Origin of the sequence: Neorhizobium sp. AL 9.2.2 (assembly GCF_013317225.1) — a bacterium.
In the GTDB taxonomy this organism is placed as follows: Bacteria; Pseudomonadota; Alphaproteobacteria; order Rhizobiales; family Rhizobiaceae; genus Neorhizobium; species Neorhizobium soli.
In genome coordinates this window covers 1-57,671 of sequence record NZ_JAALXU010000007.1, presented here as the reverse complement: position 1 = coordinate 57,671, position 57,671 = coordinate 1, and the positions used below count along the sequence as shown (strand labels likewise).

51 protein-coding genes (1 of these 51 running past the window's edge) are annotated in these 57,671 nt (G+C 61.0%); 31 read left to right on the top strand and 20 right to left on the bottom strand.

Annotated features, from left to right (window positions below; genetic code table 11):
• On the bottom strand, positions 1-644 hold the beginning of the coding sequence (locus G6K99_RS15215; RefSeq protein WP_371816204.1) for a phospholipase D-like domain-containing protein. 895 nt of this gene lie to the left of the window's left edge; only the first 644 of its 1,539 coding nucleotides appear in the window; its start codon is at positions 642-644; its stop codon lies off the left edge, out of view.
• A gap of 153 nt (positions 645-797) precedes the next feature.
• Here G6K99_RS15215 and G6K99_RS15210 point away from each other — a divergent pair, with 153 nt between their 5' ends.
• The gene (locus G6K99_RS15210) at positions 798-1,304 is read left to right on the top strand and encodes a ferritin-like domain-containing protein (protein ID WP_062461507.1); all 507 of its coding nucleotides are present in this window, start codon (positions 798-800) and stop codon (positions 1,302-1,304) included.
• Between the two features lie 14 nt (positions 1,305-1,318).
• On the opposite strand, the gene G6K99_RS15205 is transcribed toward G6K99_RS15210, so the two are convergent.
• The 3 genes from G6K99_RS15205 to G6K99_RS15195 form a co-directional block, all read right to left on the bottom strand.
• The gene (locus G6K99_RS15205; protein ID WP_062461504.1) at positions 1,319-1,540 is read right to left on the bottom strand and encodes a hypothetical protein; all 222 of its coding nucleotides are present in this window, start codon (positions 1,538-1,540) and stop codon (positions 1,319-1,321) included.
• A gap of 209 nt (positions 1,541-1,749) precedes the next feature.
• Positions 1,750-3,129 carry an FAD-containing oxidoreductase gene (locus G6K99_RS15200; protein WP_371816216.1) on the bottom strand — a complete coding sequence of 460 codons (1,380 nt, stop codon included), beginning with the start codon at positions 3,127-3,129 and terminating at the stop codon, positions 1,750-1,752.
• A gap of 13 nt (positions 3,130-3,142) precedes the next feature.
• A complete protein-coding gene (locus G6K99_RS15195; RefSeq protein WP_174197045.1) occupies positions 3,143-3,619 on the bottom strand; it encodes a DUF4126 family protein in 477 nt (158 codons plus the stop codon).
• Between the two features lie 129 nt (positions 3,620-3,748).
• On the opposite strand from G6K99_RS15195, the gene G6K99_RS15190 reads away from it, so the two are divergent.
• From G6K99_RS15190 to G6K99_RS15170, 5 genes are all read left to right on the top strand, one after another.
• Positions 3,749-5,590 (top strand): ATP-binding protein, encoded by a 1,842-nt coding sequence (locus G6K99_RS15190; RefSeq protein ID WP_371816203.1) that lies wholly within the window; start codon positions 3,749-3,751, stop codon positions 5,588-5,590.
• Positions 5,587-6,975, top strand: a complete 1,389-nt coding sequence (locus G6K99_RS15185; protein ID WP_174197044.1) for a sigma 54-interacting transcriptional regulator — start codon at positions 5,587-5,589, stop codon at positions 6,973-6,975. The genes G6K99_RS15190 and G6K99_RS15185 overlap by 4 nt, the downstream gene beginning before the upstream one ends.
• Positions 6,976-7,206: 231 nt before the next feature.
• Complete coding sequence (locus tag G6K99_RS15180) at positions 7,207-8,190, top strand: tripartite tricarboxylate transporter substrate-binding protein (RefSeq protein WP_062461492.1); 984 nt, start codon at positions 7,207-7,209, stop codon at positions 8,188-8,190.
• A gap of 221 nt (positions 8,191-8,411) precedes the next feature.
• Positions 8,412-8,873 carry a tripartite tricarboxylate transporter TctB family protein gene (locus G6K99_RS15175; protein WP_174197043.1) on the top strand — a complete coding sequence of 154 codons (462 nt, stop codon included), beginning with the start codon at positions 8,412-8,414 and terminating at the stop codon, positions 8,871-8,873.
• 12 nt (positions 8,874-8,885) lie between these two features.
• On the top strand, positions 8,886-10,391 hold the full coding sequence (locus G6K99_RS15170) for a tripartite tricarboxylate transporter permease (protein ID WP_062461487.1): 1,506 nt from the start codon (positions 8,886-8,888) through the stop codon (positions 10,389-10,391).
• 192 nt (positions 10,392-10,583) lie between these two features.
• On the opposite strand, the gene G6K99_RS15165 is transcribed toward G6K99_RS15170, so the two are convergent.
• Entirely contained in the window at positions 10,584-11,672 is a 1,089-nt protein-coding gene (locus G6K99_RS15165) for a LacI family transcriptional regulator (protein ID WP_174197042.1), read from the bottom strand.
• Between the two features lie 248 nt (positions 11,673-11,920).
• Here G6K99_RS15165 and G6K99_RS15160 point away from each other — a divergent pair, with 248 nt between their 5' ends.
• The 7 genes from G6K99_RS15160 (at position 11,921) to G6K99_RS15130 (ending at position 21,306) form a co-directional block, all read left to right on the top strand.
• Complete coding sequence (locus G6K99_RS15160) at positions 11,921-13,177, top strand: ABC transporter substrate-binding protein (RefSeq protein WP_062581941.1); 1,257 nt, start codon at positions 11,921-11,923, stop codon at positions 13,175-13,177.
• Between the two features lie 200 nt (positions 13,178-13,377).
• On the top strand, positions 13,378-14,304 hold the full coding sequence (locus G6K99_RS15155) for a carbohydrate ABC transporter permease (RefSeq protein WP_082471979.1): 927 nt from the start codon (positions 13,378-13,380) through the stop codon (positions 14,302-14,304).
• A complete protein-coding gene (locus tag G6K99_RS15150; RefSeq protein WP_062461481.1) occupies positions 14,301-15,182 on the top strand; it encodes a carbohydrate ABC transporter permease in 882 nt (293 codons plus the stop codon). Before G6K99_RS15155 ends, G6K99_RS15150 begins: the two co-directional genes overlap by 4 nt.
• Positions 15,183-15,188: 6 nt before the next feature.
• Entirely contained in the window at positions 15,189-16,280 is a 1,092-nt protein-coding gene (locus G6K99_RS15145) for an ABC transporter ATP-binding protein (RefSeq protein WP_174197041.1), read from the top strand.
• A gap of 134 nt (positions 16,281-16,414) precedes the next feature.
• Positions 16,415-18,298 (top strand): malto-oligosyltrehalose trehalohydrolase, encoded by a 1,884-nt coding sequence (gene treZ, locus G6K99_RS15140; RefSeq protein ID WP_174197040.1) that lies wholly within the window; start codon positions 16,415-16,417, stop codon positions 18,296-18,298.
• 175 nt (positions 18,299-18,473) lie between these two features.
• Positions 18,474-20,195: a sensor histidine kinase gene (locus G6K99_RS15135; protein ID WP_174197039.1), complete on the top strand. Its 1,722-nt coding sequence runs from the start codon at positions 18,474-18,476 to the stop codon at positions 20,193-20,195.
• 85 nt (positions 20,196-20,280) lie between these two features.
• Positions 20,281-21,306, top strand: coding sequence for a DNA topoisomerase IB (locus G6K99_RS15130; RefSeq protein WP_062461960.1), 1,026 nt, complete (start codon positions 20,281-20,283; stop codon positions 21,304-21,306).
• Between the two features lie 110 nt (positions 21,307-21,416).
• Here the strand turns inward: G6K99_RS15130 and G6K99_RS15125 are convergent, their stop codons facing one another.
• Entirely contained in the window at positions 21,417-21,977 is a 561-nt protein-coding gene (locus G6K99_RS15125) for a type 1 glutamine amidotransferase domain-containing protein (RefSeq protein WP_062461469.1), read from the bottom strand.
• Between the two features lie 664 nt (positions 21,978-22,641).
• Positions 22,642-22,908 carry a hypothetical protein gene (locus tag G6K99_RS15120; RefSeq protein WP_174197038.1) on the bottom strand — a complete coding sequence of 89 codons (267 nt, stop codon included), beginning with the start codon at positions 22,906-22,908 and terminating at the stop codon, positions 22,642-22,644.
• Between the two features lie 188 nt (positions 22,909-23,096).
• On the opposite strand from G6K99_RS15120, the gene glgX reads away from it, so the two are divergent.
• Positions 23,097-25,172 carry a glycogen debranching protein GlgX gene (gene glgX / locus G6K99_RS15115; RefSeq protein ID WP_062461460.1) on the top strand — a complete coding sequence of 692 codons (2,076 nt, stop codon included), beginning with the start codon at positions 23,097-23,099 and terminating at the stop codon, positions 25,170-25,172.
• Between the two features lie 174 nt (positions 25,173-25,346).
• Complete coding sequence (locus G6K99_RS15110) at positions 25,347-26,051, top strand: SDR family oxidoreductase (protein ID WP_174197037.1); 705 nt, start codon at positions 25,347-25,349, stop codon at positions 26,049-26,051.
• A gap of 96 nt (positions 26,052-26,147) precedes the next feature.
• Here G6K99_RS15110 and glgA read toward each other — a convergent pair whose 3' ends face one another.
• A complete protein-coding gene (gene glgA, locus G6K99_RS15105) occupies positions 26,148-27,623 on the bottom strand; it encodes a glycogen synthase GlgA (protein ID WP_174197036.1) in 1,476 nt (491 codons plus the stop codon).
• Positions 27,624-28,002: 379 nt separating this feature from the next.
• Positions 28,003-28,368 carry a DUF2934 domain-containing protein gene (locus G6K99_RS15100; RefSeq protein WP_174197035.1) on the bottom strand — a complete coding sequence of 122 codons (366 nt, stop codon included), beginning with the start codon at positions 28,366-28,368 and terminating at the stop codon, positions 28,003-28,005.
• Positions 28,369-28,533: 165 nt separating this feature from the next.
• Here G6K99_RS15100 and G6K99_RS15095 point away from each other — a divergent pair, with 165 nt between their 5' ends.
• Positions 28,534-28,773 (top strand): hypothetical protein, encoded by a 240-nt coding sequence (locus G6K99_RS15095; protein ID WP_139283771.1) that lies wholly within the window; start codon positions 28,534-28,536, stop codon positions 28,771-28,773.
• Positions 28,774-28,987: 214 nt separating this feature from the next.
• On the opposite strand, the gene G6K99_RS15090 is transcribed toward G6K99_RS15095, so the two are convergent.
• From G6K99_RS15090 to G6K99_RS15080, 3 genes are all read right to left on the bottom strand, one after another.
• Complete coding sequence (locus G6K99_RS15090) at positions 28,988-29,488, bottom strand: ferritin-like domain-containing protein (protein WP_062461448.1); 501 nt, start codon at positions 29,486-29,488, stop codon at positions 28,988-28,990.
• 166 nt (positions 29,489-29,654) lie between these two features.
• Complete coding sequence (locus G6K99_RS15085; protein WP_062461446.1) at positions 29,655-29,834, bottom strand: hypothetical protein; 180 nt, start codon at positions 29,832-29,834, stop codon at positions 29,655-29,657.
• 193 nt (positions 29,835-30,027) lie between these two features.
• The gene (locus tag G6K99_RS15080; protein ID WP_062581961.1) at positions 30,028-30,249 is read right to left on the bottom strand and encodes a hypothetical protein; all 222 of its coding nucleotides are present in this window, start codon (positions 30,247-30,249) and stop codon (positions 30,028-30,030) included.
• A gap of 204 nt (positions 30,250-30,453) precedes the next feature.
• Between G6K99_RS15080 and G6K99_RS15075 the strand changes: the two genes are divergently transcribed.
• Complete coding sequence (locus G6K99_RS15075) at positions 30,454-30,960, top strand: sigma-70 family RNA polymerase sigma factor (RefSeq protein ID WP_244474083.1); 507 nt, start codon at positions 30,454-30,456, stop codon at positions 30,958-30,960.
• Positions 30,961-31,120: 160 nt separating this feature from the next.
• Here the strand turns inward: G6K99_RS15075 and G6K99_RS15070 are convergent, their stop codons facing one another.
• Positions 31,121-31,849 (bottom strand): glutathione S-transferase, encoded by a 729-nt coding sequence (locus tag G6K99_RS15070; RefSeq protein ID WP_174197034.1) that lies wholly within the window; start codon positions 31,847-31,849, stop codon positions 31,121-31,123.
• Between the two features lie 221 nt (positions 31,850-32,070).
• On the opposite strand from G6K99_RS15070, the gene G6K99_RS15065 reads away from it, so the two are divergent.
• Positions 32,071-34,413 carry a glucose/quinate/shikimate family membrane-bound PQQ-dependent dehydrogenase gene (locus G6K99_RS15065; protein ID WP_174197033.1) on the top strand — a complete coding sequence of 781 codons (2,343 nt, stop codon included), beginning with the start codon at positions 32,071-32,073 and terminating at the stop codon, positions 34,411-34,413.
• 91 nt (positions 34,414-34,504) lie between these two features.
• On the opposite strand, the gene G6K99_RS15060 is transcribed toward G6K99_RS15065, so the two are convergent.
• Positions 34,505-34,789, bottom strand: coding sequence for a BON domain-containing protein (locus G6K99_RS15060; protein WP_062461431.1), 285 nt, complete (start codon positions 34,787-34,789; stop codon positions 34,505-34,507).
• 109 nt (positions 34,790-34,898) lie between these two features.
• On the bottom strand, positions 34,899-36,857 hold the full coding sequence (locus G6K99_RS15055) for a PAS domain S-box protein (protein ID WP_371816202.1): 1,959 nt from the start codon (positions 36,855-36,857) through the stop codon (positions 34,899-34,901).
• 167 nt (positions 36,858-37,024) lie between these two features.
• Here G6K99_RS15055 and G6K99_RS15050 point away from each other — a divergent pair, with 167 nt between their 5' ends.
• The 9 genes from G6K99_RS15050 to G6K99_RS23315 all read left to right on the top strand — a co-directional run bounded on the left by G6K99_RS15050 (position 37,025) and on the right by G6K99_RS23315 (position 48,540).
• Positions 37,025-37,627: a TetR/AcrR family transcriptional regulator gene (locus G6K99_RS15050; RefSeq protein ID WP_062461428.1), complete on the top strand. Its 603-nt coding sequence runs from the start codon at positions 37,025-37,027 to the stop codon at positions 37,625-37,627.
• Positions 37,628-37,676: 49 nt separating this feature from the next.
• Entirely contained in the window at positions 37,677-38,846 is a 1,170-nt protein-coding gene (locus tag G6K99_RS15045; protein WP_062461426.1) for an efflux RND transporter periplasmic adaptor subunit, read from the top strand.
• Positions 38,847-38,871: 25 nt separating this feature from the next.
• Positions 38,872-42,051, top strand: a complete 3,180-nt coding sequence (locus G6K99_RS15040; RefSeq protein ID WP_174197032.1) for an efflux RND transporter permease subunit — start codon at positions 38,872-38,874, stop codon at positions 42,049-42,051.
• A gap of 178 nt (positions 42,052-42,229) precedes the next feature.
• On the top strand, positions 42,230-43,315 hold the full coding sequence (locus G6K99_RS15035; protein WP_180215543.1) for an enoyl-CoA hydratase/isomerase family protein: 1,086 nt from the start codon (positions 42,230-42,232) through the stop codon (positions 43,313-43,315).
• A 555-nt stretch (positions 43,316-43,870) separates the two neighbouring features.
• Positions 43,871-44,854 carry a thiosulfate ABC transporter substrate-binding protein CysP gene (cysP, locus tag G6K99_RS15030; protein WP_092659564.1) on the top strand — a complete coding sequence of 328 codons (984 nt, stop codon included), beginning with the start codon at positions 43,871-43,873 and terminating at the stop codon, positions 44,852-44,854.
• A 260-nt stretch (positions 44,855-45,114) separates the two neighbouring features.
• Positions 45,115-45,939, top strand: a complete 825-nt coding sequence (gene cysT / locus G6K99_RS15025) for a sulfate ABC transporter permease subunit CysT (RefSeq protein ID WP_174197031.1) — start codon at positions 45,115-45,117, stop codon at positions 45,937-45,939.
• A 4-nt stretch (positions 45,940-45,943) separates the two neighbouring features.
• Positions 45,944-46,822, top strand: a complete 879-nt coding sequence (gene cysW / locus G6K99_RS15020) for a sulfate ABC transporter permease subunit CysW (protein ID WP_174197030.1) — start codon at positions 45,944-45,946, stop codon at positions 46,820-46,822.
• Complete coding sequence (locus G6K99_RS15015) at positions 46,819-47,838, top strand: sulfate/molybdate ABC transporter ATP-binding protein (RefSeq protein ID WP_174197029.1); 1,020 nt, start codon at positions 46,819-46,821, stop codon at positions 47,836-47,838. The genes cysW and G6K99_RS15015 overlap by 4 nt, the downstream gene beginning before the upstream one ends.
• Before the next feature lie 225 nt (positions 47,839-48,063).
• Entirely contained in the window at positions 48,064-48,540 is a 477-nt protein-coding gene (locus G6K99_RS23315; protein ID WP_244631491.1) for a hypothetical protein, read from the top strand.
• Positions 48,541-48,552: 12 nt separating this feature from the next.
• Here the strand turns inward: G6K99_RS23315 and G6K99_RS15005 are convergent, their stop codons facing one another.
• Entirely contained in the window at positions 48,553-49,134 is a 582-nt protein-coding gene (locus G6K99_RS15005; RefSeq protein WP_174197028.1) for a DUF1349 domain-containing protein, read from the bottom strand.
• A gap of 439 nt (positions 49,135-49,573) precedes the next feature.
• Between G6K99_RS15005 and G6K99_RS15000 the strand changes: the two genes are divergently transcribed.
• Positions 49,574-51,568 carry a DEAD/DEAH box helicase gene (locus G6K99_RS15000; protein ID WP_174197027.1) on the top strand — a complete coding sequence of 665 codons (1,995 nt, stop codon included), beginning with the start codon at positions 49,574-49,576 and terminating at the stop codon, positions 51,566-51,568.
• 69 nt (positions 51,569-51,637) lie between these two features.
• On the opposite strand, the gene G6K99_RS14995 is transcribed toward G6K99_RS15000, so the two are convergent.
• Positions 51,638-52,372 (bottom strand): SDR family oxidoreductase, encoded by a 735-nt coding sequence (locus tag G6K99_RS14995; protein ID WP_174197026.1) that lies wholly within the window; start codon positions 52,370-52,372, stop codon positions 51,638-51,640.
• Between the two features lie 186 nt (positions 52,373-52,558).
• Here G6K99_RS14995 and G6K99_RS14990 point away from each other — a divergent pair, with 186 nt between their 5' ends.
• Entirely contained in the window at positions 52,559-53,458 is a 900-nt protein-coding gene (locus G6K99_RS14990; protein ID WP_244631490.1) for an AraC family transcriptional regulator, read from the top strand.
• Positions 53,459-53,529: 71 nt separating this feature from the next.
• On the opposite strand, the gene G6K99_RS14985 is transcribed toward G6K99_RS14990, so the two are convergent.
• On the bottom strand, positions 53,530-53,976 hold the full coding sequence (locus G6K99_RS14985; RefSeq protein WP_174197024.1) for a MarR family winged helix-turn-helix transcriptional regulator: 447 nt from the start codon (positions 53,974-53,976) through the stop codon (positions 53,530-53,532).
• Between the two features lie 72 nt (positions 53,977-54,048).
• Between G6K99_RS14985 and G6K99_RS14980 the strand changes: the two genes are divergently transcribed.
• Positions 54,049-54,420 (top strand): VOC family protein, encoded by a 372-nt coding sequence (locus tag G6K99_RS14980; RefSeq protein ID WP_174197023.1) that lies wholly within the window; start codon positions 54,049-54,051, stop codon positions 54,418-54,420.
• 344 nt (positions 54,421-54,764) lie between these two features.
• Positions 54,765-55,229, top strand: coding sequence for a hypothetical protein (locus G6K99_RS14975; RefSeq protein ID WP_174197022.1), 465 nt, complete (start codon positions 54,765-54,767; stop codon positions 55,227-55,229).
• 105 nt (positions 55,230-55,334) lie between these two features.
• Here the strand turns inward: G6K99_RS14975 and G6K99_RS14970 are convergent, their stop codons facing one another.
• Positions 55,335-56,771: an NAD-dependent succinate-semialdehyde dehydrogenase gene (locus tag G6K99_RS14970; protein ID WP_174197021.1), complete on the bottom strand. Its 1,437-nt coding sequence runs from the start codon at positions 56,769-56,771 to the stop codon at positions 55,335-55,337.
• A gap of 196 nt (positions 56,772-56,967) precedes the next feature.
• Positions 56,968-57,558 carry a cupin domain-containing protein gene (locus tag G6K99_RS14965; RefSeq protein ID WP_092659615.1) on the bottom strand — a complete coding sequence of 197 codons (591 nt, stop codon included), beginning with the start codon at positions 57,556-57,558 and terminating at the stop codon, positions 56,968-56,970.
• Positions 57,559-57,671 lie beyond the last annotated feature (113 nt).

Below are 57,671 nucleotides of genomic sequence, written 5' to 3'. Positions count from 1 at the left end.
AGCCGGGCGATATCGCCGGTGACGATCGTCTGCATGTCGTGAACGGGACCATAGGTCGTGCCGTCGGGGGAGGTCCGAGCCGGGTTGATGCAGGCATGCCCGCGGTCGTCCCAGCGGCGCGCGGTCAGATCGATGCCGCCGACAAAGGCGGTCCTATCGTCGACCACGACGATTTTCTGGTGATGGCTGGCACGCAGCGGATGCTCGAAATCGAAGCGCAATTCGATGCGCGGATGGTCGTTCCAGTCCATCTTGCCGAACATCTTCAGGCTCTTGCCGGAATAGACCGGACCCATGCCCCAGACGAGAATGCGGATTTCCAGTTCCGGCTTTTCCTCGACCATGCGGCGCAGCGTAGCACCAAGCGTCGGGCAATCAGGATCGCGCGGACGCAGCTTGATACCAGGGTTGAAGTCCCAGCCGAGGATCATCACGGACCGTTCGGCCTGCTTCAACACGTCGTCCAGGCGCTGGTAGTATTCCTCGCCATCGATCAGGAAGCCGACGCGCTCGGCCTCGGCGCTGCGCCAGACGTTGCGGCCGGGTCGAATGATCGCACGGCCGGATGGCTCCGACCGGCGCCAGGACGAAAGTGCGGAAGAGCCTGTCTGGCTCGGCGAAGTTTTTGAAGAAAAATTAGACACGTCCACCTTTTGACCCCCGTCAATTGCGTGGCCCATCAACGCGCTAAGCTGCAAGATGTTCCAGGGACGCTGGAACATCGCGGACGTTGACGGGTTTACAGTCGTTGCGTACCAAATCGACCCGGGGGAAGACGTAACGAGGAGGACGTGAACATGACGCATGCGCGTGACAATTTCATTACTTGGCTACGCAATGCCCATGCGATGGAGGAACAGGCAGTCACGCTTCTGACAGCGCAGGCACGCCGGATCGAAAGCTACCCGGATCTCAAGGACCGCGTTCTGGAGCATCTCGAGGAAACCCGCGGCCACGTCGCGGCGCTGACCGAGATGCTGGAGAAGTTCGCCGTGACGACGCCGACCTTCAAGGACATGACCGCCAAGCTTGCCGCGACGGCCCAAGGTGTCGGCGGATTGCTGGTCAGCGACGAGGTCATCAAGACGATGACGACTGCCTTCGCATTCGAGCACACGGAAATCGCGACCTACAAGGTGCTGATAGCCGCTGCCGACGAACTGGACGAACCGGAAGCCGTCGCCGTCTTCGAACACATCCTGTCCGAGGAAGAAGACATGGCGGAATGGCTGAACGACAATATCGACAGCATCACGCGGATATTCCTGATGCGCGACGAGCGGGATCTCCAGGCGAAGCGGTAGTAGATGCCTCTGCTTCAGTCCTGACTTTTCAGAAGACCTGACAAGTCCAGCCGATGCTGGAGGGCGCCTTCGTCGCAGGCGCCGTGCTGGTAGAGATCGATGATCTCGGCCGCGAGGTTCTTTGCCGCCGTGCTTTCGCCAGACAAGCCGCGTTCGGCGCAGGCGGCATCGAAGACGTGCTGCAGGAAATCCAGTTCCCGCGGTTCCATCGCCGCATTGAATGCAGGTGTATTCATCTGTGGCCTCCCGTCGTGGAATGGATGTTGGGGGAGATCGCTCTGATGTCTTCCCGTCGCCGGCGGCCTTCGATTGTGCCGACGATGGGTCAAGTCTAAGCAAACTCCCCCTCGTTGCAAAGGGAGGGAGAAGGTTAAATTCCTGTAATGACGGGATTGTCAGCGAGCGCGCCGCAGCGCGTGAACGCCCGTCATTCCGGATGGTTTCGTCAGCCTGCCGGCTTCATCGACTGCACCATGGTCGGCCACAGTTCCGAAACGGTCGGATGGATCGGCACCGCCCAGCGCAGGGCATCGTAAGTCGCGCCGGCATTCATCATGTCCAGCACGCCATGGATCGCTTCGTCGCCGCCGGTGCCGAGAAGGGCGGCGCCCAAAATCTTTTTCGTCTCCGCATCGGCCACAATCTTCATCAGGCCGATCGTCTCACCCTTCTCCACGGCGCGTCCCACCTGGCTCATCGGCCGTGTGCCGACGAGAACCTTATGGCCTGCCTTGACTGCCTGGTGTTCGGTCATCCCGACACGGCCGAGCGGCGGGTCGGTATAGAGGGCGTAACCGAGCAGACGATCGGAGACCTTGCGGCTCTCGCCATCGAACAGATTGGCCGCAACGATCTCGAAATCGTTGTAGGCGGTGTGGGTGAACGCACCGCGGCCGTTGCAGTCGCCCATCGCCCAGATGCCCTCGACATTGGTCGACAGATCGTCGCCCACCTCGATATAGCCGCGATCGTCGAGCCTCACACCGGCCTTGTCGAGCCCGAGATCGTCGGTGTTGGGGCGGCGTCCGACCGCCAGCAGCACGTCGGAGCCGATGACTTCGGGCTCGCCTCCGTCGCAACTGACGCCGACTGCGATACCGTCGTCGGTCTTCCTGAAGCGGATGCAGTCGGCGCCGGTTCTGATGGCGATCCCTTCAGCCTCCAGCATCTCATGGATGGATTGCGAGATCTCCGCGTCCTCCCGGCTGACGATACGCTCGCCACGCTCCACCACGGTCACCTTCGCGCCGAAGCGGCGGTACATCTGCGCATATTCCAGCCCGATATAGCTGCCGCCGATGATCACCAGATGGGCCGGCACCCGGTCCAGCCCAACGATGTCGCTGTTGGTCATATAGGGGATGTCGTCGACGCCCCCGAAATCCGGAATGGTGGCGCGGGCGCCGACATTCAGAAAGATCTGCGGCGCCGTCAGCAATTCGTCGCCGACGCGGATCGTGTCGGCGCTCTCGAAGCGCGCATGGCCGCGGATCAGCGTGCAATGCGGCATTTTCTCGAGCCAGCTTTCATTGCTGCCGCGACTGTCCATCGTCACTTTCAGGGCGCGCCGCATCACAGCCGGCATGTCGATCGTCACCTCGCCGCCGATGCCGATGCCGTAATCGGCGCTGCGGCGGGCGAGATGCGCCGCGTAGGCGCTCGCCACCAGCGTTTTGGTCGGCTTGCAGCCGGTGTTGACGCAGGTGCCGCCCACATGCTTGCGCTCGATGATCGCAACTGTCTTGCCCGCATCGTTGAAGCGTCCGGCAAGCGATGGCCCCGCCTGTCCGGCACCGATGATGATCGCGTCGAATGTCTGCATGATGCTCAGATCTCCGTTAGGCGGCCGGCGTTCCCGGCAGAAGCAGGATGACGATCAGGGCGGCGACGACGGCCACGCCATCCTCGATAAAGGCGGCCGGCGCATCCTTGCCAAAATGGGCGGCAAGCTTTGCGCGCATCTTGGCACCGCCCAGCGTGCCGATGACGGCGCCGATAATGCCGGAGACGAGGCCGGCCAGCCAGTAGCCGTAGGGCATCCCGATCGCGGCACCCGAAAGCGCGCCGGTCAAGATGCGCGCGCCGAATTGCTGCGGCACCTTGCGGCTTGGCGTCGAGGGCAACTGGTCGGTGATGAATTCGACGATGGCGATCAGCGTCAGGATCAGCACGGCCCATTTGGAGCCCATGAAGGCGAGCCACGTGCCGGAAAGATCGAGCCAGCCGAGACCGGCCGCCCAACTGACGATCGCCGGGGCCGTCATGGCGCGAAGCCCGGCCACCGCGCCGATGACGAGTGCAAGCATGTAACTCATGATGATTCCCTTTGCCGCCGCCGACGGATGCCGGTGAAATCAAGTCTTCGCAAGTTTTAGTGGAATTCGCCAGTGGCGGATTTTAAGGTGTCTGATGAGGACGAGTTGGGAGGAGGAGCCCGGCATCTGGTGAGATACGCAATCCTTGCAGCAGCAGGCGTGGCGGTCATGATCGCCCTGGGCATCTATGTCCAGGGTGCCGGCATGATCGCGAGCGGCTATATGGAGGAGGCCAAAGCCCAGGCCAACACCACGCTGAGGCTTGCCGTTTCCGGGCTCGACGGGCACCTGAAGCGCTATGAGGCGCTGCCGGCGCTGATCGCCGACCAGCAGAATGTCGAGGCCTTCGTGCTCGATCCGTCCAACAAAACCCTGCAGGCAGCCACCAACGCTTATCTCAAGGACACCAACGCGCTCCTCAAATCCTCCGACATCTACCTGATGACGATGGACGGGCAGACGATCGCTGCCAGCAACTACGACAGCGGTGTCAGCTTCGTCGGCGAGAATTTCTCCTACCGTCCCTATTTCCAGGAGGCCGCGAAGGGCCGCCAGTCGCGCTTTTATGCGCTCGGCACGACGTCGCTCAAACGCGGCTACTACTTCTCGTCGCCGATCGAGATCGCCGGGGTGATCCGCGGCGTCATCGTCTTCAAGGTCGATATCGATCTGGTCGAGGACAGCTGGGGGAAGGGGACCGCCCAAGGCACCGAAGACCGCATCTTCGTTGCCGACCCCGAGGGCATCATCTTCATGACCAGCCGGCCGGAATGGCTCTATGCCACGACCCTGCCGCTGTCGCCGGGGCGCATCGCCCGCACCCAGACCTCGCGGCGCTATGCGGATGCGAAACTGCGCGAGCTGCCGGTGCGGCGCGGCGAATTCGCCGGTCACGAGGTGATGACGATTGCCGATAATGATGGCGACCGGGAATATCTCGTCGTGTCGCAACCGATGCCCGACGCCGGCTGGACCGTCAGCGTGCTGATGGATACCGGGTCCGTGCATGCCCAGGCAAAGACCACCGTCGCTGCCCTGCTTCTGTCCTTGTGTCTCGCCGTCCTCGGGCTTGCGGTCATCCTGCAGCGCCGGGCGCGGCTTGCCGAGCGCATGCATCTCCAAGCGGAAGCGCAGAATGCGCTCGAACACCGGGTCGCCGAGCGCACCGCCGATCTTGCCCGCGTCAACGCCCAGATCGAGGAGGAGGTGGCCGAGCGCCGGGCGACCGAACAGCGGCTGCGCCAGACCCAGGCCGATCTCATCCAAGCCGGCAAGCTTGCCGGTCTCGGCCAGATGTCGGCAGCACTGTCGCACGAGCTCAACCAGCCGCTTGCGGCCGCGAAAACCTATGCGGAGACGGCCGGCGTGCTGATGGACCTTAACCGCACGGAAGAGGCGCGCGACAACGTTAGACGCATATCGGCACTGATCGATCGCATGGCCTCGATCAGCAAGCATCTGCGCAACTTCGCGCGCAAGCCGAACGAGAAGCTCGGCGCCGTCTCGCTGCAGGAGGTGATGGACGACACGCTGGAAATCGTCGCGGCGCGGCTGAAGGCGGCCGATGCGGATCTCGTCGTCGACATCCCGGCGAACCTGCCGAAGGTGCGGGCCGGTTCGATCCGGTTGCAGCAGGTTCTGGTCAATGTCATCGGCAATGCGGCAGATGCCGTCGAGGGACTTGCCGACCGGCGCATCGCCGTTTCGGCGTCAAGAACCCACGATACCATCACGGTGCAGGTGCGCGATGGCGGGCCGGGGGTGCCGGCGGCGATCCGCGAGCGCATCTTCGATCCGTTCTTTACCACCAAGGGCATCGGCAAGGGGCTCGGGCTTGGGCTGTCGATCTCCTACAACATCGTCAAGGATTTCGGTGGTAGCCTTTCCGTCACCGATGATCCCGATGGGGGTGCCGTGTTCACCATCGAGCTCGACATTGCCGATGAAAACCTGATGGAGGCTGCCGAGTGAGCGAAGCAAGGGATGCGGCGCAAAGGGTTTTGCTGGTTGACGACGAAGAGGAGCTGCGCCGATCCACCGCCCAGGCGCTGGAGCTGTTCGGGCTCTCAGTGCAGACCTTTTCCAATGCCGATCATGTTCTCGAACTCGCCGGTTTCGGCTTCGAGGGCGTTATCGTCAGCGATATCCGCATGCCCGGAACAGACGGCATGACGCTTCTGCAGCGGGTGCGCGAACTCGATGCGGAAATCCCGATCATTCTCGTCACAGGCCATGGCGATGTGCAGCTTGCGGTCAAGGCGATGCGCGAGGGCGCCTATGATTTCCTCGAAAAGCCGTTCACGCCGCAGCATCTGGCCGGCGTCATCCGAAGGGCGCTCGATCGCCGCGCGCTGGTCATGGAAAACCGCCGGCTGAAGGCGGTGGCCGGCAAGCGCGACGATCTGGAAACCCGCATGCCCGGCCGCACCCAGGTGATGGTCGACCTGCGCTACCGGATCCGCGCGATCGGCGCCACCGATGCCGATACGCTGATCATCGGCGAGACCGGCGCCGGCAAGGAAGTTGTGGCGCGGGCGCTGCACGATGTCAGCCCGCGCGCCAACCGGCCGTTTATTGCCATCAATTGCGCAGCACTTCCGGAAACGCTGATCGAAAGCGAGTTGTTCGGCCACGAGGCGGGCGCCTTTCCCGGTGCGATCAGGCCGCGCTACGGCAAGTTCGAACATGGCCGCGGCGGCACGATCCTGCTCGACGAGATCGGCTCGATGCCCTTCGACCTGCAGGCGAAATTCCTGCGCGTCCTGCAGGAGCGTGTCATCACCCGGCTCGGCTCGAACGAAACCGTGGCCCTCGACGTCCGCTTTATCGCCACCAGCAAGGTGGATCTGGAGGCGGAAGTCGCTGCCGGCCGGTTCCGGGCCGATCTTCTCTACCGTCTCAACGTCGCAACCATCCATGTGCCGTCACTTCGGGAGCGTCGGGCCGATATCGCGCTCCTGTTTCTGCAGCTGGTTCGCGAAGCCTCCGCCCGCTACGGCCGTGACGATCTCAACGTTCCCGTCGACGTGATCGCGACGATCGGCGACCAGGCCTGGCCCGGCAATGTCCGCGAGTTGCGCAACGCCGCCGACCGGCTGGTGCTGGGTCTCGATCTTCCGTCGACAGATTCCAACGGCAGGCTTCGCGATCCGGCCGGGCGATTGGCCGACAAGGTGGCAGCCTTCGAGCGCAGCCTGATCGCCGGAGAAATTGCCGCGCATGGCGGTGCCCTGCGTCCTGTCTACGAATCGCTCGGCATTTCGCGCAAGACGCTCTACGAAAAGATGCAGAAACACGGGCTCGACAAGCGCCTGATCTCGGCCGACCAGATGCTGCAGGACGATCTGAACGGGTGACGGAACATATCCCAAACCCCGCACTGGGTGGATTTCCACCCAGGCTTTGATGTGATTGTTCCCTAATCCACCCATGCTGCATTGCACGCCAGCGATAAACTTAGCAACGCTGCGTCCCGCCTGATTGCGGCCAGTGAAATCACCACTGCAAATGGCACCGAGGCTGGCGAGGGAGGACTATCGCCAGCACACCAGTTTGCATGCTGATTTTCACGCTCGGGAGGACAATTCATGAAAATCGTCAACGCCATGATCGGCGCAACGGCTCTGGCCGCAATGTCGCTGTTTTCGGCTTCTGCCAATGCGCAGAGCTATCCGGAACGCCAGATCACGATGATCGTACCGTTTGCGGCCGGTGGCCCGACCGATACGGTTGCGCGTCTTGTGGCTGAATCCATGTCGCGCGATCTCGGCCAGCAGATCGTCGTCGAAAATGTCGGCGGTGCCGGCGGTTCGCTCGGTGCCGGCCGCGTCGCCAATGCGGAAGCGGACGGTTATACCGTCCTCCTGCACCATATCGGCATGGCGACCAGCGCCACGCTCTATCGCAAGCTCGCCTATGACACGCTGAACGCGTTCGAATATGTCGGTCTCGTCACGGAAGTGCCGATGACGCTTCTCGCCCGCAAGGACATGGAAGCCACCGATTTCAAGGGCCTGATCGAATACGCCAAGGCCAACAAGGACAAGGTGACGGTCGCCAATGCCGGCATCGGCGCTGCGTCGCATCTCTGCGGTATGCTGTTCATGAGCTCGATCGAAACGCCGCTCGTGACCGTTCCCTACAAGGGCACCGGCCCGGCCATGACCGATCTCCTCGGCGGACAGGTCGATATCATGTGCGACCAGACCACCAATACGACAAAGCAGATCCAGGGCGGCACGGTAAAGGCCTACGCCGTCACCTCCGCTGACCGCCTCGACATCCTGAAGGACCTGCCGACCGTCAAGGAAGCCGGTTATCCTCAGATGGAAGTGGGCATCTGGCACGGCATCTACACGCCGAAGGGCACGCCGAAGGAAGCCAACGACAAGCTGTCGGCGGCACTCAAGGTGGCACTCAAAGACCCGAACGTCGTTGCCCGTTTCGGCGAACTCGGCACCAAGCCTTCGCCGGAAGCCGACGCCACGCCTGAGGCGCTGAAGACCAAGCTGGAAAGCGAAATCGCCCGCTGGAAGCCGGTCATCGAGGCAGCCGGCCAGTACGCCGACTGATCTCTCATCAAGGCATCGCCTCTCACCCTCACCCTCTCTGGGCAGGGTGAGAGGATTTGCCTCGATCGGCCTTGGAGACTGCAGCTCTTCGTCCTTCTCCCCCGCGGGGGAGACGATGCCGGCAGGGCAACCGCCCGGACCGACCGCTGATCCCTCCTGCAACGGACCATGCCGACCCGCGGCGCAGATCCACAGCGCTCTTCCAATATTTCGGAGCCATCATGAATTCACTCAAAATCGACAGGACCAATCTGGTCTGCGGGCTGGCGCTCATCCTGACCGGTCTGTTCTTTGCCTATCAATCGATCGAACTGGAACTCGGCACCGCGCTTCGCATGGGGCCGGGCTATTTTCCGTTCATCCTCGCTTGCGTGCTTATGCTCTTGGGCGGCGTGATCGTCTTTCAGGCCATTCGCGTTGAGGGCGAAGCGGTCGGGGCGATTGCCTGGCGCGGGATGGCCTTCATTCTGCCGGCACCGATCTTCTTCGGTCTCACCGTGCGCGGTTTGGGCTTCGTGCCGGCGATCTTTTTCACGGCGCTGATTGCGGCATTCGCCTCGCACAAGATGAAGCCGCTGATGGCCGTCATCCTGTCGGCTCTGCTCACAGTCTTTTCGGTTCTCGTCTTCAGCTATGGTCTTGGCCTGCCGTTCCGGCGGTTCGGGCCGTGGCTGGGCATGTAAGGGGCTCGGTTCATGGAATTATTCAACAATCTCGCCCTCGGTTTCTCCACCGCCACGTCGATCGAGAACCTGTTCTTCTGCCTCATCGGGGTGCTGCTTGGCACGCTGATCGGCGTCCTGCCCGGCATCGGCGCAACGGCGACGATCGCCATGCTGTTGCCGATCACCTTCCAGCTCGAACCCGTGTCGTCGCTGATCATGCTCGCCGGCATCTACTACGGCGCGCAGTATGGCGGCTCCACCACGGCCATCCTCATCAATATGCCCGGCGAATCTTCGTCGGCGGTCACCGCCATCGACGGTTACCAGATGGCGCGCAAGGGCAAGGCGGGACCGGCGCTTGCCATCGCTGCCATCGGATCGTTCTTTGCCGGCACGGTTTCCACCTTTCTTGTGGCGATCTTCGCGCCGCCGCTGACCTCGATCGCCCTGCAGTTCGGTGCGGCGGAATATTTCTCGCTGATGGTCGTCGGTCTCGTCTCGTCGATCGCGCTTGCTCACGGGTCGATCATCAAGGCGCTCGCCATGGTCTGCCTTGGCCTGCTGCTTGGCCTCGTCGGCACCGATATCTACACCGGCACGCCGCGCTTCACGCTCGGAATCCGGGAATATGCCGACGGCCTGAACTTCGTCGCGGTCGCGGTCGGCGTCTTCGGTATCGCTGAAATCCTGCGCAATCTCGAAAGCGAAAAGACCCGCACCGTGCTGATGGCGAAGGTGTCCAACCTGATGCCGTCGCGCGAGGATTTCAAGGCAATGGTCGGCCCCGTTCTGCGCGGCACGGCGATCGGCTCCATCCTCGGCATCCTGCCGGGCGGCGGCGCGATCCTTGCGGCATTTGCGTCCTATACGGTCGAGAAGAAGGTATCGAAACATCCGGAAGAATTCGGCCACGGCGCGGTCGCCGGCGTTGCCGGGCCGGAATCGGCCAACAATGCGGGTGCACAGACCTCGTTCATCCCGCTCCTGACGCTCGGCATTCCGGCCAACCCGGTCATGGCGCTGATGGTCGGCGCGATGATCATCCAGGGCATCGTTCCAGGTCCGAACGTTGCCGTCGAACAGCCGGCGCTGTTCTGGGGCATCATCGCGTCCATGTGGATCGGCAACCTGATGCTTGTGATCCTCAACCTGCCGCTGATCGGGTTGTGGGTAAAGCTTCTGACGATCCCCTATTACGTGCTCTTCCCGATCATCATGGCGTTCTGCGCCATCGGGGTCTACAGCGTCAATTCCAACGTCTTCGATCTCTATGCCGTCGCCTTCTTCGGTCTGCTCGGGTACGTGCTTTTGAAGCTGCGCTGCGAGCCGGCACCGCTTCTGCTCGGTTTCGTTCTTGGCCCGCTCCTGGAAGAAAACCTGCGTCGCGCAATGATCCTCTCGCGCGGCGACGCCACCACCTTCATCACCCGCCCCATCAGCGCCGGCCTGCTCGCGCTTGCCGCACTCGTGCTCATCGTCGTCTTCCTGCCCAGCGTCAGGAAGAAGCGCGAAGAGGTGTTCGTTGAGGAGGATTGAGGGGTAGCAACTTTTGGAGGAGGAGAGGGGGACGGCTCCCTTTCCTCATCATTTCTGTGCTTGCCACAGGGATCCCGACAGCCCAGGTCCCTGGGGTGTAAAGACTCCTTTCGCCACGCGGACGCGTGGCGGCTGGCCTCCTGTGACAAGCACAAAAATGAGGGGTGGTCTGGGCCGCCGCTGCTCCCAGCATCACACCGTCTGCAGCGCCTGCAGGTCCTCGACCGGCACCTCTCCACCCATCTGCTTCAGAAGCAGCGCGGCCATAAGACGACCAGCCTCCGCGAGGTCCTCGTAGATCGTTTCGATACGCGGGCGGACCTGGTCGAACAGGCCGGACGTCTGTTTGGCGACCAGGCGCACATCTTGGCCGATGGTGCGGCCGGTGTCGTAGGCCGCCGACATCACGGCCATGGCGGAGACTTCGCCGCCGCAGATGAAGCCGTCGGGCGCGTCGTCGGCCGCCAGTCGTTCCGCCACATGGTCGCGGATCGCGTCGGACTTGCTGTCGAGCGAGACACGGTCGGAAATCTCGAAGGCGACGCCTTCCTCGCGCACCGCCGTCATGAAGCCATGGCGCATGTGATGGGCGAAGGTGAACTGGGCGGGCGGCAGGATGATGAACAGCCGCCGACAGCCAGCATTGATGAGGCTTTTCGCGGCCCGGTAGCTGAAGGCGTAATTGTCGTAATCCACGTAAGGATGCGGCGTCGCAAGCTCGGTGCGGCCGTGGCACACGAAAGGAAAGCCCTGTTCCATCAGGAATTTCACACGCTCGTCGGCGGCTTCGGTGCGGCTGAACAGGATGCCGTCGGCCATCCGGTTGCGGACGATATGCTTCACCGGATCGATCTGCGGCGTGTCTGAAAAATGCGGCGTGATCACCAAGTGGTACCTCGTGCCGCGCAGTGCCGCACTCATGCCGCGGATCATCGATGTGCCGTAGCCGAGGATTTCCTCGTGCGGATCAAGGACGAGGCTGATCACGTTGGTGCGTCCGGTGCGCAACCGCTGCGCCGCGCGATCCGGCAGATAGCCGACATCTTCGGCCGCCTGGCGCACGCGGATGCGGGTTTCGAGCGCAATCTGGGGATCGTCGGAGAGCGCCCTCGACACGGTCGTGACCGCAAGCTCGGTCAGTTCGGCAACGGTCTTCAGCGTCGGTTTCTTCTGGGCTGTATCGCGGGGCAAGCGGTTCGCGTGCGGCCGCGCCGGGCGTCCCAGCTGCAGCGTATCCGGGTCGATGTCCTCACCCCGGTCATCCCGGTCGTCAAGCGGCATTCCTGTCTCCTCCAGCGCCCCTCCAGGCGCCCTGTTTGTATCGTTGCAAAACGCCGTAAATTCGGCAAGTGCAAATCAACTCTTCACCGTCGCAAACGGGAAATATCGCTTTTATCGTTTTATAACAGGGTGATGCCGGATCTTTAGCATCACTGAAATTCTGTCCCCTACGGGGTTGACACTCGCATGAGTTATATCGTTATAAATCGATGTCCGGAGAGGAGCCCGGCTTTGAGGGAGATATTTCAATGACTATTCGTTTGATCGGCAAACTGGCCGCCGGTGCGGCTATGATTGCGCTGACGGCCGGTGCCGCAAAGGCAGCCGAACAGGTTGAGGTTCTGCATTGGTGGACGTCCGGCGGCGAAGCCGCGGCGCTCAACGTGCTCAAGGAAAATCTGGCCAAGCAGGGTATCGGCTGGAAAGACATGCCGGTTGCCGGCGGTGCCGGTTCTGCCGCGATGACGGCGCTGCGCGCCCGCGTGACCGCCGGCGATCCGCCGACCGCCGTCCAGCTGCTCGGTTTCGACCTGCGCGACTGGTCCGAGATGGGCGTTGCCGCCAATCTTGACGATCTCGCCGCCAAGGAAGGCTGGGACAAGGTCATTCCGGAAGCGCTGCAGGCGTTTTCCAAGTATGATGGCCACTGGGTTGCTGCCCCCGTCAACATTCACTCCACCAACTGGCTGTGGCTGAACAAGGCTGCCTTCGACAAGGCCGGCGGCAAGCAGCCGACGAATATGGACGAGCTGTTCACCATGCTCGACGCCTTCAAGGCGCAAGGCATCACCGCGCTCGCCCATGGCGGCGTTCCGTGGCAGGACGGCACCCTCTGGGAAGCCGTGGTTCTCTCCGTCGGCGGTCCTGATTTCTACAAGAAGGCCGTGCTCGACGCCGATCCGACGGCGCTGTCGGGTGATACGATGAAGAAGGTGTTCGACGATATGTCGAAGCTTCGCACCTATTTCGACCCGAACTTCTCCGGCCGCGAATGGAACCTCTCCACCGCGCTCGTCATCGAAGGCAAGGCCGGCGCTCAGGAAATGGGCGACTGGTCGAAGGGCGAATGGCTGCGCGCCAAGAAGACCCCCGGCACCGATTTCGTCTGCATGCGCTTCCCCGGCACGCAGGGCTCCGTCCTGTTCAACGCAGACCAGTTCATGATGTTCGACGTGGGTGAAGAGCAGAAGGACGCACAGATGAAGATGGCATCCGCCGTCGAAGATCCCGCGTTCCAGATCGCCTTCAACACGGTCAAGGGTTCCGTGCCTGCCCGGACCGACGTCTCGGACGAAAAGTTCGACGATTGCGCCAAGAAGGGCATGAAGGATCTGGCGGAAGCCTCGTCCAAGGGCACGCTGATGGGCTCGCTTGCTCATGGTTATGCGCAGCCGGCCGCTGTCAAGGAAGCCATGCTTGACGTCATCACCCAGCATCTGAATGGCCAGCTGACCACGGATGCCGCGCTGAAGCGTCTGCCGGAAGCGGTTGCTGCCGCGAAGTAGTCAAAAAGCAAAAAGACCCCGCCCCAAACCCCTCCCCACAAGGGGGAGGGGCTTAACCCAGCCGCACTGTCTGGGCCCGATTTGGTCGGTGGGTGCCCACAGGTTTTCTCCCCCCTTGTGGGGGAGATGGCCGGCAGGCCAGAGGGGGTGTTTTTGTTGGCGCACCTTCAAACGTCTCTATTCGCATCCGGAGATCCCCCATGACGACAATCGAACCGGCTCCGATGGTGACGCCGACCAGGCCGCGGCGGTCCATGGCCGATGGTTTGCGCAACGGCTTGCCGAAGCTTGTTCTGGCGCCGTCCTTCGCCATCATTCTGGTGTTCGTCTACGGCTTCATCCTGTGGACCGTCTATCTGTCGTTCACCACGTCGAAGATGATGCCGATCTACAAGTGGGGCGGGTTCGATGCCTATTACCGGCTCTGGTCGCAGCCCAACTGGTATGTGGCGATGCAGAACCTCGCCATTTTCGGCGTTCTCTACATCGTGCTCTGCACGGCGATCGGGCTTTTCATCGCGATCCTGATGGATCAGCGCATCCGCGCCGAGGGCGTTCTGCGGCCGATCTTTCTCTATCCGATGGCGCTGTCCTTCGTCGTGACAGGTACGGCCTGGAAGTGGTTCCTCAATCCGGGCCTCGGGCTTGAGAACACGATGCACAATCTCGGCTGGGAAAGCTTCAAGTTCGACTGGCTGGTCAACCCGAAAATGGCGATCTACACCGTCGTCATTGCCGGCGTCTGGCAGGCCTCGGGCTTTATCATGGCGATGTTTCTGGCGGGCCTGCGCGGCATCGACGGCGAAATCGTCAAGGCCGCACAGATCGACGGCGCCTCAACCGTGTCGATCTATCGCCGCATCATCATTCCGATGCTGCGCCCGGTCTTCCTGTCGGCCTTCATCGTGCTCGCGCATATGGCGATCAAGTCCTATGACCTTGTCATCGCGCTCACGGGCGGCGGGCCGGGCAATGCCACCGAACTTCCGTCCACCTTCATGTATTCCTACACGTTTACCCGCAACCAGATGAATGTGGGCTCGGCCAGCGCCGTGATGATGCTGATGGGCATTACCGCGATCATCGTCCCCTATCTCTATTCCGAGCTTCGGGAGAAGAACCATTGAGCGCGATCCCTGAAAATGTCAGCGCCGGGTCGGTGCGCACCGTCCGCTATTTCATCTATGGCGCACTGATCATCCTTGCCGCCGTCTATCTGCTGCCGCTCTATGTGATGCTCACCACGTCGCTGAAGTCTCTTGATGAAATCCGCGGCGGCGACATGCTGGCGCTGCCGTCAGATCCGTCGATCGCCGCCTGGGTCAAGGCCTGGGGCGAGGCCTGCATCGGCGTCTCCTGCGTCGGCATCAAGGGCTATTTCTGGAACTCGCTGAAGATGGTGGTTCCGGCTGTGGCCATCTCGACGCTGCTCGGCGCGCTCAACGGCTATGTTCTGACCAAGTGGCGCTTTCCCGGCCACAAGCTGGTGTTCGGGATGATGCTGTTTGCCTGCTTCATCCCGTTCCAGGCGGTGTTGATCCCGATGGCGCGTCTGCTGGGTGCGATGGGCATGTCGAACTCCACCGCCGGCCTCGTCTTCGTCCATGTGGTCTACGGCCTCGGCTTCACCACGCTGTTCTTCCGCAACTATTACGAGGCGTTTCCGGACGAGCTGGTCAAGGCTGCGATGATGGACGGCGCCGGCTTCTTCAAGATCTTCTGGCGCATTCTTCTGCCAAGCTCCGGCCCGATCATCGTCGTCACGGTCATCTACCAGTTCACCAATATCTGGAACGACTTCCTGTTCGGCGTCTCCTTCTCGTCGGGCGAAGCATCGCCGATGACGGTGGCGCTCAACAACCTCGTTTCGTCTTCCACCGGCGTCAAGGAATACAATGTCGACATGGCCGCCGCCGTGTTTGCGGCATTGCCGACGCTGTTCGTCTATGTCGTCGCCGGACGTTATTTCGTGCGTGGCCTGATGGCCGGCGCAGTCAAGGGTTGATCCAACATGAGCTTTCTCGAGATCAAGAATATCCGCAAGAAGATCGGCAATGTCGAGATCCTCAAGGGCATCGACATCGATCTGGAAAAGGGCGGCTTTCTGGTGCTGGTCGGCCCGTCCGGCTGCGGCAAGTCCACGCTGCTCAACGCCATTGCCGGCCTGCTGCCACCGACATCCGGTGACATCGTCATCGATGGCGAGGTGGTGACGGACCTGCATCCGTCCAAGCGCGACATCGCCATGGTGTTCCAGTCCTACGCGCTCTATCCGAACATGACGGTGGAGGAGAACATCGCGTTTGCGCTGGAGATGCGCGGCATCGACAAGGCGGAGCGGGAAACGGCCGTCGCAAGCGTGGCAAAGACCCTGCAGATCGAGCATCTTCTGAAGCGCCGCCCGAGCCAGCTTTCCGGCGGCCAGCGGCAGCGCGTCGCCATGGGCCGGGCGCTGGTTCGCAAGCCGCGCGTGTTCCTGTTCGACGAACCGCTTTCCAACCTTGATGCGAAGCTGCGCGTCGAGGTGCGGGCGGAAATCAAGGCGCTGCACCAGAACACCAACGCCACGATCGTCTACGTCACCCACGACCAGATCGAGGCGATGACGCTTGCGACCAAGATCGTCGTCCTCAAGGAAGGCATCGTACAGCAGGTCGGAACGCCTGCCGAAATCTACAATCTGCCGGCCAATCTGTTTGTCGCCGATTTCATGGGCTCGCCGGCAATGAACATGCTGAAGGGCAAGGTCGTCTCCGGCGGCGTCGCCCTGTTCGGCGGTTCGACGACGGTTGCCGTGCCGCCAACAGTGACGTCTGCTTTGCCCGCGGGCAAGGATGTCATTCTCGGTCTGCGCCCCGAAGCGATCACCGATTCCGGCCTTGCCGATCCGACAGCCCATGCGATTGCCTTCGTTGATGCGCAGGTAACGATGGTCGAGCCGACGGGCTCCGACACGTTCGTGACCGGTCGGATGGACGGGGTCAATTTCACGGGACGCGCCCGCGCCGAAGTACCGGTCACGCTTGGCCAGACATTCCGCTTCGCCTTCAATCTCGACAAGGCCGTCGTGTTTGATCCGGAAAGCGGCAGCCGCATCGGCTAAGTCCATGATCGGGCCAGAAAATTGACTTGACAAAAGACAATTTTCCTATCCCGAATCCGGTCGTTACGGGGCAATAGGGAACTATTCCTGTCCGCCCCGTGTTTCCCTTGTGACTGAAACAAGGGAGAGATGCCATGTCGCTGACCCGCGATTTCACGCCCTACGATTCGCGCCGGACCGCGTCCGGCCACGTTTCGTCCGGCGCGCCCGTGCGCCGATCCTTCCCCAAATCCTGGGGCGCCGAACATGTCGGCGAAAACAGCGTTCTGTTCCGCCTCTGGGCACCGGACATCGAGCGCCTGCGCCTTCGTATCGCTGGCCGCAACCGCGAAATGCTGCCGGCCGGGCAGGGCTGGTTCACGCTGACCGTCGAAGGCGTCGAGCCCGGCACGCCCTACCAGTTCGTCATGCCCGACGGTAAGGCGTTCGCGGACCCCGCATCGCGGGCGCAGGACGGTGGCGTCGATGGCCACTCGATGATCGTCGATCCGGCCTTCTACCGCTGGAACATGCCGGCCTGGAAGGGGCATGCCTGGGAAGAGGCTGTGATTTACGAGATGCATATCGGCACCTTCACGTCCGAGGGCACGTTTCGCGCCGCAGCGTCGCGTCTCGCCGACCTTGCCGATCTCGGCTTCACTGTCATTCAGCTGATGCCGGTCAGCGAATTTCCGGGCGATCGCGGCTGGGGCTATGACAGCGCGCTCCCCTATGCCCCGCACCACGCCTACGGTTCGCCTGATGACATGAAGGCTTTCGTCGATGCCGCCCACCGGGTCGGCCTGTCGGTCATGCTGGATGTCGTCTACAACCACTTCGGCCCGGCTGGAAACCTGATCGTCTCGAACATCCCGTCTTTCTTCGATCCGCAGTTTATCACGCCGTGGGGTCCGTCGATCAACTTTGCCCAACCAGCCGTGCGTGCTTTCTTCATCGAAAACGCGCTCTACTGGCTGGAAGAGTTCAATCTCGATGGCCTTCGCATCGATGCGGTGGACGAAATCCTGGATGAAACGTCAGAGAAGCACATTCTCGTCGAACTTGCAGAGCGCGTTCATTCCGAAACGACGGGTCGGCGGCGCCATCTCGTGATGGAGGACCATCGCGCCATCCTGCGCAACCCGGAACGTGGCGGGACGCCGGATGCGTTTGTGGCCGGATGGAACAACGACGCCTACCACGCCGCACATGTGATCGCGACAGGCGAGGCCGTGGGCCATGCCGGACCTTTTGCCGCGCAGCCGGTCGCCAAGCTCGCCGCTTGCCTTGCGCATGGCGGCATGCCGTTGCGGGACGATGACGAGCAAGACGCGAGGTCAGACGCGGACGCGGGCGGATCTTCGCCGCTTACCTCGTATATCCACTTCCTGCAGAACCATGATCATGTGGGCAATCGCGCCCATGGCGAACGATTGATCTCCCTGTCGGAGCCGGGGCTTCTCGACGTCATGACTTCAATGCTGCTTCTGTCGCCGCAGGTGCCGATGATGTTCATGGGCGAGGAATATGGGGAAGTGCAGCCGTTCGCGTTCTTTGCCGAATACGAGGGCGACATCGCCATGACCACCTGGGCCAACCGGTTGATCGAGGCGGAAAAATTCGGCGGCCTGCCGGAAGGCGTCACAGAACCTTGGCAGTTGGACAATCCGAATGCGCCGGAAGCGTTCGAGAAATCGAAACTGCGCTGGGAGCGTCGCGACACGGCGGAGGGCTCTGCCGCCTACGGGAAGATCCGGGATCTGATCGGAAAGCGGCGCGAGCACGTGGTTCCAGGGCTTTCCGGCATGCCTCACAGCGTCGGTCGCGTTCTTGCCTCCGCGCCGGAGACGATTGCAATCGACTGGCAGCTGTCGGATCGTCTCGTGCAACTGCGTGCCAATCTGAGCGCGTCTGAGGTCGAAGCACCTGGCATTTCCGGGTTTGTGATCCACCGGGTGCCGGAAACCGTCGTTGCCGATGGAACTGGGCCGCTCGTCATGCCGGCAACGTCGCTGCTTGCCGCGATTTCGCGGCACTGAATATTCGAATATTCATCGGAAAGGTGACGGCCGCATCACCAAGTCCTTGGCCAGTGTTCCAAAAGCCGCTAGAACTCATGGCGTTGCTTTCAAAGCCAAGGGACGGGGCTAAGAATGGATCACCAGCGCGGCGGCTCTGCTGCCTGCCAACCTTCCCGCGCAACGGTCGTGCGGGATGGCTAGGTTTGCGCGGCTCTTCCCGACGGCACCGATCGGGGCTTATCTGATCGCGCTCGTCGTGGGCGTGGCTTTACCGCTGCTTGTCTTCGGCGCCTTTCTCATGCTGCAGCTGGAAGAGCACGAACGGGATATGCTCTCCTCGAATACGGCAGAAGACGCCCAGATGATCGCTCGTGCGGTCGACCGCGAGCTGCAGGACATGGCAACGACGCTGCGCCTGCTGGTCAGTTCTCCCGAGCTGGAGTCCGGTGACCTTCGCGCCTTCCACGAGCGGACCCGGTCGAGCCTGCGTTCCACCAAGCTTTTCGTGATCGTCGCAGACCGGGACGGACAGCTTCGGCTGAATACCCGCGTCCCCTTCGATACGCCGCTCGGCAAGACCGCCAACATGCCAGCGCTCGAATCCGTGCTGCGCAGCGGCTTGACGGAAGCCTCCAGCATGTTTCGCGGCACGACCAGCGGAAAGTGGGTCTTCAACGTCGCGATGCCGCTGCCTGAGAAGACAAACGCCTCGGGCGCTGCGATGATCATCACGCAGAATGCCGAGGATCTGCAAAAGCTACTGTCCGTCGATGGCCTGCCGGATGGCTGGTCTGCCGCGGTCCTCGATGGCAGCGGTCAGGTTGTCACCTCGGTCGGTGCCGCAAAGATGGCGGAGGGCGCCAGGTTTCCCAGCGAAACTCTGCGGCTGATGACCGGTTTTCGCGGCACGATCGAAGATGTCGATGGTGCGGGCAAACAGATGTACGGCTATGCGCAGATTACCGGCTGGGCCTGGAAGACCGTCGTCTGGGGGCCGATCGCGTCCGCGCAGGAAAACATTATCTCCACCTGGCGGCAGCTCGTTGCGGGCGGCATCGTCTTTCTCGCCATAGCCATGGTCGTCGCCTACCTCGTCGCCTGGCAGCTGCGGATCCCGATTAGGCAGATCGCCGACATGGCCGAACGGATCGGCAAGGGCGAAATCGTCTCGCCGGTCGAGACCAAGATCACCGAGGCGAACCAGATCGCCGTCGCGCTTTCGAACGCTTCGTTCGACCGAAGCCAGGCAGAAGACCGTATCCATCTCATCCTGCACGAGCTGGTTCACCGGACAAAGAACATCCTCACGCTTGTCCAGGCTATGATGCGCCAGCTGGCACGCAAGGATACGCCGATGGACGAGTTCCAGAGGGCAATCAGCACCCGCCTCCAGGGGCTGGGGAAATCGATCGAGGCTCTCGCCGAAGAGCAATGGGGCGGTGTTCCGATGCATCGGGTCGTCGAGATCCACATGAGCACGTTTGCGGAAGCGGCGGACCGCGTCCAGATCCAGGGCGAGGATTTTGTGCTGAAGGCGGGTGCAGTTCAGAATCTCGGCTTGGTGCTGCATGAACTCGCCACCAATTCCGTCAAATACGGCGCATTGTCTGTACCCCATGGTACGGTACGGATCTCATGGAGCGATATCGCCGAGGAGACCGTCTCGGATGGAGACGGCGAGAGCCGTGGTGTGAACCTGCTTCTGGTCTGGGAAGAAAGCGGCGGCCCGACGGTAAAGCCGCCCACCCGCACCGGGTTCGGCACGACCATCATCAAGCGCCACGCGACCGCTGCATTCAGCGGCACTGTCGATATTGATTTCCGGCCCGGCGGCCTGGTCTGGCGGATGACGGTACCGCGTGCCAACCTGGAGCGCCCGGACGCTTCGGAAGGCTTGCGCGACGTCCCTCTTTAAGTTCTCTGGGTGTTTCAATGCGTGGGAACGAAGCGATATCCATCTCAGTTTAGCGGTTATGGATACGTTAGTCAGCACCATTGAAATTGACGTCGAGTCTCTCAAGACGATCGGCCTCACCTATGTCAACGATACCGAACCCGGCATTCGGCGGGAACGACGCGGCAAGGGGTTCAGTTATCGGTTGCCGGATGGTGGCTTGCTGGTTGAGGATGACCACCATACCCGCATCTCCGCACTCGGACTGCCGCCAGCCTACGAAAACGTCTGGATCTGTCTCGATGCCAGCGGCCATCTCCAGGCAACCGGCTATGACAGCCGCGGCCGCAAGCAGTATCGCTATCACACGGACTGGCAGAATTTCCGCAGCGAGCGCAAGTTCGACCAGCTTGCCCAGTTTGGCGAGGCCTTGCCGCGCATCAGGTCCAGAGCTGCCCGCGATCTGTCGCATGGTCTCGACAAGTCCGAGGCGGTGATCGCCGCACTTGTGGCGCTGATGGACATGACGCATCTGAGGGTCGGCAACCGCGCCTATGCCAAGGAAAACCGCACCTATGGCGCAACGACGCTTCTGAAGCGGCACATGGTTTTGTCCGGCGACGGTATCCTTTTAAAATTCACCGCCAAGGGTGGCAAGCGGGTGCAGCACACGCTGAAACATCCGCGTCTCCAACGTATCCTGGAAGACGTCGCCGACCTTCCGGGACGCCAGCTGTTTTCGTTTCCCGATGAACACGGTACGCCGCGACCGATCGATTCTGGCCGGCTTAACGCGTATCTTGCCAAGGCCGCCGGTTTTCCGGTCACGGCAAAGACGTTCCGCACCTGGGGCGGAAGCCTCGCAGCCTTCATGTCAGCCTGGAATACAATGGCTGAGGACGGCCACCGTCCCAAGATCAAGGCATTGTGCAACGCAGCTTCTGAAGCGCTGCACAACACGCCAGCCGTCTGCCGCACCAGCTATATCCATCCGCAGATCCTGAGCCTTGCCGAGGATGTCTCGCCGCTCGAAAAGATCATGAACGCGAAGACCCTGCCGACGGACGGCCGCCGTGGTCTGCGCATGAACGAGCGCCGGCTTCTGGCATTCCTGAAGCAGGAACAGACCTGACCGGACCGGTTCTCGCTCCATCAGCCAGCGTATGATCTCGTGGCACGCAGACAAGAGAAAGCCCGCACCGACCATGGCGGAGCGGGCTTTCGTTACCAGTCATTCTGCAATCAAGCGGCCTGTCTGTTGTGACGGCCCTCGTTGACTTCCTCGACGATCTTGTCGACGAACTGCTGCAGGTCGTCGGGTGACCGCGATGTGATGATGCCGTTATCGCAGACCACGGCTTCGTCCTGCCAGGACGCGCCTGCATTGCGAACGTCGGTCCGGATCGACGGGTAGGATGTCGCCTTGCGGCCACGCAGGGCATCCGCCTCGATCAGCAGCCATGGACCATGGCAGATGGCAGCAACAGGCTTGCCGCTCGCCACAAAATCTCGCACGACGCTGATCGCCGTTTCATCCTTGCGCAGCACATCGGGATTGATCTGTCCGCCGGGCAGAACCAGCGCATCGAAATCGCTTGCCTTGACGTCCTTCGCTTCAAGGTCGACCGCGACAGAGTCACCCCAGTCGGTCTCGTCCCAGCTTCTGATCTCTCCAGACTTGATCGAAGCGATCTTCACGTCAGCACCACGTTTGCGCAGTTCATCGAGCGGAAACCGGAGCTCCGAGCGCTCATAGCCGTCGGTTGCAAGAATCAGGATGGAAGCGGACTTCATGTCAGCCATGTTTCACTCCTTTTTATTGTCATGGACTGTTGTCGTGGGCCGGCCCGGTTAAAGGCGGCCAGTCGAGAGATCCCTGCCATTGATAGACGCGGGGACACTGATCTCCTCTCGCGCTGTTCTGGGAAGCGGCAGTACGACGGCATCGGGCACAAGGACCCTAAGCTCTTGCGGGCTTTTGGCCGCAAGATGCTTTGGATGGCCGAAGCTGCGATGCGAAAGGAACCGGTTCTTCAGCATTGTCAGAACGTGATGCATGATGGATCTCCCGTCGTGAACACAAGGTTTTTCGCCAGGTCACTGGATGTCCAACCCGACCGGTGTCATTTCGTTCCAGATCTTACACGATGTAATAGTACGTTACTGAACGACTCGAACGCGCCAAGCTCACAGGAAGTCTCGCCGATAAAAAGTTGGCGTCAGCGAAGAGGCCAGCCACAGTCATGTGTCGCTGGTGTCAGTCAATGGGATGACCGGTCGATCGCTAGATCGGAACGACCATCATGTAACAGGCCGCGATGACCATCACGAAACCTGCAGCCTCGATCCATTCCTTGACCATGATTGCCTCCCGCCACACTCCTAAAGCCTATCAACTGCGATACGGAATCATGGTTCCACGAAATGGCCACAAATGCGGCGAAACGGCCTTATTCATAAAATTTGATTAACTCTTGTTGGCTTCTGCCCTTGCACGTGCAGCTTCCAGCACCGAGCGCACTTCGCGGGCCATGGCGTTTTCGATCGCGAAGGCACCATCGGGGGAGAAACCGGGATCTTCCTCGTTGTCCTTGAATGTAGCGTCGTCACGCAGCCGCTGCACGAAACGGGTGGTCGTCAGCTCGCCGCCAATCATTGCAGCGATCAGATCGATCATCAGTTCGCGATGCGCGTTCAGCCGGCCTTCGAGCTCTTCCGGGGACATGGTCGTCATGGTCTTCTCCCTGCTGTTATGGGTACCACTAGAGAGATAGGGGAGGCGGCCCATCCGGAAACGCGTGCCGCCCTCAAAATTTCGCGGGCAACTTGCGAAACCTCCTAAATTGCAGGGCCTCTGGAACGAATTGCAGCCTCGCACCTTCTATAGGCGAAAGTTTCAATTGGTATGACCAGCGGGGAAATATGGATACGAAATCGAGCCACTTTGTCGTTCACCCGGGTTCCTGGCTTCAGCTGGGTGCAAATTACGACGGCGATGGCGTCAACTTCGCGATTTTCTCGGCGCATGCCGAGCGCGTCGAACTTTGCCTGTACGACCCGAGCGGCAAGGTGGAAATCGCCCGCCTCGAACTGCCGGAATACACCCACGAGATCTGGCACGGCTATATCCCCGGCCTGAAGCCCGGCGCTCTTTACGGCTACCGCGTGCATGGCCCCTATGACCCGGAAAACGGCCATCGCTTCAACCCTAACAAGCTGCTGATCGACCCCTATGCACGCGAACTGTTCGGCGACGTTGAGTGGAACGAGGCACACTTTGCCTATGACCTCCTTGCCGAAGACAAGGACCTGACCTTCGACGAACGCGACAGCGGTCCCTACACGCCGAAGGGCGTTGTCATCGACCCGAATTTCGACTGGCACGACAACAACCGTCCGAAGATCAGCTGGCCACAGACAGTCCTCTATGAAACGCACGTGAAGGGCTTTACCCAGCTCAACCCCGGCGTTCCGATCGACTTGCGCGGCACGTACGAAGGCATGGGCCACAAGGCGACTGTCGATTACATCAAGAACCTCGGCATCACCTCGGTGGAGCTGCTGCCGGTCCACTCCTTCCCGGACGACCAGCACCTGCTCGATCGTGGCCTGAAGAATTTCTGGGGCTACAACACCCTCAACTTCTTCTCGCCGGCCTCGCGCTACTTCGGACCGAAGGGCATCCAGGGTTTCCGCGAGATGGTGCGGAACTTTCATGATGCCGGCGTCGAGGTCATTCTCGACGTGGTGTACAACCACACGGCCGAAGGCAACGAGCTTGGACCGACCCTGTCGTTCAAGGGCATCGACAACTTTTCCTACTACCGCACGATGCCCGACCAGCATCGTTACTACATCAACGACACCGGCACCGGTAACACCGTCAACACTTCGCATCCGCGCGTACTGCAGATGGTCACCGACTCCCTGCGCTACTGGGCCGAAGCGATGCATATCGACGGCTTCCGCTTCGATCTTGGCACCATTCTCGGTCGCGAGCCGGAAGGCTTCAACGAGCGCGGTGGCTTCTTCGATGCCATCACGCAGGATCCGGTCCTTTCCAAGGTCAAGCTGATCGGCGAGCCTTGGGATATCGGTCCGGGCGGCTACCAGGTCGGCGGCTTTCCGCCTGGCTGGGCCGAATGGAACGACAAGTACCGCGATACGGTGCGCGAATACTGGAAGGGCGACAACGTCTCGACGGACTTTGCGGCGCGCCTTCTCGGTTCCGGCGATCTTTACGATCAGCGCGGTCGTCGTCCCTGGGCATCGGTCAACTTCATCACCGCCCATGACGGCTTCACCTTGAACGACATGGTTTCGTACAACGAGAAGCACAACGACGAGAACGGCGAAGACAATAACGACGGCCATAACGACAACCGTAGCTACAATTACGGTGAGGAAGGCCCGACGGAAGACGAGGGCATCAACGCGGTGCGTGAGCGCCAGAAGCGCAACTTCCTCGCCACGCTCATGTTCTCGCACGGCACGCCGATGCTGCTGGCCGGTGACGAGTTCGGTCGCAGCCAGCTCGGCAATAACAACGGCTACTGCCAGGACAGCGAGATCTCCTGGGTTGCCTGGGAAAACCTGCCGGAAAGCAACGAGCAGCTGCGCGAGTTTACCCGCCAGATCATCAAGCTCCGGCACGAGCAGCCATTGCTGCGCCGCGAGAACTGGCGCGATGGCATGGACATCAAGTGGTTCAACGCCGGCGGTGGTTTCCAGACCTCCGAACAGTGGGACGAAGGCTCGACGATCGGTCTGTACATTGGCCGTGGCGACCTGAAGGAAGAGGAAGGCATCTGGCACGACGTGCTGCTGCTGTTCAACCCGTTCGAAGGCAACGTGCCGTTCCAGATCCCGCAGTTCGGCGAAGGTGGCTGGGTGCTGGAGATGACCACGTCGGATTATTCCAAGAAGGGTCTCGTGATCACCAAGGAACGGGACTTCGAGCTGGAAGGCCGCAGCCTGGCACTGTTCCGCCGTCCGTGATGGCAGCCTGAATACTCTGATCTCCAAGCCCCGCCGGTCTCCGGCGGGGTTTTTCGTTTGGGTGGTATGCCCCAAGGGCAGAACTCACCAGCCTTCAGCCGAACTCATTCGATGACAGCTTTTCCTCATGCTATGTCTCTGTTCACACCACGATGCAGGGAAGGGAAGCACAGTATGTCGGCAGAAAAGGTAGCGATCGTCACAGCGGGCGGAAGCGGTATGGGAGCGGCGTCTGCGAAAAAGCTCGCGGCCGATGGGTTCAAGGTAGCGATCCTCTCCTCGTCCGGTAAGGGTGAGGTCTTGGCGCAGGAACTCGGGGGACTCGGCATCACCGGCTCCAACCAGTCCAACGACGATCTCAAGCGGCTCGTTGATGCGACTATGGAGACGTGGGGACGGATCGACGTGCTGGTCAACAGCGCCGGCCATGGACCACGTGCGCAGATCGTCGAAATCACCGACGACCAGTGGCATACCGGCCTCGATGTCTACTTGCTCAACGTCATCCGTCCGGTGCGGCTGGTGGCGCCGATCATGCAGGCCCAGAAGTCGGGCTCGATCGTCAATATCTCGACCGCTTGGGCCTTCGAGCCGTCCGCGATGTTCCCGACATCGGCGGTGTTTCGCGCCGGGCTCGCCGCTTTTACGAAAATCTTTGCAGATACCTATGCGGCCGACAATGTGCGCATCAACAACGTTTTGCCCGGATGGATCGACAGCCTGCCGGCAACCGATGATCGGCGCGACAGCGTGCCGATGAAGCGCTACGGCACAAGCGAGGAAATCGCCGCAACGGTCGCGTTCCTGGCATCCGAGGGCGCCGGTTACATCACCGGGCAGAACCTGAAGGTGGACGGTGGTTTGACGCGGTCGGTCTGAGACCTGCGGTTTTCGTTAGCCGAACGCTGTGTGCGCCGTGCGCCGTGTTCGTCAAGGAATCAAACGACGCAGGTGCCGATCACGGCACCTGCCGGATCAGTAGCTCGCTCGTCGGTCCGCGGAGGAGTTGCCGGCCTTGCGCACCAGGTTGGTGTAGACGGTGGCGTATTGCTGGGCGCTGCGCTCCCATGAGAATTTCGCCTTCATCGCCTGGTTCTGCAGCCGGGCCCACATTTTTGGTTCCTGGTAGGCGTGCATGGCCCGGCGCAGCGCGAGACGCAGTCCGTCGGTCGTCACAGGGTGGAACTGGAAGCCGGTCGCAACCCGTGCCGACATCGCCGCATCATTCGCATCGATGATGGTTTCCGACAGCCCGCCGGTGCGCGAGACGACGGGCACGGTGCCGTAGCGAAGCGCGTAGAGTTGCGTCAGGCCGCACGGCTCGAACCGCGATGGCTGCACGATCGCGTCCGAACCGGCATGGATGAGATGCGCGGTCGGTTCGTCGTAGCCGATGTGGACGGCCATCTTGCCGGGATAGCGCGCAGCCGTATCCAGCAGCGCCTGTTCGATATCCTTGTCGCCCTGGCCGAACACGATGATACGACCGCCATTGTGGATGACCTCGTCCGCCGTATCGGCGAACATGTCGAAACCCTTCTGCCAGGTGAGGCGGCTGACGGCGGAAAAGATCGGTCCGGTGCCTTCAGGGTCGAGCCCGAACTTTTCCATCAATACGGTCTTGTTGTCGCGCTTGCGCTTCAGCGAGGAGACATCGTAATTGCGCGGAATATGCGGATCCGTTGCCGGGTCCCAGATGTCGAGGTCTGTGCCGTTGACGATGCCGCGCAACACGGTCACGCGTTCGTTCAGGACACCGTCAAGGCCCATGCCGAAACGCGGCGTGAGGATCTCCCGGGCATAGGTGGGGCTGACCGTGGTGATGGCATCGGCCGTCAGCAATCCGCCCTTCAGGTAGCTGATGCCACCGAAATATTCGATCCCGTTGATTGAAAACAGCGAGCTGGGAAGGCCGATCGCGGGAAGGATGTCTGCGGAATACTGGCCCTGGAACGCGATGTTGTGGATGGTGATCACGCTCGGAATGGCGCAGCCCATTTCGCGCATGTAGACCGACGTCATCGCCGATTGCCAGTCATGGGTATGAACGACATCGGGTACGAAACCCGGGAGAAGCCCACCGGCGATTTCCGCCGCAGCCTTCGACAGAGCTGCGAAGCGCCGCCAGTTGTCGTGGTGGTCGTTGCCATGCTCGTCGACATAAGGTCCGCCAAGCCGGTCATAGAGTTCCGGCGCGTCGAGCACGAACAGGTTCAGGCCTTCGATTTTCACATGCAGCAGCGACGCGCGGGTACCGAGCAGGTCGTCGAACAGAGCAAGCGGCGTCACGCCGGAGCTTACCTGGGCCATCACTTTCGGATAACCCGGAATGAGCGTTATGGTATCGATCCCGAGGGCAGCAAGCGCCTTCGGCAGCGATCCTGTCACATCGGCCAATCCGCCGGTCTTGACCAGCGGGAAGATTTCCGAGGTGACCGACAATACTTTCATCGCGAAATTTTCCCCACTGCGTCCCCCAAGGCTCCGCTGCGTGCTACGCCCGGGAACGGCGTCCGACGAGTGCGAACGGTCAGTACTCTGACTGGCAACCGGGTCATCAACTGATGCTATTTCGATGGGGCCATCCAAGGGGCCGTACGCGTCCATCATGCCAACTCCCACCCTTGTCCATGCCATTTCACATCAGTGCCGGAGGGGAGACCTGTGTCAGCGACCGCCGAAATGGGAAAACCAGTCAGAGAAATACACGAATACGCAAAAGCCATTGCCGTCTTTCAGATGTAATGATTACCCCGCGGCAGAGACTGCCGCGGCCCGTCATGTCCGCTCTTGTCTGCGTGACCCGGCTGGCGTCAAAGGCCAGCCCGGCCTATCGGGACCGCTTCTTGGCAGGCTGTTTGCCCGCGGGAACCGGGGCCGGAGAAACCGGCACGGACTTCTTTTCGCTTGAGGCCTCGGAGGCGAGCGCTTTTTTCGATTTTTCGGACCCCGCCGCCGTTGACTTGGCAGGCTTAGCTGCTTTGGCGGTGGAATCCTTGGCATTTGCGGTGGGCAGTTTCGGCGCGGATGCTGCAGGCTGTTCGTGGGCGGCCGGTGCCGACGCAGTCGGCTTCAACGTCGCAAACTCCAGTTTTGCGCGCTCCCAGTGCTCCGTATCTTTGCCTGAAGGATACCCCTCTTCCTCCCAGAGCGCATACGCGCGGTGCTTGATCCAGTCTTGTTCGGAATCAGCCATCTTTGTCTCCATTCACCCAAATGCCGAAACGACCTTGTTGGGAATAAGTTCCATGGATTTCACGACAGAAATTCGATTGATTCAAATCGTGTTGGCACAAACAACCGACCGGACGGAACTATTCGAGGAGTTACGCGTTCGAGACCGCCGGGAGGAGACGCTGCAATGCAAAACTACTGCGATATTGTTCCAGACGCAACGGGCTGGGTCTATGTAATTGACGGGGTACATTCAACTTCGTACTTCCATACAGTGGAACTTGCCGTGGAGGCGGCGAAGGTCCAACTGCTGCGGCGTGGACGATTCCATGCCGGAGTTTTCCGCAGGCTTGGTGTGGATGGAAAGATGGCTCCGATCGAAATGCTGCCGAAATCCGGCATTCCGAAAGCCGCTTACCATAGCTAATTGACACCATTTTCTAGCTGCCACGTCATTCATACGTCTTCGCAATCCTGTGGGACTGAGGAGCGTTTTTGTTTTGGCGATAGTCCGCGCGCCGATGTAGCAGACCGCAAATCAATCCAAAAAAGTCCGGCATGTGCCGGACTTTTCGTTTTTCTGGCGTCACGTTCGCGAGGAGACACCCGATCTGGTGATCGGGCGTTTGTCGCTGTGGCGATCAGGCTGCCTTCTTGGCAGCGGCGTTGACGGTGGACTGTGCCAGCGCAGACAGCGCTTCGTCGGTCTTGCTTTCTTCGGCAAGCGTCTCGTCGAGAAGCTTTGCTACGTCCTTCAGGCCGAGTTCGGTCGCCCATGTGCGCAGCGTGCCGTAACGGCTGATCTCATAGTGTTCGACTGCCTGTGCAGCGGCCAGAAGGCCGGCGTCGAGGGCCGATGTGCCCTTGAATTCTTCGAGGATTTCCTCGCCTTCGGACAGGATGCCTTCGATCGCGTCGCAGGTCTTGCCCTGAGCGCGCTTGCCGATCAGTTCGAAAACCTGCTTCAGGCGTTCGATCTGGCCTTCGGTCTCTTCCTTATGGGTCTCGAAAGCGGCCTTCAGCTTCGGATCCTGGGCACCGCGAGCCATTTTCGGCAGCGCTTTTACGATCTGGCGCTCGGCGTAGTAGATGTCCTTCAGCGTTTCGTAGAACAGGTCTTCGAGGGTTTTGTCTTTAGCCATGGTGGATCTCCTTGAGAGTCGAATTCGCACCCAATGAACCAAAGCAGAAGCTGAAAGTTCCTCACATATTTGTGAAAAAGGTCGAGATGGGGCGACAGCTTGCGGTTGGTCCGCAGATCAGATGTTCGCGCATGCGCCGGCGGGCGCTCATCTCGAGGTCAGGCGGTCAGCTGCCTTTACCGTCGAGCTTTTCGGACAATTCCTTCTGAAGCTGCAGGGCAAGACCGAGCAAGCGATCGGGCACGTCTTCCTTCTCGATCTCCGCCAACAGAACGGAAACCTTGCGGTTGACGCTGCGTCCGAAACTCGCGTCTTTTTCTTCCACCGGCTTGCTCTGCTTCTTCATTCCGACCTCTGACGTCACCGCCACCGAAAACACCCTCTGCCGGACGCTTTCGCCCGCATTCCCGAGCCCTTTAGAAACCTCTTATACCAATAAGATTAATTTCGGATATCCCGAAAAAGTCACAGCGAAGAATGAAAAAGGGCGACCTCCTATTCGGAGGCCGCCCACTTTGTTCCAATGGTCCGGGTCGGTATCAGTTCTTCGGCGGCTCCGGGGTGCCGGCCGGAATGGACGTTATTGTTGCGGCGACCGGATCGCTCGCCGGAAACGTATCTTCCAGACCCTCGTCGAGCTGCTGTTCGAGGTCAGCGTCGCTGCCCTTTTCGCGCGCCGACTGCTCAGCCTTCTTGGCCTTCCACTCGTCGCTCTGTGCGCTGTTCTGGTCGTTGTCGTTGGTTTTGTCGGTAAAGCTCATGACATTCCCTCCTTGGTGTTGCCGATGATGCGGAAAAAACGGCTTGCTGCTTCAGTTTGTTCCGGCAGGCCGGCAAGAGCCCCATATTTTCAAGGTGATCTGCCGGCAATCTCCGGGTGGGGTTGAGAGGGCGGAACCAAAATGAAGGGGCACGCGTTTGCAGAAGTCAATCCGGCCGTCGAGACTTGGGAGAGGTAGGCAACGGTGTCTGAATCACAGTTGAATGGCGATCCTGCGCGGGCAGATATCGTGAAGCTTATACCGGCGCTTCGTGCCTTCGCGCGTACGTTCTGCCGCAATACGACGGATGCCGACGATCTCGTGCAGGAAACACTGATGAAGGCGCTGGCCAACCTCGACAAGTTCGAGCGCGGCACGCGGCTGAAGTCCTGGCTCTTCACCATCATGCGCAACACGTTCTATACCCGATCCAAGATTTTAGGCCGCGAGGCTCCAGGGCTCGAAGAAAACGTGTCTGGCGATACGCCGATAGCTGCTTCGCAGGAAATGGCAATCAGGGCGAAGGAAGTTCGCGACGCTCTCGTAAAGCTGCCTCCCCATTACCGCGAGGTACTGACGCTGGTTGCCATTCTCGGTGAGAGCTACGAGGCAACAGCTGAAATCTGCGGCTGCGCTGTTGGAACGGTCAAGAGCCGTCTCAATCGCGCACGGCACCAGATCCTTCAGGAACTGGGGGAGGAAGCAAGATAACCCCGCTCGTCATCCAAACGCGGCTGCCCGAAGAGGCAGCCATCAATGCCCAGGAGCGCAAGGACATGAAGTTCGTACTGATCGCGACCGCGATCATGATTGCCACGGTCGCTCCTGTCTTCGCATTTATCTAGCCATAAACGTCAAGGCGCCAAAGCGCCTATGCCGGATCCTCGTCGAGTTCGGGATAGTGGCGAAAGATACCGCTCTCGTTGAAAGCGATGCGTCGCTCCGATTTGAGATAGGCTGCGATCCTCGGCCTTTTCCCAACGGCGTCGCGAAGTCTGGCCACGTTCGGATACCGGCTGTCCAGCGATGCCATTGCCCGCGGGAAAGCGTAGGTCAACCCTTCGGCGATCTGGAAGAGCGACAGGTCCACATAGGTGATCGCGACGCCGACAGCCCAGCCTTCGCCGGTCGGGTTTGATCCGATCACGCCGTCGAAATAACCGAGAAACTTTGGCACCCGCTGCGCAAGAAACGCCTTTGTGCGCGCCTTGGCTTCCGGCTTCTGATCCTCGTAATAGTCCCCGGTGCTGATCGGATGGTGGGTGTCGTGAACCTCGGCCACGAAGTCGGTGATCGTCAGCTGCAGACCCTGCGCAAACACACGCAACCTTTCGTCCTCGGGAGCAAGCCCGAGCTTCGGGCCGAGATAGTGCAGGATGTTGGCGACATGCGAGACGACGATCTCGCCATCTTTCAGAAACGGCGGAGCGAAAGGCAGGTCGGGATAGGCTTGGTTGCCCTTCAGGTAATTCATCATCTTTTCGGACCCGTCCGTGGTTCTCGCCACGTCGAGATAGTCCGCACCGGCGTCTTCCAGCGCCAGTCTGACGAATTCGCCGCGACCCTGCAGGCCGTCCCAGTAGTAGAGTTCATATGCCATGGCTGTGATTGCAATCCCTGTTTGAGTGGGTCGCCGTCGATCGCTGCGGCGTTCTCTTTCCGAACGAGCAGAGCGCCCGTTTGTTCTCGCACTTCTGCACGGCTGGCATTCCGTATCGTATCTTGAACATCTCCGGAGAGCGCTAGATTACCACGCGACACCGGCTGAATGTCCGGCTTGCCACCTATAATGCCCGTCTTCAGTTCGGAACGGAAACCACCATGGCTCTCAAGATCACCGCCATCATCTTCACCCTGCTCGGGCTCGCTCTCGCCATCGGCGGCGGACAGCTCGTCATGCTGGGGGGTAGCGTTTATTATCTCATCTGCGGCCTTGCCTTCGTGCTGACCGCCATTCTGCTTTTCCTTAAGAAACGCGCGGCACTGCATGTCTATGCCGGTATTGTCATCGTTTCGCTCGTCTGGGCGCTTTGGGAAGTCGGTTTCGACTGGTGGCAGCTCGGCCCGCGCGGCGGTCTCATCATCGTCCTCGGCTTCTGGCTGCTGACACCGTGGATCCGCAAGCCGCTCGGCTTTCTCAGCCCATCCGGCATGCAATACAGCGCCAGTGCCGTACCGCTGGCCATCGCCTCGGTCATTGCCGTGGTCGTCGCCGTCGCCTCGATGTTCTTCGATCCCTACGACCAGAGCGGCGAGCTGCCGGACCAGTCGGTCGCAGCCGCCCCGAAGCTCGGCGGTGATGTGCCGGATGGCGAATGGCACCAGTATGGCCGCACCCCCTATGGCCAGCGCTATTCGCCGCTCGACCAGGTCAATGTGGACAACGTTGCCAACCTCACGGAAGTCTGGCGCTACCAGACCGGTGACGTGAAGCGACCGGACGACGTGGGCGAGACCACTTACCAGGTCACGCCGCTCAAGGTCGGCAGTTCGCTTTACATCTGCACGCCGCACAACCTCGCCATCGCGCTCGATGCGACGACCGGCAAGGAGAAGTGGCGCTACGACCCGAATTCCGGCATGAACCCGGACCGCCAGCACCAGACCTGCCGCGGCGTCAGCTATTACAAGGACCAGGCGGCAGCCGCGGGTTCGGCATGCGCCGAGCGCGTCTATCTCCCGACATCCGATGCCCGTCTGATCGCGCTTGATGCGGCCAACGGTCAGGTCTGCCCGGCCTTTGCACAAAACGGCACGCTGCGTCTGGAAACCGGCATGCAGCACAATCCGGCCGGCTACTACTATTCCACATCGCCGCCTGCGATCGTCGGCAACAAGATCATCATCGGCGGCGCCGTCAACGACAACTACTCGACGCAGGAACAGTCCGGCGTCATCCGCGCCTTCGATGTCAACACCGGCGCATTGATCTGGAACTGGGATTCGGGCAATCCGAGCCAGACCCAGCCGATTGCCGAGGGTCAGACCTACACGACCAATTCGCCCAACAGCTGGTCGGTGTTCTCGGTCGATGAGGAACTCGGCCTCGTCTACATTCCGCTCGGCAACCAGGTGCCCGACCAGCTCGGCATGAACCGTTCGGAAAGCGTCGAGAAATACTCGTCCTCGATCGTTGCGCTCGACATCAATACCGGTGCCGACCGTTGGGTTCGCCAGACGGTGCATCACGATCTCTGGGACATGGACGTGCCGGCGCAGCCGGTGCTGATCGACCTGTCGCGCCCGGATAATTCCGTGGTGCCGGCGCTGGTTGGCCCTACCAAGCAGGGCGACATCTACGTTCTCGACCGTCGCACCGGCGAGCCGATCTTCCCGATCACCGAAGAGCCTGCTCCGAAGGGTGCCATTCCGGAAGACTTTTCCGCGCCGACCCAGCCCACCTCGGCCGTCTCCTTCAAGCCGGAGCCGCTGAAGGAAAGCGACATGTGGGGCGTTTCGATGCTCGACCAGATGGTGTGCCGCATCTGGTACCACCAGTATAACTACGAGGGTCGCTATACCCCGCCGTCGCTCAACGGCTCGATCATCTATCCCGGCAATTTCGGCACGTTCAACTGGGGCTCCGTCGCAGTCGATCCCGAACGCCAGGTGATGTTCGGCATGCCGACCTATCTCGCCTTCACCTCCAAGCTGGTTCCGCGTGCGGATATCCCGGCGAAGGGTCAGGACGAAAAGGGTTCGGAACAGGGCCTCAACCGCAATGACGGCGCACCTTACGGCGTGTTGATGGGTCCGTTCCTCGGTCCGTTGAACATTCCCTGCCAGGCACCGCCATGGGGTTATGTCGCCGGCGTCGATCTTCGCACCGGCAAGACCGCCTACAAGCATCGCAACGGTACTGTCCACGACATGACCCCGCTGCCGCTGCCGTTCAAGGTTGGCGTTCCCGGCATCGGCGGCCCGATGATCACCAAGGGTGGCGTTGCCTTCCTCGGTGCCGCCGTCGACAACTACCTGCGTGCCTATGACCTGAAGAACGGCAAGACGCTTTGGGAAGCCCGGCTTCCGGCCGGCGGTCAGGCGACGCCGATGACCTACGCGGTCGAGGACGGACGCCAGTTCGTCGTCATGGTCGCTGGCGGCCACGGCTCGGTCGGCACCACACCCGGCGACTACGTCATCGCCTACGCGCTGCCGCGTTAAGCGGCAGTCGCTCAGGCGGCCTGCTCTCAGCCAACAAAAAAGCCCGGAAGCGTCTGCTTCCGGGCTTTTTGCACTGAAGGCTTTCGAACCCTCAGGTGAGATGGCTGCCGGCTTCGGCGGTGATGCTGTTGCGCACCTCGGTCACGCCTTCAACGCTGCGGACCACTTCCTCGGCGCGGGCGATCTCGCGGGCGTCGGCGACCCGGCCTGCGAGAGCAATGGAGGTTCCGGTGACGGTGACGGTCACTTCGCTTGCATCAATGCCGCCGGCCGAGGCAAGCGCGTCGGCGACCTTGCCTTCCAGCTGGGCGTAAGCCGGGAACTCGACTTCGATCTCCGGAGCGGTTTCGTTAAACTGCGGATGTTTGAATACCATGTGACGTTCTCCCTGATGTCGTCGCGTCCGGCAGGAAATGAGGGCGAAACGACCCTCGCGCGGCACCTGCGGATCATCAGGAGATACAACGCGGCGCACAGCCGTTGGTTCAGCTCGCGCTTCCGAGCATGGTGGCGATCACGTCCGCCAGCTGGTTCTGGGAGAACGGCTTCGGCAATCGCGGCAGTTGCAGGCGGTCGTCCTCGCCGGGCGGCAGTTCGGCATAGCCGGTGGCCAGCACCACCGGCAGGCCCGGCCACTGGCGGTTGATCTCCGACGCGAGTTCGCTGCCGGTCATTCCCGGCATGGAATGGTCCGTGACGACGAGATCGATCGTATCCGTGCGGGCTAGCGCATCCAGAGCTTCGCGGCCGTTATGGGCTTCGATCACCGTGTGGCCGAGATCCTCCAGCATCAGGGATGTGTTCATCAGCACCAGCGCGTCGTCGTCGACGGCCAGCACCGTCAGCCTCTCCTTCGGTCGCGCCGCAGGGAGATCCGACGCGGGCTTCTTTTCCTCCGGGCAGTCTTCAAGACGGGCAACGGGCAGAAACAGGGAAACCGTGGTTCCCTTGCCCTCTTCGCTGTCGATCGAAAGCCGGCCGCCCGACTGCTCGGTCAGGCCCTGCACCATGGGCAGGCCGAGACCCGTTCCCTTGCCGACGCCCTTGGTGGTGAAGAACGGTGTGGTAGCGCGGGCAAGCGTTTCCGGATCCATGCCTTCGCCCGTATCGGAAACGCTGATCTTGACGTAGTGACCCGGCTGGAGCTTGTCGTCGCCTTGCGCGAAGTGCACATCAATGGCGGTGATCGTCACGGTTCCGCCTGTTGTCATCGCGTCACGGGCATTGACGACGAGGTTCAGAAGCGCGCTCTCGAGCTGCACAGCGTCACTTAGAACCGGGGGCAGGCTGTCGGGAATGTCGGTTCTGATTGTGAGGTCCGATCTCAGCGAACGCTCGAAGAAATTCATCATGCCATCGATCAGACCGGCAACGCCGATCGGGGCCATGTGGAGTTCCTGCCGCCTCGAAAAGGCCAGCATGCGCTGCGTCAGCGCTGCACCGCGCTCGGCGCCCTGAATGGCGTTTTGCAGAAGCGGCATCAGCGACGGGTCGTCCGGCAATCTCTTCTTGAGGATTTCGAGGCTTCCCAGCACCGCCATCAGCAGGTTGTTGAAGTCATGGGCGATGCCGCCAGTCAGTTGGCCGATCGCTTCCAGTTTCTGCGCCTGGAACAGATCCTCACGGGCGACGGTCAGCGCCTTCTGCGCCTCGACCTTTTCCGTGATGTCGCGGGTGATCTTGGCGAACCCTTTCAGCTCTCCGTTCTCGTCGCGGATCGCGTCAATGATCACATGCGCCCAGAAACGGGTGCCGTCCTTGCGGTGGCGCCAACCCTCGCCCTCGAAGCGGCCGTCGCGCAGAGCCGTTGCAAGATTTTTTGTCGGTTCGCCGGCGGCGCGGTCGTCTACCGTGTAGAACGTCGAGAAATGCTCGCCGACGATCTCCTCGGCGCGGTAGCCCTTGATGCGTTCGGCACCGTGGTTCCAGTTGCTGACATTGCCCTTGCCATCGAGCATGTAGAGCGCGTAGTCGCTGACCCCTTGCACCAGGACTTCGAACTGCCGCTCGCTGCGTTTCAGGTCTGCTTCGGCATTCCTGCGCTCGGTGAGATCGCGGGTGACCTTGGCAAAGCCGAGGAGCTGGCCATCGCCGTCGCGGATAGGATCGATGATGACATGCGCCCAGAAACGGCTGCCGTCCTTGCGAACCCTCCAGCCTTCGTTCTCGAACCGGCCTTCCGCCCCAGCAATCCTCAGTGCGCGTTCCGGCAGATGGTCGAGCCGATCTTCTTCCGTATAGAATCTGGAGAAATGCTGGCCGAGGATTTCGGATTCCTCGAACCCCTTGAAGCGCCGGGCGCCCGGATTCCAGCTGGCAATGTGGCCTTTCGGATCCAGCATGTAGATCGCGTAATCCGTGATGGAATCAATCAGAAGCCGATACCGCTCCTCGTTAAACGGGGATACCTGATGGCCTTCCTGCACGGTCTTCAACTTTCCCACCGCCCAAACTCAATATGCGATGTACCCCGAGCTTACGTCTCGAGGCGCCAGTGGGTCCACCATGCCTTGCATTGCAGAAAAATACGAGTGCCTTGACACAATGAGGTTAAAGATGAATAGTGACGAAAAATGAAATTCGTCAGTCATTAATTGAAAGCCATTACGTTATGGACGTTCCCGTCAGCACTCCCGAGGATACACGCCAGGAAAACGTGGTCCGCATCCTCGAAGCGGCCGAGCGACTGTTCAAGCATTACGGTTACGCCAAGACGACAGTGGCCGACATCGCCAAGGATCTCGGCATGTCGCCGGCCAATATCTACCGGTTCTTTGGGTCGAAATCCGAGATCCACAAGGCGCTTGCCAACCGCATGCTCGAGGCGAGCCGAGCCGTTGCCTGGGAGAATGCCAAACGCGCCGTCAGCGCCACCGAGCGACTGCGTGACCATTTTCTGCAGCAGCACCGCATCACGGTCGAGACGCTGCTGCACGAAAACAAGGTCCACGAGATGGTTGTCGTGGCGATCGAGGAACAGTGGTCGGTGATCGAAGACCATATCATGCAGCTTCGAGCGATCGTCGCAGGCCTCGTCGAGGAGGGGATTGCAATGGGAGAGTTCCGCGCACAGGACGCTGAGCTTGCCGCAGAATGCCTCTGTGATTGCACGGTTACGCTGTGTCACCCGCAGATCATTGCCGAATGTCTGTTTGAAACCCGGCGCGCCGCGCCGGCCGATGTCGTCGACTTCGCCCTCAGGGCGCTGAAATAAGAACCTGCGCTTGTCGCGCTCACCGTAACCCGCCTTATGGAGTGGGATCATGTCTTTCCGAGGAAAGTCTTTCGTCGCAGCCCGTCATTTTTCTTCCGCCCTGAAAGGTGTTGCAGTCGCTGCGGCGCTTCTTTCGCTCGCGGCATGTTCCGAAGAGAAAAAGGCCGAGGCGCCGGAGATCGTGCGGCCGGTCAAGGTGACGCAGATCGGTGCGCCGGATGAGGGCCGCAAGCTCGTTTATTCCGGTTCCGTGCGTGCCCGCACCGAAATGAATCTCGGCTTCAGGGTCGCGGGCAAGATCACCGAGCGGCTTGTGGATGTAGGCGACCGCGTCACGCCGGGCGAAGTGCTCGCTCGGATCGATTCCACCGATTACAAGCTTGATCTCGGCAGCGCCGAAGCCGATCTCGCATCGGCCACCAAGCAGGTCGAGATCTCCGGTCTTGCGCTTCGCCGCGCGGAAACGCTGGCGGCCAAGGACGTCACGTCGAAATCGCAGCTGGAACAGGCGCAGCTCAGCAGCGAGCAGGCCCTGGCACAACGGGATTCAGCGCAGTCTGCGCTCGAAAAGGCCCGCAATCAGGTTGCCTATTCCGAACTCAAATCCGACCGCGACGGTATCGTCACGGCCGTCAGCGCCGATCGCGGCCAGGTGGTGAGCACCGGCACCTCCGTCGTCACGGTCGCCGTCGATGGCGAGAAGGAAGTCCAGATCGCGGTTCCGGAAATGGATGTCTCGCATTTCAAGCCGGGCGACGGGGTCAAGGCGCGGATCTGGTCGTCCGCCGATCTCGTGATCGACGGCAAGGTGCGTGAAGTCGCGCAGAGCGCCGATGCCCAGTCACGCACGTTCGCGGTGCGGGTGAGCCTTCCGGCCGACCCGAAGATCCTGCTCGGCATGACCGCATCGATCGAGGCTGTCGCCGGCAACGCGGTCAAGGCCTTTGCCATTCCGCTTGCAGCGCTTTCCAAGAAGGGTGACCAGCCGATCGTCTGGGTGGTCGATCGCGGCAAGGGAATTGTCGCGTCGCGTCCGGTCAAGGTGGCGGATTTTTCCGATGACGGCGTGCGCATCTCGGAAGGCCTTGCCGAAGGCGATCTCATCGTCTCGGCCGGCACCCAGTTCATGAAGGACGATATGAAGGTGAAGCTGCCGGAAACGGTCGCGACACGCTTCGGCTCGGTGTCGAGCCAGTCCACCGCTTCCGTCCAGCCCTGATATTTCCGGTTAGAGGATCAAGATCATGAGTTCCGATCATCAGGCCAATCCGCTGGAAAAGCAGAAGGAAAAGGGCAGTTTCAACCTGTCCCGCTGGGCCATCGGCCATCCCAGCATCGCGCGTTTTCTGTTCGGTCTCATTATCGTCATGGGTGCGCTTGGCATCATGAACATGGGCCAGAAGGAAGATCCGGACTTTACCTTCCGCGTCATGGTCGTGCAGGCCCAGTGGCCGGGTGCCTCGATCGAGGACATGCAGAACCAGGTGGTCAACAAGATCGAGCGCAAGCTGCAGGAAACCCCGCATCTCGACTGGGTCAAATCCTACACCCGCGCCGGCATCTCGATCACCACGATCCAGGTGAAGGGCGACACGAATGCGCAGGACGTTGCAGATGCCTTCTACCAGGTGCGCAAGAAGATCGGCGACATTCGCCAGGATCTCCCGTCCGGTATCTACGGGCCCTATTTCAACGACGAGTTCGGCGATACCTATATCACTCTCAACGCCATTACCGGCGAGGGCTACAGCTATCCGGAGCTGAAGCAATACGCCATCCAGGCCCGCGACATGCTGCTGGCCACGCCCGGCGTCGAAAAGGCAACGATCCTCGGCGACCAGCCGCAGAAGATCTTCATCGACGTGTCGTCGCAGGCGCTTGCCGAGCGCGGCCTCACCGTCAATGACATCAGCACCGCGCTGGCCGGCCAGAACGATGTCGATGCGTCCGGCTCGGTGGAAACCGCGGACCGTTCGGTGCGGATCTCGGTCGAGGGTGGCGTGACCACGCCAGATGATATCAAGGCGCTGCGGCTGCGCGCCGGCGACCAGGTCTTCCGTCTCGGCGATATCGCCACGGTGAAGGAAGGTCTCGAGGATCCGTATCAGCGCAAGTTCCGCTTCAACGGCCATGACAGCGTGCAGCTCGGCGTGGTGATGGCGAACGGTTACAAGGTGACCGACGTCGGTCATGCGGTGGAGGAAACCTACAAGCGCTTCGAGGAGACGCTGCCGGTCGGCGTCCAGGTAGAGCAGATCTCCAACCAGCCTGAGGTCGTCACCGAAGCCGTCGGCGAGTTCACGCAGGCGCTTCTCGAAGCGCTGGTCATCGTGCTGGTCGTGTCGCTGATCTCGATCGGCTGGCGCTCGGGCATCGTGATTGCGATCGCCATTCCGCTGGTTCTGTCGGCAACGCTTGCCATCATGTTCTATCTCGGCATCGAGCTGCAGCGTATCTCGCTCGGCGCGCTGATCATCGCGCTTGGACTGCTCGTCGACGATGCGATGATCGTCGTCGAGTTGATGGAAAGAAAGCTGGAGGAGGGGTTCGAGCGGCTCGATGCGGCAAGCTTTGCCTATTCCTCCACCGCCTTCCCGATGCTGACCGGGACGCTGATCACCACCGCCGGCTTTATCCCGGTCGGCTTCGCGGATTCGACCGCCGGCGAATATGTGCGGTCGCTGTTCTATGTCGTCGGCATTGCGCTCGTCGTATCCTGGTTCGTGGCCGTCTATTTCACCCCATGGCTCGGCTACATGATCCTCAAGCAGCGCAGTCATGCGGGCAGCGGCGATCATCACGATGCCTATGATACCCGTATGTATCGTAGCGTGCGCCATGCAGTTGGCTGGTCCGTGCGCCACAAGGCGATCGTGCTTATCGCCACGCTTGGGGCGTTTGCGGCAAGTCTCTGGTCGTTTCAGTTCATTCCGCAGAGCTTCTTCCCGCAGTCGTCGCGACCGGAAATTCTGGTCGACATGTGGCTGCCGGAGGGCACCGCGATCAAGGAAGTGGAACGCCAGGCAAAGGCGCTCGAAGACCGGATCCTCAACGACCCCGACAAGAGCTTTGTCGCCACCTATATCGGCGAGGGCGCGCCGCGGTTCTTCCTGCCGCTCGACCAGCAGCTGCGCAACCCGAACTACGCCCAGCTCCTGATCATGTCGAACGGTCTTGAAGAGCGTGAGCGGATGATCGTCAAGCTGCGCAAGATCCTTGCCGAAGAATTCCCGACGGTGCGCGGCAAGGTCGACCGTCTCTTCCTCGGCCCGCCAACGGGCTGGGCCGTGCAGATGCGCGTCGTTGGCCCGGACAAGGCGGAAGTCCGCCGCATCGCCGACCAGGTCAAGGCACGTTACGAACAGCAGCCAGACTTCGGCGCCATTCACGACGACTGGATGGAGCCGGTCGCGGGCATGAAGCTCGTCATCGACCAGGACCGTGCCCGTGCGCTCGGCGTCTCGTCGCAGCGGGTGCGGCAGATGCTGCAGGCCGCAACGTCAGGCGCTCCGATCAGCGACTTCCGCGATGGCGAGGAGACCGTTTCGATCGTGGTGCGCGAGCCGGATGCCACCCGCAACCTGCTGGCCGCCGTCCAGTCGGTCTATATTCCGACAGATCTCGGCACTTTTGTGCCAGCTTCGCAGGTGGCGCGTGTCGAGCCTGTCCTCGAACAGGGTATCGAGTGGCGTCGCGACCGTCTGCCGACGATTACCGTCAAGGCGACCCTGCCTGACGGCGTCGAGCCGACGCAGGCCTCGGTAAACCTCTATAACTCGATGGCCGACCTGCGGGCGGCCCTGCCGGCCGGCTATTCCGTGGACATCCAGGGCGGCGCCGAAGATGCGGCCGAAAGCCAGGCCTCGATCGCGGCAAAGGCCCCGATCATGCTGCTTGTCATCATGCTGCTCCTGATGATGCAGCTCAAGCATTTCGGCAAGGCGATGCTGGTTCTGTCGACCGGTCCGCTCGGCATCATCGGCGCTGCAATGGCGCTTCTGATCACCGGTGCACCGTTCGGCTTCGTCGCCATCCTCGGCGTCATCGCGCTGCTCGGCATCATCATTCGCAACTCGATCATCCTGATCGACCAGATCGACCAGGATATCGCGGCGGGCATGCATCGCCAGGAAGCGATCGTAGGTGCCGCCGTCAGGCGTTTCCGGCCGATCATGCTGACCGCGCTCACGGCGGTGCTGGCACTGATCCCGATCTCGCGCGGCCTGTTCTGGGGACCGCTCGCCTATGCCATGATGGGCGGCATCCTCGTCGCTACCGTCCTCACCATCATCGTGCTGCCTGCCGGCTACTCCCTCTTCTTCGGCCGCGAGCCGAAGGCGAAGAAAGACGACAAGTCCGAGACGCCCGCCAACCAGGGCGAGCTGTTCGAGGACAAGCATGATATGCCGATGGCGGCGGAGTGAGGGGCTTTCCCGGTGGGACAGCGCCATAATCTCCCTCATCCCTGTGCTTGTCACAGGGATCCAGCTGCCCCAAGTCCTTGGGGCTGCAAACCCTCTTTCGCCACGCAGACGCGTGTCGGCTGGATTCCTGTGACAAGCACAGGAATGAGGGTCGGTGGGGTAGAGGATGGAGGACACAATGGCCAATCCAGTGCAACCTGGAACTGAAGCCGAGGTGCTGTTCAGTCGCCGCGGGTCTGCCGCGGTGATCTCGCTCAACCGGCCGAGGGCGCTGAACAGTCTCAACCTTTCCATGGTGCGGGCGCTGGACGACATACTCGACCGCTGTGCTGCCGATACCGATATTTCCTGCGTGATCATCAAGGGCGAGGGAGAGCGTGGTCTGTGTGCGGGGGGTGATATCCGGGCCATTCATCAGGCAGGGCGGGCGTCCGACCCCGAGGTGACGCGGTTCTGGCGGGAGGAGATGCCGTTTAATTATCGCATCTCGCGCTATGAGAAGCCCTATGTGGCGCTGATGGACGGGATTGTGATGGGCGGCGGTGTCGGCATTTCGGCGCATGGCAGCCACCGCATCGTTACCGAGCGCACGAAACTCGCCATGCCTGAAACCGGGATCGGCTATGTGCCGGATGTGGGCGCGACGTGGCTTTTGCCCCGGGCGCCCGGCGAGGCGGGAACCTGGATGGGCCTGACCGGTGACGTCGTTGACGGTGCCGATGCGATCCATGCCGGGTTGGCGGATTCGTTCGTGCCATCAGAGAAGTTGAATGATCTCGTCGCCGCACTTGGACGGCTTCCCGGAGACTCAGAGGCGGAGGCAGTCCGGGCCGTGATCGATGCTTTTGCCGTGTCTGGCGAAGGTGGCAGGCTTGCGCAGAACCGTGACGTAATCGACCGAACCTTTGCGCATGATACGGTCGAGGAGATCCTCGCGGCGCTCAGCCGCGAGACGGGAGAATTCGCCGCCCGAACCCTCGAGACTCTGTCGAAACGCTCGCCGACCAGCCTCAAGCTGACGCTGAAACTGCTGCGTCTCGGCCGTGACAGTTCAAGCCTCGTCGAATGCCTGGAGCGGGAATTTACCGCCGCTTGCGAACTGCTGAAACACCATGATTTCTACGAGGGCGTGCGGGCCGCCGTGATCGACAAGGACCGCAACCCGCGCTGGCAACCGGCAAGCCCTGCTGAGGTGACGGAAGCCGATCTTGCTCCTTATCTTGCGGCCGATCACCCGGTTCTGTTTCCGGATCATCGGATGTAGCAGCAAAACCGTCCACACCGGCGAAACCGGCATGGTTGAAACGGGAATGGGGCAGGCAGCGGTATCGTGGGTATGAGGAAGATGATGATCTGCCTGCCCCGATCGAGTTTGGTGCGGTCTTTTGGAAGATGTCAGTTCCCGCTAGCCCGCATGTCGTTCGACCGTCACCGGAAACCGAGCTTCGTCCTCAGAAGCGCTGAACCGTCGGGGACCGGTTCGCGAAAACGGTTTCCCATCCGATGACGACGCCATTATCGCGTGGCTTTCAGGCGTGAGGATGAAAAAGGCTACGACGAATTTTTCTTCGCTTGTCTTTCAGGGGCTTAACAAAAACATGCTGCCCGTTTCGTCCTCACGGCCCAAAACAGCCGTATCCTCTTTGCCCCCGGATCGGGGCGATCCACTGCGCTTTGGCGCGTTCCGGCAAAACCATCGCCGAATGCTGCGATAAATGGATGAAATTTCTCCGTGTATCACCTGCAGGAGAGGGCGGTTCCTCGCGGTCTACCGATACTCCCGGTAGTGTCGCCTCAACTTCCCATTCCGGAGACACTGATGAACCGCCTTCTTATCCTCGGCACGGCACTTGCCGCCCTCTTCGTGCAGCCGGCGTTTGCGCAGGAGCAGAAACTGCTCAACGCTTCCTATGACGTCGCCCGCGAGCTGTTCGTGGCCGAGAACGAGGCCTTCGTGAAGGCGCATCCGGGCGTCACGATCGATCAGTCGCATGCGGGTACGTCCAAGCAGGCACGCTCGATCGTCGAGGGGCTCGAGGCTGACGTCGTCACCTTCAACCAGTCGACCGACGTCGATTTCCTGGCAAAGCAGGGTTTTGTTGCCGCGGACTGGAACAAGGCGTTCCCGAACAACGCCTCGCCCTTCTATTCCTTCCCGGCCTTCCTCGTGCGCGCCGGCAATCCGAAAAATATCAAGGATTGGGGCGATCTCGCCCGTGACGACGTCCATGCGATCTTCCCGAACCCGAAAACATCCGGCAACGCCCGCTACACCTATCTCGCGGCAACGGCCTGGGCGAAGGAAGAGTTCAAGGACGACCAGGAGAAGATCGAAGCCTATATCACGAAGATCTTCGACAACGTGCCGGTGTTTGATACCGGTGGCCGCGCCGCCACGACGACCTTCGTCGAACGCGGCCAAGGCGACGTGCTGATCACCTTCGAGGCCGAAACCCGCGGCATCGAAAAGCAGTTCGGCAAGGACAAGGTCGAAAACGTCATTCCGTCGGTCTCGCTGCTTGCGGAATTCCCGGTCGCAGTCGTCGACAAGGTCGCAAAGAAGCATGGCACGGAAGCGCTGGCAAAGACCTATCTGGAATTCCTCTACACGGAGGAAGGCCAGAAGATCGCCGCCGAATTCGGCCACCGCGTCCATAACGAAAAGGTCGCGGCCGAGTTCAAGAGCCAGTTCCCCGAAATCCGCCTCGTCAAGGTCGACGACGTGTTCGGCGGCTGGTCCAAGATCCAATCCGAACACTTCGCCTCCGGCGGCACGCTCGACAAGCTCTACGGCAGCCGTTGAGTGGCTGTTGTTGCTTGGCTGAGGTGAGTTGTCTCGCAATGACTGCCACCTTCGCTCCCTCATTCCTGTGCTTGTCACAGGAATCCAGCCAGCCTAAGTCCTTAGGCTGAAAAAACCCTTCAACCCGGCACGCGTCGGGTCCTGTGGCCGCCACAAGAATGGGGGACGCTAAAGAACTGCGAAACCAGACCGGTGGATATTCGTCCGCCGGTTCTTGCTGTTGAAGACTTTGTTGCAGTTGAAAACGAGGAACTGATCATTTGAGACGACGCAATGTCCTGCCTGGCTTGCCGCTATCGCTGGGCGTGACCCTGTTTTATGTCGGCCTGATCGTCGTGCTGCCGCTGGCGGCGCTTGTCATCAAGGCCGCGAGCCTGGGGCCTGAAGACTATTGGCGGATCGTCTCCTCGTCGCGGGCGCTTGCCAGTTACCGGGTGACCGTGCTGTCGGCGCTTGGTGCCACCGTGTTCAACCTGTTTTTCGGGCTGTCACTTGCCTGGGTCATTACCCGCTACCGGTTTCCCGGCCGCCGCATCATCGATGCGATGGTCGATCTGCCGTTTGCGCTGCCAACGGCGGTTGCCGGCATTGCGCTAACGGCGCTGTTTGCCAACAATGGCTGGTTCGGTTCGGTGCTGGAAGGCTACGGCATCAAGGTCGCCTACACGCCGCTCGGCATCATGATCGCCATGTGTTTCACTTCGCTGCCGTTTATCGTGCGCACGGTGCAGCCGGTGCTGGAAGATCTCGATCCGGCGTTGGAAGAAGCGGCGCAATCGCTCGGCGGGTCCGACTGGACGATCTTTACCAAGGTCATCCTGCCGCTCTTGGCGCCGGCGTTGCTGGCGGGCCTCTCGCTGTCGTTTGCCCGTTGCCTTGGCGAGTTCGGGGCGATCATCTTCATCGCCGGCAACCAGCCGATGTCGACGGAGATTACAGCGCTGCTGATCTTCATTCGGCTTGAGGAATACGATTACCAGGCGGCGGCGGCGATCGCCTCCGTGCTGCTGCTCGCCGCTTTCACGATGCTGGCCGTCACCAACTGGCTGCAGTCGCGGGCGCTGCGTTACACGGTGAAGGGATAAGACCATGAGTGCTGTTTCATCCCATCGCAAGCCGCCGCGGGTCGGCGACAACACCGTTTTTCGCCGCACCTTGATCGGCATCGTGCTGGTTCTCGTCGGCTTCGTCATCGTCGCGCCGCTGATCATCATCGGTGTCGAGGCTTTTTCGAAGGGCTGGGCGGTCTATCGCGATACGATCCTCCATCCGGATACCCGCCACGCGATCATGCTCACCGTGGTGGCGGCGCTGATCGCCGTGCCCGTCAACACCGCCTTCGGCATCGCCGCCGCCTGGGCGATCACCAAGTTCGATTTCTGGGGCCGTCGGTTTCTGCTGGTGGTGATCGAGATCCCGTTTTCGGTCTCGCCCATCGTTGCCGGCGTCGCCTATCTGTTCGTCTATGGCCTTCAGGGCCTGTTCGGGCCGGTGCTCGATGCCTACGGGATCAAGATTCTGTTTGCAGTTCCCGGCATCATCATCGCCTCGATGTTCGTGACCGCACCGTTTGTTGCGCGCGAACTGATCCCGCTGATGCAGGCGCAGGGACGTGACCTTGAGGAGGCCTCGACCTCGCTTGGCGCATCCGGCTTCCGCACTTTCTTTTCGGTGACGCTGCCAAACGTCAAATGGGCGCTGCTCTACGGCGTCATCCTTTGCAACGCGCGCGTGATGGGCGAATTCGGCGCCGTCTCGGTCGTCTCCGGCAATATCCGCGGCCAGACCAATACGCTGCCTTTGCATATCGAGCTGCTCTATCACGACTATCAGGCGGCGGGCGCCTTCGCGTCGGCCTCCATCCTGGCGTTGATCGCCGTCCTTACCATCATCGCCAAGGTCGCGCTCGAGCGCCAGGGTGCGGGCCGCGTCCGCAAAACCGCCAATCCGGCAGAGAAAACAGCATGAAGATCCGTCTCGAAAACGTCGTCAAAACCTTCGACACCTTCCGTGCCGTGAAGGGCGTGTCGCTCGATATCGAAAGCGGCGAGCTGGTGGCGCTGCTCGGCCCCTCCGGCTCCGGCAAGACGACCATCCTGCGCATGGTGGCCGGGCTCGAATATGCCGATGGCGGCGCCGTCTATTTTGGTGACCAGGATGCGACCGACATTCCGGTGCGCGACCGCGGCGTCGGCTTCGTGTTCCAGCATTACGCGCTGTTTCCGCATATGACGGTGGCGCAAAACATCGCCTTCGGCATGAAGGTTTCCAAGGTGAAGCGCGACAAGGCGGCGATCGATGCCCGGGTCGCCGACCTGTTGCGGCTGGTGAGGCTCGACGGTCTCGGCGATCGGTTCCCGGCGCAGATTTCCGGCGGCCAGCGGCAGCGCGTGGCGCTCGCACGGGCGCTGTCGGTCGATCCGAAGGTGCTGCTGCTCGACGAACCGTTCGGCGCGCTCGATGCCAATGTCCGGCACGACCTGCGCCGCTGGCTGCGCGAGATCCATTCGGAACTCGGCATCACCACGATCTTCGTCACCCACGACCAGGAAGAGGCGCTCGATCTCGCCGACCGGGTGGTGATCCTGAAAGACGGGCAGATCGTGCAGCAGGGCACGCCGCAGCAAGTCTGCCGCGATCCACAATCGGCCTTCGTGATGAAGTTCCTGGGCGACGCCAATGTGCTCTCAGCCCAGGTGCGCGAAGGCCGCGCCCATGCCGGCGGCCTTTCGGTCGACGCATCAGGGATTGCCGACGGCAAGGCCGAACTCTACGCCCGCCCCGCTGATCTCGACTGGTCGGCGCAGGCACCCGGCATTGCCGCAACGATCTCCCGCGTCCTCGACCGCCCCGACAGCCGCCGCGTGCTGGCGGTAACGGAAACCGGCGAACAGCTGGAATTCGACGTGGAGCCGGAACGCCATGTTTCAGCCGGCGAGAGCGGGTTTGTGACGCTGCGGCGGGCGAAGGTGTTTGCGGTTTAGGGGGTAACGTTTCCCATCCACACCCCTCATTCCTGTGCTCGTCACAGGAATCCAGTCACGCGAAGTCCTTCGCGTGAAAAGGCCCTCCCGCGCCGCAGACGCGACGCTACTAGATTCCTGTGACGAGCACAGGTATGAGGGAGGTCAGACGTCTGCCATCGCAAGACGCGGTCATTGCGGATGATCACGAGGCATCATCATCTGCCGGACGCATGACCGTCGTCAGTGAACGTGAAGCGTCAGTTTTCAAACGTTGAGACTGGCGACTTCTCAAATCCGCCATTTGCGGTCATCGCAGCGCTCCTGTCGCAAATCGGTGGTAGCGTCGGCAAACTGCGTCTTTCTACGATTGCCGAGGACAGAATGAGTGCGACCTTCAAGGCGCTGAGTGACCGGATTGGTAAAGTCGGCGACCTCTATGCCAGAGCACATGCCATTGAACGGAGCGCCGACTGGTATCTTCTGAAGCTGACCGAGGTACTTGGCGAACTGACCGCTGAGCATCTCCTGATGGCCGGTCGGGCGAAGCCAAATGCTGATGGTTCAGGCGGTACGCGCGAAGCCCTGGAAAACGAAGCGGCCGACCTGTTCGGGCAGTTCGTTTTGTATCTTCGCGCGAACGAAATCGACATCGAGGCTGCCATCGAGCGCAAATGGCTCAGGCATCTCGATAACTATGCTGCTCTCGGCGCGGAAATTTAAGCACTCTGGCGGCTATGACAGGTCGTGGAGGTCTTTGCCCAACGCCTGCCCAAATTGCCACTCACTGAATCTTACCTCCAAGCCTGCTCTTTCGGGAGTACAGCACATCGGGCCAACGAAATAATGATCCGCTTTTGGGAATGGGCAAAGGCGGACGAGTGGCCAAGTCTTTCCATCGGCTGATGCTTGTATTCTGAGAACGCCGCTCTGGACGGTCACCCTTATCCAAAAATCCGATGGGTCGCCGTCGTATCGTCCCGTGGCCCAGTCTGAGGCGTCATTCGTCAGCACACTGCCGAGCAAGCCATAGCCGTCCGAGAACTCGATCCCGGTCTTGACCCAACGTCTTTCGTCAAGCCTGACCATGAGGCCAGCCTGGTCGTAAAGATGCTCAAAATGGGCCTGGACCCGAACCTGGGCGGTGAAGTCGCCGTCGGTCTGGAATGCGTAGAAGTGGCCGTTGTCGCGGACAAAGCCATAGTGTGTCTCTCGCCAGAAGTCCGTGCTGGCGTCGGTCGTGACAGATAGTCCGAGATCCGAAGCTTCTGAATTTGCGGGCTGATTGAGCCACCGTCCATTCTTAAGGCTCTGCAATAGTAACTCCTATGACAACCGGCGGACTTGCTTTGCCGCATATTTCGTCGAGAGATTATTGCTAGAGCGCATGGACTGCCAACGAAAAAGGACTGACAGAAAAATTCTGCGTCGCGCCAACAGCTGCGAGGAGAATGTGGAATGATAGCGCACGACGATCACTCTTCCTTCGGCCAGCAGCAGAGCTCCTGCGCGGCGCAGGAGTGGTCCGGGTAGGATAAAACAGATAGGGCATGCTTCTCTCATTCGGGCCGAACTCAGCTCCGCGTCCTGACATCGGTCGGGGTGAGGGACAGATTTACTCGCGGCCAACCGTAACCCCGCGGCCACCCATCCTTTGACTTTTCGCGCCGAAGCCTATAGGGACGGCGCAAACGTTCGGCTGCGATCGTTGCAGCCATGGGGCCTTTGAGCCCGACATATCCGAAAGACAGATTTGATGACCGATATCAACGGCGCCGCCCCGGCGATCGCGAAGGCTTTGCAAAAGCGCGGCTATGAGACGCTAACCCCCGTCCAGCTGGCCATGCTCGATCCCGCGCTTGAAACCGCCGATGCGCTCGTTTCCGCCCAGACCGGCTCCGGCAAGACGGTTGCCTTCGGCATGGCCATGGCGCGCACGCTGCTCGACGATGGTGAGAAATTCGGCCGCGCTGCCGCACCTCTCGCACTCGTCATCGCACCGACCCGCGAGCTTGCCATGCAGGTGAAGCGCGAACTCGACTGGCTCTATGCCGAAGCGGATGCCGTGATCACCTCCTGCGTCGGCGGCATGGATATCCGCGCCGAGCGTCGTTCGCTGGAACGCGGCGCGCATATCGTTGTCGGCACGCCTGGCCGTATCTGCGACCATATCCGCCGCAACGCGCTCGACATGACGGAAATCCGCGTGGCCGTGCTCGACGAAGCCGACGAGATGCTCGATCTCGGTTTCCGCGAAGATCTCGAATACATTCTCGAGGCAGCCCCTGCCGAACGCCGCACGCTGATGTTCTCGGCAACCGTTCCCTCGGCCATTGCCAAGCTTGCCAAGAGCTACCAGCGCAATGCCGTGCGCATTGCAACCGCATCCGAACAGAAGCAGCATGTGGATATCGAATATCGCGCGCTGGTCGTCACGCCGTCGGACCGCGAGCATGCGATCGTCAATGCGCTTCGCTTTTACGAGGCGCCGAACGCAATCGTGTTCTGCTCGACGCGTGCTGCCGTCAACCATCTGCATGCCCGTCTTGCCAATCGCAATTTCTCCGTTGTGGCCCTTTCGGGCGAGCTGACGCAGACCGAGCGCACCCATGCGCTGCAGGCCATGCGTGATGGCCGCGCCCGCGTCTGCATCGCAACCGACGTCGCTGCCCGCGGTATCGACCTGCCGGGCCTCGAACTCGTCATCCATGCGGATCTGCCGACCAATTCGGAAACGCTGCTGCACCGTTCGGGCCGCACCGGTCGTGCCGGCCGCAAGGGCGTCAGCGCCCTGATCGTTCCGGTCAGCCAGCGCCGCAAGGCCGAGCGTCTTCTCGCCGGCGCGCAGGTCGAGCCCACCTGGGCCCGCCCGCCATCGGCCGAAGAGGTGACCGCGCGCGACGAGGAACGTCTGTTTGCCGATCCGATCTTTGAAGAGATCGCCAAGGACGAGGAAGAACAGGGCCTGATCGACAAGCTGGTGGCGCGTTTTGACGCGACGAAGCTGGCGTCCGCCTTCGTCAGCCTCTATCGCGGCAAGAATTCGGCGCCGGAAGACATTACCGAAGTGTCGCTGGAGACCCGCAAGCCCCGCGAAGGCGGCAATGATTCCGCACCGCGGCCGCTGACGCCGCGTGGCGATTTTGGCGCAGCCGTATGGTTCTCGCTGTCGGTCGGTCGCAAGCAGCGCGCCGAACCGCGCTGGCTGATCCCCACCATCTGCCGCGCCGGTGATCTCACCAAGCACGAGATCGGCGCGATCAAGATGCAGGCCGAAGAGACCTTCGTGGAAATTGCCGCAGCACACGCCGACAAGTTCATGGCGAAGCTCGGCAAGGACGGAATGATGGAACGCGGCGTACGCGTGACGCGTCTCGATGGCGTTCCGGATTTCAGCAAGTTCTCGCGCGGCGATGACGAAGGCTTCGTCAAGCGCGAAGGCCCGCGTCTCGACAAGCCCTACAAGGACAACAAGCCGTTCAGCAAGGATGGCCCGCGCAGCGATAAGCCGTTCAACAAGGACAAGCCCTACGGCGACAAGCCTTTCAACAAAGACAAGCCGGCCGGTGCCAAGCCTTACGGCGATGCACCGCGCAAGGACTGGAAAGCCAAGCCCGCAGGCGCCAATGTCGATCGCCGCGTTGACGACGAAGTCTGGGGCGAAAAGCCGAAGTCCAATTTCGCCAAGAAGCCCGGCGACAAGCCGTTCAAGAAGCCGGCTCCTAAGGGCGGGTTCGACAAGCGGAAGTAGTTGATAGCGGGGGGCGAGGTTTCGTCCCCCGTTTGTTTATTGGGAGATCTGGCGGGCAGGTTACATCCCCTAGCCCTCGAAGCTGCCGCCATAGTCCTTCGGGACGAGGTCGGCCTGAGCATTGCCACTCCGCACAAGTTCAAGGATCATGTCTGCCACACGTTCGGGCGGGTGTGCGAAGGATGCGGTTTGGATCTCCTGTGTCTTTGCCGATTCCAGCCCAGACCTGACAGCGCCATAAAACTCGGTCGCGGTGATGAACGGATGCATGATCGAGACGGCAATACCGGCTTCGGCAAGCTCCAGGCGCGCGACACTTGAAAGCATGTTCAGCGCTGACTTGGAACTGGTATAGGCCGCCGAGCCCGGATAGGTGGCAAGGGTTGCGCCCGAGCTGACATTGACGATGCTGCCAGCACCTTGCCTGCGCATGTGGGGAATGACCGCCTGCATCATGACCAGCGGCGCGACGCAGTTGAGATTGAGCACATCTCTGAAATCCTCAATGCCGATCTCTTCGATCGTGGCATGCAGGCCCTGTCCGGCGTTGTTGACCAGGATATCGATGCGACCGTATTTCTGAGCGGCGGCCTGGACGGCGTGTTCAACCTGCTCAGGGCGCGTGACATCACACACCACCGCCAGCGCCTCATTGCCGATCTCCCGTGCCAGCGCTTCGATGCGATCTTTCCTGCGGGCCAGCAAAACGACCCGCGCGCCGGATCTCGCCGCAGCGCGCGCGGTCGCTTCGCCTATACCCGAGGAAGCGCCGGTGACGATTACAACCGCGTCTTTGATTTCCATCTGCATTTTCCTTCATAAAATGGTGTCCCGCGCAGCATCGCAACAAGGCAGCGCTGGTGAGTATCCGTAGACCGAAGGCGATCTCGGCGCGTGTCCGATCCGGTCTGAAATTTGCACATTCCTGCTTATGCATTGCTCTGGAAGAAAAGCCGTGCCACATCTCTGCACATGAGCGGTGCCATCAGGATGTTGAAGGAATTTGTGGATGAACGCGCTGCAGGCGTGCTCACGACCACGGGCATTCCCCGCGTCGACATCCTCAAGGTAACCGAACCGACCGAGCTGTTCCCCGAAATCTATCAGCCGCTGGTTAGCCTGATCCTGCAGGGAGAAAAGCGCCTGCTGATCGGGAGCCAGGTGATGAATTACACGGCCGGTCAAACGTTCATCGCGTCGGTGGCGCTGCCTGTCATCGGCGAGATCGTTCATGCGAGTGCGAAGGGCCCCTATCTCGCGGTCAGGCTCACCTTCGATCGCGCGATGATCGCAGACTTGCTGCTGGACGATCCCGGCCCGGCTGTGTCGTCTGACACGCCCAGCTTTTGCGTCAGTCACGCAAGCGACAGACTTATCGACGCCTGGCTGAGGATGCTGCGCCTGATGGAGGAGCCGGATGAGATTGCGGTGATGGCACCCTTGCTGGAACGGGAAATTCTGTTCCGACTGCTGCGCGGCCCGCAAGGTGCCGTGCTGCGGCAAGTCGCCAGCATCGACGATCGGTTCGCGCAGATCAGGAACGCGCTGGTCCGGCTGCGCAAGGACTATGCCACCACCTTCCACGTGGACGAGCTTGCCTCCGCTTCAAACATGAGCCCATCCGCCTTTCAGCGGCGCTTCAAGACGAGCACCGGCCTGTCGCCGATCCAGTATCAAAAGCAGATCAGGCTCTACGAGGCGCGCGGCATGCTGTTTGCACGGCCGGGCGATGTGGCAGCCGTCGCACTCGCCGTCGGCTATGAAAGCCTGTCCCAGTTCACCCGGGAATACGCAAGAATGTTCGGATCGCCACCCGCCCGCGACATTAGGAATCTGCGGATGATCTCGACGGTGGGGCCGCCGGGGTATGGTGGGTTGATGAGGGAGTAGGTGGGTGGCTCTCTGGCTGCGGTAGTGAGCGGCAGGGAGCTATGGTCGGGCGTTAGGTTCGACCAATCAGTTTAACGCATTGCCTCTGCTATACGGAGCAGGGCCGCGTATATGATCTCCGGGTTGTCAGGTGCTACGGCATTTCGGGCGATGGTTTCGGCGTCACCGGCGATTTTATGGGCCGCACACAATGCGGTTCGGCCCTTCGGTGTCAGTTCGGTTGTGAGAACCCGGCCGCGTACCGGATGAGCCATGCGCTTGATCAGGCCGTCCCGTTCGAGTGTGGCTATGATGGACTGCATCGTCTGCGGTGTCACGAAGGCGCGCCGGGCCAAGTCCGCACTTGATAAGCCCGCGCTGAACTCCAATCCCGCCAGTACCGAATATTGTGGGGTCGTCAGTCCGATATCTCTCAGCTTGTTGTCGAGATGGCCCCGCAGCGCTTGCTGCGCTCGCTTCAGCGCGTATCCGAGCGAACGGTATGTGTCATCGACCGGTGGATCCATGAGAGTGGACATATCAGGGCCCTTATACTACTAGATATCAGTACCCTGATAATAGCGGGTCTCATTGAAAAGGATAGGCAGCCTATGGCTCGATTAATTGGACCGGATTTCATCGGTATCCAGACGAAGGATCTGGACGCCGCACTCACCTTCTATCGGGATGTCGTCGGGCTTACGCCCTCGGCAAAAGCACCTCCCAGCGCGGTTGTTTTCGAAGCGCACCCTATTCCATTCGCCGTTCGCACGCCGATCGAGGGCTTTGACGACACGGTAAAGCTCGGAACTGGCGTCGCAATCTGGTTTGGTTGTGACGACGCTGACGAATTGCACGCGCATCTTTCCGAGAGGGATGTGCAGATAGTATTCCCGCCCAAAGACGGGCCGTTCGGGCGCTACTTCGCATTCGTTGATCCATTTGGATATACGATAACGGCGCATAACGTCTCAACGCTGTGATGAGAGCATTTGGCCTTCAGGGTGACGGCAGCCTGAGGCGGATCAAATGCTTTAGCGTCATAAGACTAGAGCGAAGTGCGTTCGATGAAAGCACTTCGCTCTAAAACAGCGACCTAAAATCCCGACACCTGCCATTTTGTGTTTTCCGCCAGAAGGAAGCGCAAGCAATATGAACACGTTGAGCTAAGTTAAAAGCAACTCTTCTGATTTTCATATTATTATTATGAAATATTCGAAAATATTATTGATTTAGGTCTCTCTCCAAGGCCGAGGCGTCAAAATGCTTGGCGCAAGCTTTGCATTCGATAGTGCAGTACCATTTATATACTTAAGGTATTGCTACAATGAAAATCGACACATCAACAAGTCGCCTCTACGCGAGCCAGAGCTCTCAGCTATCTAACGCTTCCGACGACGCCTCGGCCTCGTTTTCGGCCGCGCTGAGCACTGCCACGGCAGGTGCGTCCTCGTCGGATGAGCAGGACGCCGAACAGACTGACTTTACCAGCATGACCCGCCAGGAAATGCATGAGTGGAGCAATGAGCAGATCCGCAGCGGGAATATGTCGCTTGATGAAGGCCTGCCCTTTATGGCGATGACGATGAAAATTCCGGTGGGTGGGGGTACTGCCGGCGAGTTGCAGGCTTCCGATGATGGCGAACGCGTTGATTTCACGGAAAAGGTTCGCGCCGGTATCGAGGGGGCTATGTCGCGCCATGACGAGGTTACGCGCGGTATGCTCGAGAAGGCCATGGAGACTATGCAGCAGTATCAGGACGAAACTTCCGGCACCAACTCGAGCGCTTGAAGCTCGTCATCGCACTATGCCTGCCTGAACCGACACCATCGCCACTGCACAAAAAAACGGCCGGAGCTTTCACTCCGGCCGTTCCGCATTTCACCAATCAGCTGATCAGTTCATCTGGCTGACATACTTCGTTTCCAGATAGGCCGCGACGGCTTCGGAGCCGCCTTCGGTGCCGTAGCCGGAATCCTTGACGCCGCCGAAGGGGACTTCGGGCAGCGCGAGGCCGTTGTGGTTGATGGTCAGCATGCCGGCTTCGACTTCGCGGCCGAGTGCGTGGGCGGTCTTGACCGAGCCGGTGAAGGCGTAGGATGCGAGGCCGAAGGGCAGGCGGTTCGCTTCGGTGATGGCCTCTTCATAAGTCGAGAAGCGGTTGACGATGGCGATCGGGCCGAAGGGCTCGTCGTTCATGATCTTGGCAGAGGTCGGCACGTTGGCAAGAACCGTCGGTTCGAAGAAGTTGCCCTTGTTGCCGATGCGCTTGCCGCCGGTCTTCAGTTCGGCGCCGGACGAGACGGCGTCCTGGATCAGCGCTTCCATGGCCGGGATGCGGCGTTCGTTGGCAAGCGGGCCCATCGTGGTGCCGGCGTCCATGCCGTTGCCGACCTTGAGGGCTTCTGCAGCCTTTACGAAGCCTTCGAGGAACTTGTCGGCGACGCCGTCCTGGATCAGGAAGCGGGTCGGTGCGACGCAGACCTGGCCGGCGTTGCGGAACTTGGACATGGCAGTCACTTCGATCGCCTTGTCGAGGTCGGCGTCATTGAAGATCAGGACCGGTGCGTGGCCGCCGAGTTCCATCGTGGCGCGCTTCATGTGCTTGCCGGCGAGGCTCGCGAGATGCTTGCCGATCGGCGTCGAGCCGGTGAACGAGATCTTGCGGATGACCGGATGCGGAATGAGATATTCCGAAACTTCCGACGGGATGCCGTAAACGAGGCCGATGACGCCTGCAGGTACGCCGGCATCTGCAAAGGCGCGGATCAGTTCGGCAGGCGATGCCGGAGTTTCCTCAGGCGCCTTGACGATGATCGAGCAGCCGGTGGCAACCGCTGCAGACAGCTTGCGGACGATCTGGTTGATCGGGAAGTTCCACGGCGTAAACGCCGCGACCGGGCCGACCGGCAGCTTGATCGTCATCTGGTTGACGCCGGAGAAACGGGCCGGAATGATCTGGCCGTAGGTGCGGCGGGCTTCTTCGGCAAACCAGTCGATCGTATCGGCGGCGCCCATGATTTCCATTTTCGACTGGGCAAGCGGCTTGCCCTGTTCGCGGGTCATCATGAAGGCAATGCTATCGGCGCGCTCGCGCAGCAGATCGGCTGCCTTGCGCATCATCTTGGAACGGTCGAAGGGCGCGGTGTCGCGCCAGATCTTGAAACCCTTGTCGGCCGCTTCAAGCGCCAGATCGAGATCCGCCTTACGGGCATGGGCAATCTTGCCGATCACTTCGTCGGTCGCGGGATCGGTGACTTCGATCGTCTCGCCGGCGATCGCATCGCGCCATTCGCCGTTGATGAAGAGCTTTACGTCGGGATAGGTGTGCATAGGGTCCACTTTCGTTCGTGAAATTCGCGCAAGGGCAAGCGGTAAGGAGGTGCATCCGGCCGCCGGCAGAGGTGTCAAATGTTCCGGTGCCTGAGTTAAGACAAAGACGGGAGACAATCAACGGCGGGTATCGAATAAGTCATACTTATATCGATTAAACCGGGCAGCGTTATCAGCTGCCGTGCCCCCGCGTGCTCTATAGATAGGGAGGCGTGACGGCGCTGACCACCTCGCAGCGCACAGGTCCGACATTTCGATAGCGATGCGGCAGGCGGCTGTCGAACAGATAGGCATCGCCGCGCTTCAGGATACGGGTCTGGGTGCCGACGGTGACTTCCAGTTCGCCGGCGACAACGACGCCGCCTTCCTCCGCCTCGTGGGAAAGCATGGTTTCGCCGGTATCGGCGCCGGGCTCGTAGAATTCGTGAAACACCTGCACGCTGTGGGATTTGGCATCACCCACCTGCAACAGCGTCAGCGCGCCTGTCGACAAGGGCGTCAGTTCGTCGGCCCGGTAAAAGATCTGGTCGACGGGCGGCAGCGTCAGGGCGAAGAAATCGGTCATCGGATAGTTGATCGCTTCCAGGATCTTCTTCAGCGATGCGACCGAGGGGCTGACCTTGTTCTTTTCAATCAGCGACACCAGCGAATGGGTAACACCGGCCTTCACCGCCAGGGCCCGCTGCGACAGCCCGTGCGCCTGGCGCACCAGCCGGAGCCGATCGCCGACATCGAACGCCGCTTCGGGTTCGCTGTGATCGGTTTCCGGTTTTTCCGTTCCGTGCATTCTTCGTGCGCGCCTTCATGCATCGCCAGCGCCTCAAGCGGCGGCAGGGACTTGTGATACACCGAAGGGTGGGGGATGGCCAATGACGAAAAGCGGCGTGGGTGGTGAGGGGG

Excerpts from the sequence above, each read along its gene's own strand:
- treZ (WP_174197040.1), top strand. The coding sequence starts at position 16,415 with ATGTCGCTGACCCGCGATTTCACGCCCTACGATTCGCGCCGGACCGCG.
- glgA (WP_174197036.1), bottom strand. The coding sequence starts at position 27,623 with ATGAAAGTATTGTCGGTCACCTCGGAAATCTTCCCGCTGGTCAAGACC.
- cysW (WP_174197030.1), top strand. The coding sequence starts at position 45,944 with ATGAGTGCTGTTTCATCCCATCGCAAGCCGCCGCGGGTCGGCGACAAC.
- G6K99_RS15015 (WP_174197029.1), top strand. The coding sequence starts at position 46,819 with ATGAAGATCCGTCTCGAAAACGTCGTCAAAACCTTCGACACCTTCCGT.
- G6K99_RS14980 (WP_174197023.1), top strand. The coding sequence starts at position 54,049 with ATGGCTCGATTAATTGGACCGGATTTCATCGGTATCCAGACGAAGGAT.
- G6K99_RS15165 (WP_174197042.1), bottom strand. The coding sequence starts at position 11,672 with ATGCCGCTTGACGACCGGGATGACCGGGGTGAGGACATCGACCCGGAT.
- G6K99_RS14990 (WP_244631490.1), top strand. The coding sequence starts at position 52,559 with ATGTTGAAGGAATTTGTGGATGAACGCGCTGCAGGCGTGCTCACGACC.
- G6K99_RS14985 (WP_174197024.1), bottom strand. The coding sequence starts at position 53,976 with ATGTCCACTCTCATGGATCCACCGGTCGATGACACATACCGTTCGCTC.
- G6K99_RS15060 (WP_062461431.1), bottom strand. The coding sequence starts at position 34,789 with ATGGTATTCAAACATCCGCAGTTTAACGAAACCGCTCCGGAGATCGAA.
- G6K99_RS15155 (WP_082471979.1), top strand. The coding sequence starts at position 13,378 with ATGACGACAATCGAACCGGCTCCGATGGTGACGCCGACCAGGCCGCGG.
- G6K99_RS15205 (WP_062461504.1), bottom strand. The coding sequence starts at position 1,540 with ATGAATACACCTGCATTCAATGCGGCGATGGAACCGCGGGAACTGGAT.
- G6K99_RS15160 (WP_062581941.1), top strand. The coding sequence starts at position 11,921 with ATGACTATTCGTTTGATCGGCAAACTGGCCGCCGGTGCGGCTATGATT.
- G6K99_RS15035 (WP_180215543.1), top strand. The coding sequence starts at position 42,230 with ATGGCCAATCCAGTGCAACCTGGAACTGAAGCCGAGGTGCTGTTCAGT.
- glgX (WP_062461460.1), top strand. The coding sequence starts at position 23,097 with ATGGATACGAAATCGAGCCACTTTGTCGTTCACCCGGGTTCCTGGCTT.
- G6K99_RS15085 (WP_062461446.1), bottom strand. The coding sequence starts at position 29,834 with ATGAAGAAGCAGAGCAAGCCGGTGGAAGAAAAAGACGCGAGTTTCGGA.
- G6K99_RS15210 (WP_062461507.1), top strand. The coding sequence starts at position 798 with ATGACGCATGCGCGTGACAATTTCATTACTTGGCTACGCAATGCCCAT.
- G6K99_RS15090 (WP_062461448.1), bottom strand. The coding sequence starts at position 29,488 with ATGGCTAAAGACAAAACCCTCGAAGACCTGTTCTACGAAACGCTGAAG.
- G6K99_RS15180 (WP_062461492.1), top strand. The coding sequence starts at position 7,207 with ATGAAAATCGTCAACGCCATGATCGGCGCAACGGCTCTGGCCGCAATG.
- G6K99_RS15120 (WP_174197038.1), bottom strand. The coding sequence starts at position 22,908 with ATGACGACCATGTCCCCGGAAGAGCTCGAAGGCCGGCTGAACGCGCAT.
- G6K99_RS15170 (WP_062461487.1), top strand. The coding sequence starts at position 8,886 with ATGGAATTATTCAACAATCTCGCCCTCGGTTTCTCCACCGCCACGTCG.
- G6K99_RS15065 (WP_174197033.1), top strand. The coding sequence starts at position 32,071 with ATGGCTCTCAAGATCACCGCCATCATCTTCACCCTGCTCGGGCTCGCT.
- G6K99_RS14965 (WP_092659615.1), bottom strand. The coding sequence starts at position 57,558 with ATGCACGGAACGGAAAAACCGGAAACCGATCACAGCGAACCCGAAGCG.
- G6K99_RS15050 (WP_062461428.1), top strand. The coding sequence starts at position 37,025 with ATGGACGTTCCCGTCAGCACTCCCGAGGATACACGCCAGGAAAACGTG.
- G6K99_RS14975 (WP_174197022.1), top strand. The coding sequence starts at position 54,765 with ATGAAAATCGACACATCAACAAGTCGCCTCTACGCGAGCCAGAGCTCT.
- G6K99_RS14970 (WP_174197021.1), bottom strand. The coding sequence starts at position 56,771 with ATGCACACCTATCCCGACGTAAAGCTCTTCATCAACGGCGAATGGCGC.
- G6K99_RS15195 (WP_174197045.1), bottom strand. The coding sequence starts at position 3,619 with ATGAGTTACATGCTTGCACTCGTCATCGGCGCGGTGGCCGGGCTTCGC.
- G6K99_RS15110 (WP_174197037.1), top strand. The coding sequence starts at position 25,347 with ATGTCGGCAGAAAAGGTAGCGATCGTCACAGCGGGCGGAAGCGGTATG.
- G6K99_RS15175 (WP_174197043.1), top strand. The coding sequence starts at position 8,412 with ATGAATTCACTCAAAATCGACAGGACCAATCTGGTCTGCGGGCTGGCG.
- G6K99_RS14995 (WP_174197026.1), bottom strand. The coding sequence starts at position 52,372 with ATGGAAATCAAAGACGCGGTTGTAATCGTCACCGGCGCTTCCTCGGGT.
- G6K99_RS15000 (WP_174197027.1), top strand. The coding sequence starts at position 49,574 with ATGACCGATATCAACGGCGCCGCCCCGGCGATCGCGAAGGCTTTGCAA.
- G6K99_RS15040 (WP_174197032.1), top strand. The coding sequence starts at position 38,872 with ATGAGTTCCGATCATCAGGCCAATCCGCTGGAAAAGCAGAAGGAAAAG.
- G6K99_RS15045 (WP_062461426.1), top strand. The coding sequence starts at position 37,677 with ATGTCTTTCCGAGGAAAGTCTTTCGTCGCAGCCCGTCATTTTTCTTCC.
- cysP (WP_092659564.1), top strand. The coding sequence starts at position 43,871 with ATGAACCGCCTTCTTATCCTCGGCACGGCACTTGCCGCCCTCTTCGTG.
- G6K99_RS15095 (WP_139283771.1), top strand. The coding sequence starts at position 28,534 with ATGCAAAACTACTGCGATATTGTTCCAGACGCAACGGGCTGGGTCTAT.
- G6K99_RS15125 (WP_062461469.1), bottom strand. The coding sequence starts at position 21,977 with ATGGCTGACATGAAGTCCGCTTCCATCCTGATTCTTGCAACCGACGGC.
- G6K99_RS15135 (WP_174197039.1), top strand. The coding sequence starts at position 18,474 with ATGGCTAGGTTTGCGCGGCTCTTCCCGACGGCACCGATCGGGGCTTAT.
- G6K99_RS15145 (WP_174197041.1), top strand. The coding sequence starts at position 15,189 with ATGAGCTTTCTCGAGATCAAGAATATCCGCAAGAAGATCGGCAATGTC.
- G6K99_RS15070 (WP_174197034.1), bottom strand. The coding sequence starts at position 31,849 with ATGGCATATGAACTCTACTACTGGGACGGCCTGCAGGGTCGCGGCGAA.
- G6K99_RS15100 (WP_174197035.1), bottom strand. The coding sequence starts at position 28,368 with ATGGCTGATTCCGAACAAGACTGGATCAAGCACCGCGCGTATGCGCTC.
- G6K99_RS15080 (WP_062581961.1), bottom strand. The coding sequence starts at position 30,249 with ATGAGCTTTACCGACAAAACCAACGACAACGACCAGAACAGCGCACAG.